The sequence below is a fragment of the Chryseobacterium sp. 14P4.3.2 genome, assembly GCF_057799275.1.
The window spans coordinates 634,383-691,826 of sequence record NZ_JBYOKO010000001.1 but is presented as its reverse complement, the minus strand read 5'-3'; the positions used below and the strand labels follow the sequence as shown (position 1 = coordinate 691,826).

General features: G+C 35.4%; 64 protein-coding genes (2 of these 64 running past the window's edge). 31 read left to right on the top strand and 33 right to left on the bottom strand.

Annotated features, from left to right (window positions below):
• The 14 genes from rplE to AC27VX_RS03135 all read right to left on the bottom strand — a co-directional run.
• On the bottom strand, positions 1-430 hold the 5' portion of the coding sequence (gene rplE, locus AC27VX_RS03200) for a 50S ribosomal protein L5 (protein ID WP_123945195.1). It extends 122 nt beyond the left edge of the window; only the first 430 of its 552 coding nucleotides appear in the window; its start codon is at positions 428-430; its stop codon lies off the left edge, out of view.
• A 13-nt stretch (positions 431-443) separates the two neighbouring features.
• Positions 444-770 (bottom strand): 50S ribosomal protein L24, encoded by a 327-nt coding sequence (gene rplX / locus AC27VX_RS03195; protein ID WP_236857136.1) that lies wholly within the window; start codon positions 768-770, stop codon positions 444-446.
• A 20-nt stretch (positions 771-790) separates the two neighbouring features.
• The gene (gene rplN / locus AC27VX_RS03190) at positions 791-1,159 is read right to left on the bottom strand and encodes a 50S ribosomal protein L14 (protein ID WP_002983226.1); all 369 of its coding nucleotides are present in this window, start codon (positions 1,157-1,159) and stop codon (positions 791-793) included.
• 2 nt (positions 1,160-1,161) lie between these two features.
• Positions 1,162-1,416 carry a 30S ribosomal protein S17 gene (gene rpsQ, locus AC27VX_RS03185; protein WP_027387210.1) on the bottom strand — a complete coding sequence of 85 codons (255 nt, stop codon included), beginning with the start codon at positions 1,414-1,416 and terminating at the stop codon, positions 1,162-1,164.
• Positions 1,417-1,428: 12 nt separating this feature from the next.
• Positions 1,429-1,614 carry a 50S ribosomal protein L29 gene (gene rpmC / locus AC27VX_RS03180; RefSeq protein WP_027371716.1) on the bottom strand — a complete coding sequence of 62 codons (186 nt, stop codon included), beginning with the start codon at positions 1,612-1,614 and terminating at the stop codon, positions 1,429-1,431.
• 12 nt (positions 1,615-1,626) lie between these two features.
• The gene (gene rplP / locus AC27VX_RS03175; RefSeq protein ID WP_172284535.1) at positions 1,627-2,052 is read right to left on the bottom strand and encodes a 50S ribosomal protein L16; all 426 of its coding nucleotides are present in this window, start codon (positions 2,050-2,052) and stop codon (positions 1,627-1,629) included.
• Positions 2,053-2,150: 98 nt separating this feature from the next.
• A complete protein-coding gene (gene rpsC, locus AC27VX_RS03170; protein ID WP_047491426.1) occupies positions 2,151-2,903 on the bottom strand; it encodes a 30S ribosomal protein S3 in 753 nt (250 codons plus the stop codon).
• Positions 2,904-2,910: 7 nt separating this feature from the next.
• Entirely contained in the window at positions 2,911-3,309 is a 399-nt protein-coding gene (gene rplV, locus AC27VX_RS03165) for a 50S ribosomal protein L22 (protein ID WP_034702853.1), read from the bottom strand.
• Between the two features lie 2 nt (positions 3,310-3,311).
• The gene (gene rpsS / locus AC27VX_RS03160; RefSeq protein WP_034702850.1) at positions 3,312-3,590 is read right to left on the bottom strand and encodes a 30S ribosomal protein S19; all 279 of its coding nucleotides are present in this window, start codon (positions 3,588-3,590) and stop codon (positions 3,312-3,314) included.
• A gap of 2 nt (positions 3,591-3,592) precedes the next feature.
• Entirely contained in the window at positions 3,593-4,414 is an 822-nt protein-coding gene (gene rplB, locus AC27VX_RS03155) for a 50S ribosomal protein L2 (RefSeq protein ID WP_236857135.1), read from the bottom strand.
• A 22-nt stretch (positions 4,415-4,436) separates the two neighbouring features.
• Positions 4,437-4,727, bottom strand: coding sequence for a 50S ribosomal protein L23 (gene rplW, locus AC27VX_RS03150; RefSeq protein WP_105702145.1), 291 nt, complete (start codon positions 4,725-4,727; stop codon positions 4,437-4,439).
• A 3-nt stretch (positions 4,728-4,730) separates the two neighbouring features.
• Positions 4,731-5,360 carry a 50S ribosomal protein L4 gene (gene rplD, locus AC27VX_RS03145; RefSeq protein WP_236857134.1) on the bottom strand — a complete coding sequence of 210 codons (630 nt, stop codon included), beginning with the start codon at positions 5,358-5,360 and terminating at the stop codon, positions 4,731-4,733.
• A complete protein-coding gene (rplC, locus tag AC27VX_RS03140) occupies positions 5,351-5,974 on the bottom strand; it encodes a 50S ribosomal protein L3 (RefSeq protein WP_236857133.1) in 624 nt (207 codons plus the stop codon). The genes rplD and rplC overlap by 10 nt, the downstream gene beginning before the upstream one ends.
• A 249-nt stretch (positions 5,975-6,223) precedes the next feature.
• Positions 6,224-6,988 carry a DeoR/GlpR family DNA-binding transcription regulator gene (locus tag AC27VX_RS03135; RefSeq protein WP_488693808.1) on the bottom strand — a complete coding sequence of 255 codons (765 nt, stop codon included), beginning with the start codon at positions 6,986-6,988 and terminating at the stop codon, positions 6,224-6,226.
• A gap of 116 nt (positions 6,989-7,104) precedes the next feature.
• Here AC27VX_RS03135 and AC27VX_RS03130 point away from each other — a divergent pair, with 116 nt between their 5' ends.
• The 18 genes from AC27VX_RS03130 (at position 7,105) to AC27VX_RS03045 (ending at position 23,954) form a co-directional block, all read left to right on the top strand.
• Positions 7,105-8,703, top strand: coding sequence for a glycerol-3-phosphate dehydrogenase/oxidase (locus AC27VX_RS03130; RefSeq protein ID WP_488693806.1), 1,599 nt, complete (start codon positions 7,105-7,107; stop codon positions 8,701-8,703).
• A 7-nt stretch (positions 8,704-8,710) separates the two neighbouring features.
• Positions 8,711-10,207, top strand: coding sequence for a glycerol kinase GlpK (gene glpK, locus AC27VX_RS03125; RefSeq protein WP_236857130.1), 1,497 nt, complete (start codon positions 8,711-8,713; stop codon positions 10,205-10,207).
• Positions 10,208-10,233: 26 nt separating this feature from the next.
• Complete coding sequence (locus tag AC27VX_RS03120; protein ID WP_236857129.1) at positions 10,234-10,965, top strand: MIP/aquaporin family protein; 732 nt, start codon at positions 10,234-10,236, stop codon at positions 10,963-10,965.
• A 5-nt stretch (positions 10,966-10,970) separates the two neighbouring features.
• The gene (locus AC27VX_RS03115; RefSeq protein ID WP_488693803.1) at positions 10,971-11,774 is read left to right on the top strand and encodes a hypothetical protein; all 804 of its coding nucleotides are present in this window, start codon (positions 10,971-10,973) and stop codon (positions 11,772-11,774) included.
• Between the two features lie 220 nt (positions 11,775-11,994).
• Positions 11,995-12,417, top strand: a complete 423-nt coding sequence (locus AC27VX_RS03110) for a hypothetical protein (protein ID WP_236857128.1) — start codon at positions 11,995-11,997, stop codon at positions 12,415-12,417.
• 280 nt (positions 12,418-12,697) lie between these two features.
• Positions 12,698-13,669: a hypothetical protein gene (locus AC27VX_RS03105; RefSeq protein WP_488693801.1), complete on the top strand. Its 972-nt coding sequence runs from the start codon at positions 12,698-12,700 to the stop codon at positions 13,667-13,669.
• 118 nt (positions 13,670-13,787) lie between these two features.
• A complete protein-coding gene (locus AC27VX_RS03100) occupies positions 13,788-16,508 on the top strand; it encodes a hypothetical protein (RefSeq protein ID WP_488693799.1) in 2,721 nt (906 codons plus the stop codon).
• Positions 16,509-16,618: 110 nt separating this feature from the next.
• A complete protein-coding gene (locus AC27VX_RS03095) occupies positions 16,619-17,566 on the top strand; it encodes a hypothetical protein (protein WP_488693797.1) in 948 nt (315 codons plus the stop codon).
• Positions 17,567-17,570: 4 nt separating this feature from the next.
• Positions 17,571-18,014: a hypothetical protein gene (locus AC27VX_RS03090; protein WP_488693795.1), complete on the top strand. Its 444-nt coding sequence runs from the start codon at positions 17,571-17,573 to the stop codon at positions 18,012-18,014.
• A 164-nt stretch (positions 18,015-18,178) separates the two neighbouring features.
• A complete protein-coding gene (locus AC27VX_RS03085; RefSeq protein WP_488693793.1) occupies positions 18,179-18,604 on the top strand; it encodes a hypothetical protein in 426 nt (141 codons plus the stop codon).
• 165 nt (positions 18,605-18,769) lie between these two features.
• Complete coding sequence (locus AC27VX_RS03080; protein ID WP_488693790.1) at positions 18,770-19,195, top strand: hypothetical protein; 426 nt, start codon at positions 18,770-18,772, stop codon at positions 19,193-19,195.
• A 164-nt stretch (positions 19,196-19,359) separates the two neighbouring features.
• Positions 19,360-19,782 (top strand): hypothetical protein, encoded by a 423-nt coding sequence (locus tag AC27VX_RS03075; protein WP_488693786.1) that lies wholly within the window; start codon positions 19,360-19,362, stop codon positions 19,780-19,782.
• 242 nt (positions 19,783-20,024) lie between these two features.
• Positions 20,025-20,981: a hypothetical protein gene (locus tag AC27VX_RS03070; protein ID WP_236857121.1), complete on the top strand. Its 957-nt coding sequence runs from the start codon at positions 20,025-20,027 to the stop codon at positions 20,979-20,981.
• A 2-nt stretch (positions 20,982-20,983) separates the two neighbouring features.
• Positions 20,984-21,193 (top strand): hypothetical protein, encoded by a 210-nt coding sequence (locus tag AC27VX_RS03065; protein WP_236857120.1) that lies wholly within the window; start codon positions 20,984-20,986, stop codon positions 21,191-21,193.
• Between the two features lie 64 nt (positions 21,194-21,257).
• A complete protein-coding gene (locus AC27VX_RS03060; protein WP_300686077.1) occupies positions 21,258-21,605 on the top strand; it encodes a hypothetical protein in 348 nt (115 codons plus the stop codon).
• Positions 21,606-21,793: 188 nt separating this feature from the next.
• Positions 21,794-22,783: a hypothetical protein gene (locus tag AC27VX_RS03055; RefSeq protein ID WP_236857118.1), complete on the top strand. Its 990-nt coding sequence runs from the start codon at positions 21,794-21,796 to the stop codon at positions 22,781-22,783.
• A gap of 18 nt (positions 22,784-22,801) precedes the next feature.
• A complete protein-coding gene (locus AC27VX_RS03050; protein ID WP_236857117.1) occupies positions 22,802-23,302 on the top strand; it encodes a DUF6843 domain-containing protein in 501 nt (166 codons plus the stop codon).
• 259 nt (positions 23,303-23,561) lie between these two features.
• Positions 23,562-23,954: a hypothetical protein gene (locus AC27VX_RS03045; RefSeq protein ID WP_236857116.1), complete on the top strand. Its 393-nt coding sequence runs from the start codon at positions 23,562-23,564 to the stop codon at positions 23,952-23,954.
• A gap of 15 nt (positions 23,955-23,969) precedes the next feature.
• Here AC27VX_RS03045 and AC27VX_RS03040 read toward each other — a convergent pair whose 3' ends face one another.
• The 10 genes from AC27VX_RS03040 to AC27VX_RS02995 form a co-directional block, all read right to left on the bottom strand.
• The gene (locus tag AC27VX_RS03040; protein WP_488693783.1) at positions 23,970-24,464 is read right to left on the bottom strand and encodes a low affinity iron permease family protein; all 495 of its coding nucleotides are present in this window, start codon (positions 24,462-24,464) and stop codon (positions 23,970-23,972) included.
• 100 nt (positions 24,465-24,564) lie between these two features.
• A complete protein-coding gene (locus tag AC27VX_RS03035) occupies positions 24,565-25,761 on the bottom strand; it encodes a PepSY-associated TM helix domain-containing protein (protein WP_488693781.1) in 1,197 nt (398 codons plus the stop codon).
• 80 nt (positions 25,762-25,841) lie between these two features.
• Positions 25,842-26,459, bottom strand: a complete 618-nt coding sequence (locus tag AC27VX_RS03030; RefSeq protein ID WP_236857113.1) for a hypothetical protein — start codon at positions 26,457-26,459, stop codon at positions 25,842-25,844.
• 19 nt (positions 26,460-26,478) lie between these two features.
• Positions 26,479-28,650, bottom strand: a complete 2,172-nt coding sequence (locus AC27VX_RS03025; RefSeq protein ID WP_488693779.1) for a TonB-dependent siderophore receptor — start codon at positions 28,648-28,650, stop codon at positions 26,479-26,481.
• A gap of 239 nt (positions 28,651-28,889) precedes the next feature.
• On the bottom strand, positions 28,890-29,717 hold the full coding sequence (locus tag AC27VX_RS03020) for a GLPGLI family protein (RefSeq protein ID WP_300686068.1): 828 nt from the start codon (positions 29,715-29,717) through the stop codon (positions 28,890-28,892).
• Between the two features lie 158 nt (positions 29,718-29,875).
• The gene (rpsJ, locus tag AC27VX_RS03015; RefSeq protein WP_002661363.1) at positions 29,876-30,181 is read right to left on the bottom strand and encodes a 30S ribosomal protein S10; all 306 of its coding nucleotides are present in this window, start codon (positions 30,179-30,181) and stop codon (positions 29,876-29,878) included.
• Between the two features lie 16 nt (positions 30,182-30,197).
• Positions 30,198-32,315, bottom strand: coding sequence for an elongation factor G (fusA, locus tag AC27VX_RS03010; protein WP_236857111.1), 2,118 nt, complete (start codon positions 32,313-32,315; stop codon positions 30,198-30,200).
• A 6-nt stretch (positions 32,316-32,321) separates the two neighbouring features.
• Positions 32,322-32,798 carry a 30S ribosomal protein S7 gene (gene rpsG, locus AC27VX_RS03005; protein ID WP_034684795.1) on the bottom strand — a complete coding sequence of 159 codons (477 nt, stop codon included), beginning with the start codon at positions 32,796-32,798 and terminating at the stop codon, positions 32,322-32,324.
• A gap of 23 nt (positions 32,799-32,821) precedes the next feature.
• Entirely contained in the window at positions 32,822-33,235 is a 414-nt protein-coding gene (gene rpsL, locus AC27VX_RS03000; RefSeq protein WP_002983146.1) for a 30S ribosomal protein S12, read from the bottom strand.
• Between the two features lie 393 nt (positions 33,236-33,628).
• Entirely contained in the window at positions 33,629-35,218 is a 1,590-nt protein-coding gene (locus AC27VX_RS02995) for a DUF8728 domain-containing protein (protein ID WP_488693771.1), read from the bottom strand.
• A gap of 199 nt (positions 35,219-35,417) precedes the next feature.
• Between AC27VX_RS02995 and AC27VX_RS02990 the strand changes: the two genes are divergently transcribed.
• The 8 genes from AC27VX_RS02990 (at position 35,418) to AC27VX_RS02955 (ending at position 42,135) form a co-directional block, all read left to right on the top strand.
• Positions 35,418-35,894: a Dps family protein gene (locus AC27VX_RS02990; RefSeq protein ID WP_236857109.1), complete on the top strand. Its 477-nt coding sequence runs from the start codon at positions 35,418-35,420 to the stop codon at positions 35,892-35,894.
• A gap of 95 nt (positions 35,895-35,989) precedes the next feature.
• Complete coding sequence (gene pncB, locus AC27VX_RS02985; RefSeq protein WP_236857108.1) at positions 35,990-37,168, top strand: nicotinate phosphoribosyltransferase; 1,179 nt, start codon at positions 35,990-35,992, stop codon at positions 37,166-37,168.
• 126 nt (positions 37,169-37,294) lie between these two features.
• Positions 37,295-37,765: a YciI family protein gene (locus AC27VX_RS02980; protein ID WP_488693768.1), complete on the top strand. Its 471-nt coding sequence runs from the start codon at positions 37,295-37,297 to the stop codon at positions 37,763-37,765.
• A 62-nt stretch (positions 37,766-37,827) separates the two neighbouring features.
• Positions 37,828-38,292 (top strand): hypothetical protein, encoded by a 465-nt coding sequence (locus AC27VX_RS02975; protein WP_488693766.1) that lies wholly within the window; start codon positions 37,828-37,830, stop codon positions 38,290-38,292.
• Positions 38,293-38,374: 82 nt separating this feature from the next.
• Positions 38,375-38,941 carry a cysteine hydrolase family protein gene (locus AC27VX_RS02970; protein ID WP_488693764.1) on the top strand — a complete coding sequence of 189 codons (567 nt, stop codon included), beginning with the start codon at positions 38,375-38,377 and terminating at the stop codon, positions 38,939-38,941.
• 203 nt (positions 38,942-39,144) lie between these two features.
• Positions 39,145-39,321 (top strand): hypothetical protein, encoded by a 177-nt coding sequence (locus AC27VX_RS02965; protein WP_488693762.1) that lies wholly within the window; start codon positions 39,145-39,147, stop codon positions 39,319-39,321.
• A 382-nt stretch (positions 39,322-39,703) separates the two neighbouring features.
• Entirely contained in the window at positions 39,704-41,305 is a 1,602-nt protein-coding gene (locus AC27VX_RS02960; protein WP_488693760.1) for a GEVED domain-containing protein, read from the top strand.
• Positions 41,306-41,400: 95 nt separating this feature from the next.
• Positions 41,401-42,135: a hypothetical protein gene (locus AC27VX_RS02955; protein ID WP_488693758.1), complete on the top strand. Its 735-nt coding sequence runs from the start codon at positions 41,401-41,403 to the stop codon at positions 42,133-42,135.
• A gap of 44 nt (positions 42,136-42,179) precedes the next feature.
• Here the strand turns inward: AC27VX_RS02955 and AC27VX_RS02950 are convergent, their stop codons facing one another.
• The gene (locus AC27VX_RS02950) at positions 42,180-42,347 is read right to left on the bottom strand and encodes a bacteriocin-like protein (RefSeq protein WP_236857105.1); all 168 of its coding nucleotides are present in this window, start codon (positions 42,345-42,347) and stop codon (positions 42,180-42,182) included.
• A gap of 248 nt (positions 42,348-42,595) precedes the next feature.
• Here AC27VX_RS02950 and AC27VX_RS02945 point away from each other — a divergent pair, with 248 nt between their 5' ends.
• Positions 42,596-42,832 carry a hypothetical protein gene (locus AC27VX_RS02945; protein WP_236857104.1) on the top strand — a complete coding sequence of 79 codons (237 nt, stop codon included), beginning with the start codon at positions 42,596-42,598 and terminating at the stop codon, positions 42,830-42,832.
• Positions 42,833-42,991: 159 nt separating this feature from the next.
• Here AC27VX_RS02945 and AC27VX_RS02940 read toward each other — a convergent pair whose 3' ends face one another.
• The 5 genes from AC27VX_RS02940 to AC27VX_RS02920 all read right to left on the bottom strand — a co-directional run bounded on the left by AC27VX_RS02940 (position 42,992) and on the right by AC27VX_RS02920 (position 50,681).
• Positions 42,992-46,090 (bottom strand): efflux RND transporter permease subunit, encoded by a 3,099-nt coding sequence (locus AC27VX_RS02940; protein ID WP_488693756.1) that lies wholly within the window; start codon positions 46,088-46,090, stop codon positions 42,992-42,994.
• On the bottom strand, positions 46,090-47,205 hold the full coding sequence (locus AC27VX_RS02935) for an efflux RND transporter periplasmic adaptor subunit (RefSeq protein ID WP_236857102.1): 1,116 nt from the start codon (positions 47,203-47,205) through the stop codon (positions 46,090-46,092). Before AC27VX_RS02935 ends, AC27VX_RS02940 begins: the two co-directional genes overlap by 1 nt.
• A 3-nt stretch (positions 47,206-47,208) precedes the next feature.
• Positions 47,209-48,483, bottom strand: a complete 1,275-nt coding sequence (locus tag AC27VX_RS02930; protein ID WP_236857101.1) for a TolC family protein — start codon at positions 48,481-48,483, stop codon at positions 47,209-47,211.
• 159 nt (positions 48,484-48,642) lie between these two features.
• Positions 48,643-50,004, bottom strand: a complete 1,362-nt coding sequence (locus AC27VX_RS02925) for a sensor histidine kinase (RefSeq protein WP_488693753.1) — start codon at positions 50,002-50,004, stop codon at positions 48,643-48,645.
• A gap of 2 nt (positions 50,005-50,006) precedes the next feature.
• Positions 50,007-50,681 (bottom strand): response regulator transcription factor, encoded by a 675-nt coding sequence (locus AC27VX_RS02920; RefSeq protein WP_236857099.1) that lies wholly within the window; start codon positions 50,679-50,681, stop codon positions 50,007-50,009.
• A gap of 149 nt (positions 50,682-50,830) precedes the next feature.
• On the opposite strand from AC27VX_RS02920, the gene AC27VX_RS02915 reads away from it, so the two are divergent.
• Positions 50,831-52,339 carry a DNA recombination protein RmuC gene (locus tag AC27VX_RS02915; RefSeq protein ID WP_236857098.1) on the top strand — a complete coding sequence of 503 codons (1,509 nt, stop codon included), beginning with the start codon at positions 50,831-50,833 and terminating at the stop codon, positions 52,337-52,339.
• Positions 52,340-52,533: 194 nt separating this feature from the next.
• The gene (locus AC27VX_RS02910) at positions 52,534-53,301 is read left to right on the top strand and encodes a TrmH family RNA methyltransferase (RefSeq protein ID WP_488693750.1); all 768 of its coding nucleotides are present in this window, start codon (positions 52,534-52,536) and stop codon (positions 53,299-53,301) included.
• 141 nt (positions 53,302-53,442) lie between these two features.
• Here the strand turns inward: AC27VX_RS02910 and AC27VX_RS02905 are convergent, their stop codons facing one another.
• Complete coding sequence (locus AC27VX_RS02905; RefSeq protein WP_236857096.1) at positions 53,443-53,772, bottom strand: hypothetical protein; 330 nt, start codon at positions 53,770-53,772, stop codon at positions 53,443-53,445.
• A 183-nt stretch (positions 53,773-53,955) separates the two neighbouring features.
• Between AC27VX_RS02905 and AC27VX_RS02900 the strand changes: the two genes are divergently transcribed.
• A complete protein-coding gene (locus AC27VX_RS02900) occupies positions 53,956-55,137 on the top strand; it encodes a hypothetical protein (RefSeq protein ID WP_300687121.1) in 1,182 nt (393 codons plus the stop codon).
• A complete protein-coding gene (locus tag AC27VX_RS02895) occupies positions 55,121-55,702 on the top strand; it encodes a hypothetical protein (RefSeq protein ID WP_236857095.1) in 582 nt (193 codons plus the stop codon). The genes AC27VX_RS02900 and AC27VX_RS02895 overlap by 17 nt, the downstream gene beginning before the upstream one ends.
• On the opposite strand, the gene AC27VX_RS02890 is transcribed toward AC27VX_RS02895, so the two are convergent.
• Together AC27VX_RS02890 and trhO are read right to left on the bottom strand one after the other, a co-directional pair.
• Positions 55,651-56,196, bottom strand: coding sequence for a 5-formyltetrahydrofolate cyclo-ligase (locus AC27VX_RS02890; RefSeq protein WP_317207783.1), 546 nt, complete (start codon positions 56,194-56,196; stop codon positions 55,651-55,653). The two genes, AC27VX_RS02895 and AC27VX_RS02890, sit on opposite strands and share 52 nt — an antisense overlap.
• A gap of 102 nt (positions 56,197-56,298) precedes the next feature.
• A protein-coding gene (gene trhO, locus AC27VX_RS02885) for an oxygen-dependent tRNA uridine(34) hydroxylase TrhO (RefSeq protein WP_488693747.1) crosses the window boundary here: on the bottom strand, positions 56,299-57,444 show its 3' portion. The gene runs 207 nt beyond the window's last position; 1,146 of the gene's 1,353 nt are visible here — the last part of the coding sequence; its start codon lies beyond the right edge, outside the window; it ends in the stop codon at positions 56,299-56,301.

Here is a 57,444-nt window from a genome sequence, read left to right as displayed (position 1 = left end):
TTTCAGGGAAGATAATTTGCTCAGTAATACCTAAGTTGTAGTTACCTCTACCATCGAAACCATCTGCTTTGATACCAGAGAAATCTCTGATACGTGGTAAAGCAGAAGAAGTAAGTCTGTCTAAGAACTCATACATTCTGTGAGCTCTCAAAGTTACTTTCGCACCTACAGGCATTCCTTTTCTAAGTTTGAATGCAGCCTCATCTTTCTTAGAGATTGTACCAACTGCTTTCTGACCTGTGATGTTTGTAAGTTCTTCTACAGCATAATCGATAATTTTCTTATCAGCAGTAGCGTCACCTAAACCTTGTGATACAACGATTTTTTCTAATCTAGGTACCTGCATAACTGACTTGTACCCAAATTCTTCCATCATTGCAGGAACAATTTGCTCTTTATATACTTTTTTGGGTCTTGCTATAAATTCCATGTGTTAATTCAAATTATAAAGTTTCACCCGTTTTTTTGTTGATTCTTACTTTCGTATCTCCTTCGATTTTGTAACCGATTTTGATAGCTTTTCCGTCTTTACCAACTAAAGCTACGTTTGAGATATGAATAGAAGCTTCCTTTTCTGTAATTCCTCCTTGAGGATTTGCAGCTGAAGGCTTAACGTGTTTTTTAACGATGTTAAGTCCTGCAACGATTACTCTAGGGTCTTTTCCTTCTTTCTTGATCACTTCAATAACTTCACCAGTTTTACCTTTGATATCTTTCTTACCAGTAGTAATGATTACGTTATCTCCTCTTTTTATTTTTAACTTTGACATTTCTTTAAAAATTTTAAAAATTAAAGTACTTCAGGAGCTAATGAAATGATTTTCATATATTCTTTGTCTCTCAACTCACGAGCAACCGGTCCGAAAACACGTGTTCCTCTCATTTCTCCTGCTGCATTTAGTAATACACAAGCATTATCGTCGAATTTGATGTATGAACCATCTTTTCTTCTTACTGCTTTTTTAGTTCTTACTACTACAGCTTTAGATACCTGACCTTTTTTTGCATTTCCTGATGGTGTAGAATCCTTGATAGTAACAACGATTTTATCACCAACTGAAGCATATCTTCTTCTGGTTCCTCCCAGAACTCTGATAACTAGTACTTCTTTAGCACCTGTGTTATCAGCAACTTTTAATCTTGATTCTGTTTGTAACATTATTACTTAGCTTTTTCAATGATTCTTACTAATCTCCATCTCTTGCTCTTGCTCATAGGTCTAGTTTCTTGGATAAGAACTGTATCACCTTCTGTGCATTCGTTGTTCTCGTCGTGTGCAGTATATTTCTTCGTCTTCAAAACGAATTTACCGTACATCGGGTGCTTTACTCTTGTAGTTTCACTAACAACAATAGTTTTTTCCATTTTATTGCTGGAAACCACTCCGATTCTTTCTTTTCTTAAATTTCTATCCATTGTAAAATGAAATTATTGTTTGTTAGTTAACTCAGTGTTTAGTCTTGCGATTGTTCTTCTCAAATCTTTGATTTGAATCGGGTTTTCAATTGGGCTGATTGCATGAGCTAATTTCAATTTAGAATATTGAGCTTTTGCTTCAGTTAATTGAGCTTGAATATCTCCCGCGCTTAAATTTTTAATATCAGCATTTTTCATTGTATTCAAAGATTATAGAGGTTTAACAAAATCGTTAGCAACGACGAATTTAGTAACTACTGGTAATTTTTGTGCTGCAAGTCTTAAAGCTTCCTTAGCGATTTCGTAAGGTACACCTCCAACTTCGAACATAATTTTACCTGGTTTTACTACAGCTACCCAATATTCAACAGCACCCTTACCTTTACCCATCCTTACTTCGGCTGGTTTCTTTGTAATTGGCTTATCTGGGAATATTTTGATCCATAGCTGACCTTCTCTCTTCATATATCTTGTTGCCGCGATACGAGCCGCTTCAATTTGTCTAGCTGTGATCCAAGCGCCTTCCGTCGCTTTAATCCCGAAAGTTCCGTAAGCAAGTTGATTACCTCTTTGAGCAATCCCCTTCATCTTCATCTTATGAACTCTACGGAATTTGGTTCTTTTTGGTTGTAACATAATTTCTAAATTTTAGATTTTAGATTTTAGATTTTAGATTTTTTTTATTTTAAAAAAGTAACGGTAATTTAAAATTCAAAATGTCTAATCTAAAATTTTTAATTATTATTGTTATTATTGTTATTATTTTTTCTAGGTCTTCTGTTGTCTCTGTCTCCTCCTCTGTTTCTATCTCCTGACTGACCTCCTTTTTTCTGTTGTCCTACTAGTGGGGAAAGTTCTCTTTTACCATAAACTTCACCTTTCATAATCCAAACTTTAACACCTAGTCTACCATAAGTAGTGTGAGCTTCAGCCCAGTGATAATCGATATCAGCTCTGAAAGTTGACAATGGAATTCTTCCGTCTTTGAAAGATTCGCTTCTTGCCATTTCAGCACCGTTCAATCTTCCTGAGATCTGAACTTTAATACCTTCAGCACCCATTCTCATAGTACTTGCCATTGCCATTTTAACAGCTCTTCTGTAAGAAATTCTGTTTTCAATTTGCTTAGAAATACTATCAGCAACTAGTACAGCGTCTAATTCAGGTCTTTTGATTTCAAAGATGTTGATTTGAATATCCTTACCAGTAAGTTTCTTCAATTCTTCTTTCAATTTATCAACTTCCTGACCTCCTTTACCGATGATAAGTCCCGGTCTAGCAGTAGTAATTGTAACTGTTACTAATTTTAGTGTTCTTTCAATATAAATTTTTGAAATACCACCTTTAGATAATCTAGCCTCAAGGTATCTTCTGATTTTGTAGTCTTCAGCGATTCTGTCTCCATAATCGTTTCCACCAAACCAGTTAGAATCCCATCCTCTGATGATACCTAATCTATTACCAATTGGATTTGTCTTCTGTCCCATACCTTGATTAATTTTCTTTATTACCTAAGATTAATGTAATGTGGTTTGATCTTTTTCTGATTCTATACCCTCTACCTTGTGGAGCTGGTCTTAGTCTCTTCAATTGTCTTGCACTATCTACAAAAATTTCTTTAACGATAAGATTAGCTTCTTCAATATCAGCGCCTTCGTTTTTAGCTTGCCAGTTGGCCATAGCTGAAAGTAGGACTTTCTCTAATTTGTTAGAAGCGTCTTTTTTAGAATATTTAAGGATGTATAAAGCTTTGTCTACTTCTACCCCTCTGATGATATCAGCTACTAATCTCATCTTTCTTGGAGAAGACGGGCAATCGTTATGTAATGCTTTTACTACATCTTGATTTGTTAATTTACGTGCTAATGCACTTTCTCTTTTTCTTGATCCCATGATTATCTACTTCCTTTGTTTTTATTACCACCATGACCTCTGAAAGATCTTGTTGGAGAAAATTCGCCTAACTTGTGACCAACCATGTTTTCTGTAACATATACAGGGATAAATGATTTCCCGTTGTGTACAGCAATAGTTTGTCCTACGAAGTCTGGAGAGATCATAGATGCTCTAGACCAAGTTTTAATAACTGTCTTCTTACCAGACTCTATGTTTGTCTGAACCTTCTTATCTAAAGTATGATGAATGAATGGTCCTTTTTTAAGTGATCTTGCCATAATTATTTACGTTTAGATATGATATGACGGTTAGACGCTTTATTTTTCTTTCTGGTTTTGTAACCTTTAGCAGGCATACCGTTTCTAGATCTTGGGTGACCTCCTGAAGAACGTCCTTCACCACCTCCCATTGGGTGATCTACTGGGTTCATTACAACCGCTCTAGTTCTTGGTCTTCTACCTAACCATCTGCTTCTACCAGCCTTACCTGATACAGTTAACTGATGATCTGAGTTGGAAACAGATCCAATCATTGCATAACATTCAGTAAGGATCATTCTGGATTCTCCTGAAGGCAATTTGATGATTGCATATTTACCATCTCTAGAAGTCAATTGAGCTGAAGAACCAGCACTTCTTGCTAAAATAGCACCTTGACCAGGCTTCATTTCAACACAAGAAATAACAGTACCTAATGGAATGTTTTTCAACTTCATTGCGTTCCCTACATTTGGTTCTACGCTTTCTCCAGAAATTACTTTCTGATCAACTTTGATACCGTTTGGAGCGATGATATATCTCTTCTCTCCGTCAGCATACTCTAATAAAGCGATAAATGCAGTTCTGTTTGGATCGTATTCTACAGATTTTACAGTGGCTTCAACGTTTTCTTTGTTTCTTTTGAAGTCAATAATTCTGTATTTCTTTTTGTGTCCACCTCCGGTGTAACGCATGGTCATTTTACCAGTTTGGTTACGTCCACCTGACTTACTAATACCAACTGTTAGAGATTTCTCTGGTTTGTTGGTAGTAATTTCTTCAAAATTGTTAACAATTCTGAATCTCTGTCCCGGGGTGATAGGTTTTAATTTTCTAACAGACATTACTATTATTTATAATTAATAATTAATTTACAGCAAAAATATCGATAACTTCACCTTCAACAAGCTTGATTACCGCCTTTTTCAATTTGTTTGTCTTTCCTACTTGAAGACCTTTTTTAGTGTACTTTGAAGAAACCTTCGGAGCATAAATCATTGTGTTAACGTCTGCTACTTTTACACCGTAAGCTGCTTCAACAGCTTTTTTAATCTGGATTTTATTCGCCTTAGGTTCAACTAAGAAAGAATAAGAACCTCTTAAATCTGTAAGGTAATTAGCCTTTTCTGAAATAACTGGTTTAATAATAATAGACATGACTTATTTCTTTAAATTTTCCTGGAATTTTTCAACTGCACCTTCGAAGAAAATAATTTCACCTGCATTTACTAAATCGTAAGAACTGATCTCGTTGAAGTTCATTACTTTAGTTTTAGGTAAGTTTCTTGAAGATAAATACACATTCTTGTTAGCTTCAGGAAGAACGAATAAAGATTTCTTACCGCTAAGTTCCAATGCGTTTAATACATTGATGAAATCTTTAGTCTTAGGAGCACCAAAGCTCAAATCTTCTAAAACTTTAATGCTGTTGTCTCTCATTTTCTGAGATAAAACAGATTTTTTAGCTAATCTCTTAAGAGCTTTGTTCAATTTGAATCTGTAGTCTCTTGGTTTTGGTCCGAATACTCTACCTCCACCTCTGAAAGTTGGAGATTTGATATCACCATATCTAGCAGATCCTGATCCTTTTTGCTTCTTAAGCTTTTTAGTAGAAGCAGTAATTTCGCTTCTTTCTTTTGCTTTATGAGTACCCTGTCTTTGTGCAGCAAGATACTGTTTAACTTCTAAGTAAACCGCGTGCTGATTTGGCTCAATTCCGAATACTGTTTCGTCTAGAGTTACTTTTCTTCCGGTCTCCTTTCCTGATGTATTTAATACTACTAGTTCCATTTTCTGATAATTACATAAGAATTTTTAGCTCCCGGAACAGCACCTTTTACTACTAAAAGATTTTGTTCTTGATCAACTTTTAACACTTGAAGGTTTTGAACAGTTACCTGCTCACCTCCCATTCTTCCAGCCATTCTCATCCCTTTGAATACTCTTGAAGGGTCTGAACCAGCACCGATAGAACCTGGAGCTCTAAGTCTGTTGTGCTGACCATGAGTTGCCTGCATTACACCTCCAAATCCGTGTCTTTTAACAACACCCTGGAAGCCTTTACCTTTTGAAGTTCCTGTTACGTCAACATATTCACCTTCGATGAATAGATCAACTTTTACTTCTTCTCCTACTTTAGCATCTGAGAATCCATCATGGAATTCTACTAATTTAGCTTTAGGAGCAGAACCAGCCTTTTTAAAATGGCCAGCTAACGCTTTACCAACGTTCTTCTCACTCTTGTCATCGAAACCTAATTGAACAGCTGTATAACCGTCTTTTTCTAAGGTTCTGACCTGTAAAATCGAGCATGGACCTGCTTGAATAACTGTACAAGGAATGTTTTTCCCTTCTTCGTTAAACAAAGATGTCATACCGATTTTTTTACCAATAATACCTGACATTGTTTATATTATAATAAAATTTATCCTCTATTTTTTCCCACTTTCCGGAAGTCTGAAGTAATTTCTACTTTTGATATAGGCATACTACGCTCCTAAAATGAGAGTGCAAATTTATGAATAATTTTATAACTGACAAATATTTTAAGTAAAATATTTTGATTTTTAATTGATTAGATAATTTTGAAAAAACCCAGAGCACATTTCTCCAGCATTTATTTTGTTTTTAAAAAAGAAATTAAGATGAGGGTATTATTTTGCAATTACATTAACTCCAATTTCTTCCAGCTTAGCCTGATCCTCAAAAGAAATACCATTATCTGTAATCAGGTAGTCTATCTGATCAAGACCTGCTATTTTACCAAATCCTTTTTTATTAAGCTTGGAAGAATCAGCAAGGATCACCGTCTGATCTGCACAATCAATCATCACCTGATTAAGATGTGCCTCTGCAGCGTTAGAAGTACTGATTCCAAATTCAAGATCAATACCATCTACTCCCAGAAAAAGTTTATTACATGAAAACTGCTTAATAATGCCTTCCGAAATGGACCCTACTATCGAAGTAGAGCTTTTTCTAACTTCTCCGCCTAACTGTATAATATTAATGTTAGGATTATTACAAAGTTCAATAGCAACCCTCAGAGAAGAGGTCAGTACGGTAAGCGGACCAAAATTCACCAGCATCCGTGCAAGATAATGCATTGTAGTACCGGACGCCAGTATAATACAGTCATTTTCCTGAATCAACGGAAGAGCAGCTTTTGCAATAGCCTGCTTAGCCTCTACATTTATATTTTCTTTCTCTCCCACATTTTTTTCATAAGCATAACGTACTTGCTTACTTGCTCCGCCATGATTTCTAAAAAGAAGCCCTAAGCTTTCAAGATAGTTCAAATCCTTTCGAATCGTAACTGAAGAAACATTGAGTTTTTCGCACAGATCCTGAACAAGCACATGCCCCTTCTCATCAAGCTCTTTCAATATTTCATCATGCCTTGGTATTAGCTTTTCCATTTTATTCGTTTCCTCAAAATTACCTCTTTTTTTTTAGATCTTAAAATTTCATTTATTTTCTTTTTGCTTTCATTTTTAATTTATATATTTGAAAACGAAACATAAACGAAACATTTATGAAACGAAACGAAGAACTCAGTAAATTAACCGATGTAAAGGAATGGGACTTTATTGTCATAGGAGGAGGAGCCAGTGGTTTAGGTTCGGCACTAGACGCAGTAAGCAGAGGATTCAAAACTTTGTTGCTTGAATCTCATGACTTTGCGAAAGCAACATCCAGCAGGAGTACCAAATTGGTACATGGTGGAGTAAGATATTTAGCACAGGGAGATGTAGGATTGGTAAAGGAAGCTCTTAAAGAAAGAGGACTGCTGGCGAAAAATGCAGCGCATATCGTAAAAAATCAATCTTTTATTATTCCTAATTATACCTGGTGGGGCGGGATCTATTATAAAATAGGATTGTCCGTTTATGATTTCCTTGCCGGAAAACTCAGTTTGGGCAAAACGAGATACATCAGCAAATCAAAAACCGTTGAAAAACTTCCTACTATTGAACAAAACCATTTAATGAGTGGTGTTGTTTATCAGGACGGACAGTTTGATGACGCCAGACTTGCGATCAATCTAACCCAGACGATCATTGAAAAAGGAGGAAGTGCAGTCAATTATGTAAAAGTGATCAACCTTTTAAAAGGTAGCTCCGACAAAGTGATTGGCGTTGTAGCAGAAGACCAGTTTTCGAAACAACAATATCAGATTCATGCTAAAGTGGTCATCAATGCAACAGGGGTATTTACCAATGATATTCTCAATATGAATAATCCCAAACATGGTAAATTAGTTGTTCCAAGTCAGGGAATCCATTTAGTACTGGATAAATCGTTCCTTAAAAGTGACGACGCCATTATGATTCCAAAAACGTCAGACGGAAGAGTTCTTTTTGTTGTTCCATGGCATGACAGAGCTTTAGTAGGAACTACGGATACCCTTTTAAAGGAAGAAAGTTTCGAACCGCGCGCTTTAGAAGAAGAGATCAATTTCGTTTTAAATACAGCAAGACAATATTTATCTAAAAAACCGACTCGTGAGGATGTAAAATCAGTTTTTGCAGGACTTCGCCCGCTTGCTGCTCCAAAAGACGGAAGTAAAAGTACGAAGGAAGTTTCCAGAAGCCACAAAGTCATTACTTCTGAAACAGGATTAGTTTCCATTATTGGCGGTAAATGGACGACTTACCGTAAAATGGCTGAAGACACAGTGGACGAAGCAATGAAAGTTCACAGACTTGGAAATACATCTTCCAAAACAGAACACCTTTCTATCCATGGAAATGTAAAGCCCGAACAAGTAGACAGATCCAATCATTTATATGTTTACGGGTCTGACATTCCTGAAATAAAAACTTTACAAAACAGCAATCCGCGATATGCTCAAAAAATTCACCCTGATCATGATTTCACAGTTGCAGAAGTGGTATGGGCTTTAAGAAGTGAGATGGCAGAAACCATTGAAGACATTCTGGCAAGAAGAGTACGTCTGTTGTTTTTAGATGCAAGAGCAGCTATTGACAGCGCTCACAATGTAGCAAGAATCATTGCTGAAGAAAAAGGATATTCTGAAGAATGGGCACAGCAGCAGGAAAATGAATTCATAGAATTGGCAAAAGGATATTTATTAACACCTTATTCACCTAAAGTAATCAACCTCAATTAATCGCTTTATGAATGAACAATTAATTCTCGCTTTAGACCAAGGAACGACTTCCTCACGAGCGATCTTATTCAACCACAGCGGAGAAATAAAATATGTATCTCAGAAAGATTTCAGACAAATATTCCCTACCCCGGGCTGGGTAGAACATGATCCGAATGAAATCTGGTCATCACAGATCTCCGTAGCGGCAGAAATTATAGCCAAAGCAGGCATCTCCGGACTGGAAGTTGCTGCAATCGGTATTACCAATCAACGGGAGACTACTGTTGTCTGGGACAAAGAAACAGGGGAACCTATTTATAATGCTATTGTATGGCAGGACCGCAGAACTTCAAAATACTGCGATGAACTAAAAGATCAGGGACACGCCGAGGTCATTCATCAAAAAACGGGGCTTGTACTGGATGCTTATTTTTCTGCAACCAAGCTGAAATGGATTCTTGACAATGTAGAGGGAGCCAGAGAGAAAGCAGAAGCAGGAAAACTATGCTTCGGCACTGTTGATACCTGGCTGGTCTGGAAACTGACCCGTGGGAAAATGTTTATCACGGATGTATCCAATGCGAGCAGAACTATGCTTCTCAACATTCACACCCTGGAATGGGACAATGACTTACTAGAGTTATTTAATATCCCAAGGTCTATCCTTCCTGCCGTAAAACAGAGCAGCGAAATATATGGAGAAACTGCCACTACTCTATTTTCCACAAAAATTCCGATTGCAGGAATTGCAGGAGATCAGCAGGCAGCCTTATTCGGGCAGATGTGTACAACTCCCGGAATGGTAAAAAATACATATGGAACAGGATGTTTCTTATTAATGAATACAGGAACAGAAGCTGTTTCCTCAAAAAACAATCTTCTTACAACCGTTGCCTGGAAAATAAATGGAGAGGTCAACTATGCGCTGGAAGGCAGCGTTTTTGTAGGCGGAGCAGCCATTCAGTGGTTGCGGGACGGGCTTAAACTTATTCATTCTTCTGAAGAGGTAAATAAACTGGCTTCTACGGTAAAAGATAATGGTGGGGTTTATTTTGTACCTGCTCTTACAGGGCTTGGTGCCCCTTATTGGGACCAGTATGCCCGTGGAACAATCGTAGGAATTACCCGTGGTACAACAGATGGCCATATCGCAAGAGCAACATTAGAAGGAATCGCATTCCAGGTCTATGAAATTGTAAAAGCAATGGAGGCAGATTCAGGAAGAGAAAGCTTTGAACTGAGAGTAGATGGAGGTGCTTCGGCAAGTGATCTGCTGATGCAGATACAGTCTGACTTATTTGGTTTTAAAATAACGAGACCAAAAACCCTGGAAACCACAGCACTTGGAGCAGCTTACCTGGCAGGCCTTGCAGTAGGATACTGGAAAAGCATAGATGAAATACAGGCTCAATGGATTGTAGACAAAGACTTTCATCCTCAATTGGAAAGAGAGCAAGTGGATAAAATGACCCACTTCTGGAAGAAAGCTGTAAAAAGCGCTCAAAGCTGGATAGAAGATTAATCGCCCTCACCTTAAAAAATACATATATGACTCCATTTATCGCAGAAGTAATCGGAACGATGCTTCTTATATTATTGGGCAACGGCGTTGTAGCTAATGTTGTCTTAAAAGATACTAAAGGAAATAATTCCGGATGGATTGTTATTACTACAGCCTGGGCACTGGCAGTATTTGTAGGGGTCACCGTGGCAGGACCAATAAGTGGAGCACATCTGAACCCTGCTGTGACAATAGGCCTCGCTGTAGCAGGAAAGTTCTCATGGGATCTGGTTCCTACTTATATTGCCGCACAAATGATTGGAGGAATGCTGGGAGCTTTTCTGGTCTGGCTGTTTCATAAAGACCATTTCGCCATCACGGAAGATGAAGGCGCAAAACTGGCCTGTTTCAGCACAACTCCAGCTATCAGGAGAACATCATCTAATCTTATAAGTGAGATCATAGGAACGTTTGTACTTGTATTCAGTATATTTTATTTTGCCAATCCAAGTATTTCTTTAGAGGCAGATCCTACAGCTAAAGTAGGACTTGGCTCTATAGGAGCCATACCTGTAACGTTTGTGGTATGGGCAATAGGATTATCTCTAGGGGGAACTACAGGATACGCTATCAACCCTGCCAGAGATTTAGCCCCAAGAATTATGCATGCTATTCTTCCTGTAAAAGGCAGCAGCGATTGGGGATACGCATGGATTCCCGTAGTAGGCCCTGTTACGGGAGCTATTATTGCCGCTGTTTTATATGGATTTTTAAAGTAAAAGCCATGATGAAAAAAATCTTACACGGAATCTTCCTTCTCACTCTGGGTACAGGAAGATTGTTTTCACAGGAAAACACTGATGCCAAAGAGGGAAGGCTGGACTTTACCGCCAACATTCAGAACAACCATATATGGAGAGGACTTATCATTACGGATAAGCCTGTTGTGATGGGAAACTTGTCCTATGCTTTAGATGCGGAAAAGAAATGGAAGGTTGGTATCTGGGGCGCTTCTGCCTTAGCAGATGATAAAGACAACACCCATTATAAGGAGATCAATTATTATGTTCAGTATTCTGACGGACGCCTTTATATAGGATTATGGGATCTTTATAATTCAAGGAACATCAATACCGCAATAGCGGCAGATGACATCTTCAGCTATTCCCAAAGAAGAACTGCTCATATTATCGATCTAAGAACTAATTATACGTTTGGTCCTTCGTTCCCCATCAATATTGAAGCTGATATTATGCTTTACGGAGGAGCTAATGCCGGAGAAGTGGTTCTGGAACCAGATGGAAGCTATAAAAAGAACAAATATTCTACTTACATACAGGCCAGCTACCCTGTCATCAAGGGCCAGAAAGTGAACCTGGATGCTTTTGTAGGAGCAGGATTTGCACTTAATGACAGTACGTTTCTGTATGGAAATGGTAAAAATAGCTTTGACATAGTGAATGTTGGAGTAAAAGCAGGAAAAGTGGTTAAAATCACCGAGCATTATAGTCTTCCCGTTTCCATGATGGCGATGTGGAATCCTTCTAACAAGTACGCAAGAATTCAATTAGCAGCTACCGTTTTTTAATATGACTTTAACTAAATTATACTAAGCCACTTCTTTGGGGAGTGGCTTTCTTTATTCTACCGGTAGCCCGTAACAATTCTACCGACCTATGACCAATTATATTAATTCTAAACTTAGAAATCTTTAACATTTTCTAAAAGAATAGCCTCCGGCACAAAATAACCGGGTTTTTACGGTTTACAGGTTTCGCAGATATATTTAATTTTGAAGAAAAAGGATTATGAAAAAAATTTTCGCTTTAATGATCTTCTGTTTCAGTATTTTTACTTTAGCACAACAGGTAAAAGTTCCATTTGTAGGACATCGGAGTTTTGATATTCTGGAGGGATATAGTGGTACCGGAACTCCTCATTATTATCTGGATGTAAAAAAGAGCGGTGATGTCCACTTCGGATATGTGCAGGTAAATCAGGCTAACGGAAAGGAAACCACAGAAGAAATAAATGCCGGTAAATATTCTCCTGACAAAGTAATGAAAGTACATTTTAAAAAATTTAATGAAACTCTACTAGTCAAGTTTGATAAGAATAAAATTTATCTTACTGATGAAAAAGGAAATATTAAAAGTCTTGAAGGCTGCTGTTCTTCAAGTGAAAGCATTGATAAAGAAACCTGTACTTGTGAAAGCGGATTATATGAATAATTAAATACCGCAAGCCCCAGCTTCATCCTTCATTACGACCGAAAGCCAATCACCTGGGTTTTACGGTTTAAAATTTGTGTAGATATTTTTAACTTTGAAAGAAAATAATAAAAAAGGATTCAGAAAAAAATGGAGAAATTTCATTTTTAAAAATACAAGGAAACCTTTTATATGAAATTCAATCAAAAAAATCTACCCTTTCAGATCCGCTTGGAAAAATCAAAAAGTCCCAAATCTAAGATGGCTGAAATAAGTATGGTTGTAAAACTATCTCATATCAATGAAAATAATAAAATTCTTATTCCTGCTCTTCTTTATTACTTCATGCAGCAAGAAGGAAAACCATAATTATACATTCTATTACTGGAAAACCAATTTGAAATTGGACAAGGAAGAGACAAAAGTATTGGAGCAAGCTTCTACCCCATATTTATACACAAGATTCTTTGATGTTGATAAAGTAGGAGGAAAATTTCAGCCGGTTGCCGTCATCACAAAAGATAAAAGCTTCCAAACAGATAAAGAGATTGTCCCTACCGTCTTCATCACCAATCCAGCGATGCTAAATATTTCTGCTGAGGAAATTCAATTTCTGGCGAAAAGCATTGATCATTTAATTCAAAAGAAAGCTGAGGAATATCATCTAAAAACCGGTAATGAGATTCAGATTGACTGTGACTGGACATCTGGAACTAGGGATGATTATTTTAAATTTTTAAAAGAATTAAAAAAAGTTTCCGGAAAGGAAATCACCTGTACATTGCGTCTCCATCAGGTCAAGAATAAAAAACAAACAGGCATTCCTCCGGTAGAAAAAGTATATCTGATGTGCTACTCCACTTCTTCACCTTTGGAAAAATCTGATAAAAACTCTATCCTTGATGTCAATATTCTGAAAAGCTATCTTTCAAAACTGGAGGACTACCCGATCCGGAACATCGAAGTTGCACTGCCAATTTATTCCTGGGGGATCATTACCAACCATTTGGAAAAACACAAACTCATTAATGCATTATCTAAAAAGGATCTTGAAAACCCGAATTTTAAAAAAATATCAGAATATGAAGCTGAAATTCAGAAAGACGGATTCTACTTCGGAAGTTATCTGAATAAAGGGTTCCGAATAAAGGTTGAGGAAATATCCCAGAACCAACTGGAGGATGTTATTCATTTCCTTGAGAAAAAAATACCGAACTTTACTATTATTTATTATCAATTAGATAGTAAATTTGTGTTAAATCGAAAATTTTAAATCTCGTGAAGATTGTGCGGAGTTTTCAGATTTTATCATAGTTTCTTCTTCTGACAAAAGCCGCCTGATATTTTAATAGTATAACGATTATATAAAAAACTAAAAAACACCACACCCTATGAAAAAGTATATTCTTTCGCTTGCGGTAGTATCACTTTTCTATACACAATCTGACGCCTGTGCGTGGTCAGATCCGGATTATGAATACTTTAATTTATTTACACAAAGCATCATAAAAGATAAGTCTTACCTTCCTTTTCTACATAACTACTCATCGAGATTTTACACGGATTACAATGCATCCCTGATCCCTGATGATAATATTGAAACGTGGAAAAAATTCTTCAACAATCAGCTCACTTATGCAGATACTCAGAATCTGGTTTATAAAATGAGCATGAATGATCTGAATGCACTAAAAGCCGGCAAACCTGCCAATCCGATTTTACAGAAACTGGGAACCGGTTTTTATCAGAAATATCATGAAGCTATTGATTACCTGATTGAGGCCAAATATCTGGAGCCTTATATGAGTATCAATTATGTAGAAAGTGAAAATTCATTTTATTATGACAGAGATGCCAATAGGAAGAATGCCACGGCTCTTGATTACAATAAAACAATTGCAGCTTTAGCATCTTTGTATAATGCGGCAAGAAATCCTGAAATTAAGCAGCGTTACGGATATCAGCTGGTTCGTCTGAATCATTATACAAGAAATTATGACGCTGCATTACAGGCATTCAAAACTTATATAGAGCCTGTCAAATTAAAAGGTACTGTTTACTTTATGGCACTGGATCAGCTTGCAGGCGCACAAAGAGGTTTAGAGATGAACAGTGATGCCAACTGGAACTTCTTTCAGGTATTTATGAACAGTAAAGACCGTAAGGAGTCTGCTTTTGTTTCTATGAAACTTTCCGATACGGCTTCTTTCAGTAATATTATGAAAAGAGCGGGAACAAATGAAGAAAAAAACATGGCTTATTTCCTTTTGGGCTATGAGGATTACAACAATCCTATTCCTATTATGGAAAAGATGTACGACATCAATCCTGATTCTGAGATCCTGAAAGTAATGGCAGTAAGAAGTATCAATGAGCTTGAAAGAAACTACCTGCCTACTTATTATTATACCGAAGACGCTGCTCAGAAAACAGCCGCAAAAAAAGATAATACGGAAAATAGTTCTTCGAAAAATACTTCCGCAGACAAACCTACATCGGAAGTAAAAGAAGAAAAGCTTTCTTTCTGGCAGAAAATTGTAAGGTTCTTTAAAAATCTTTTCGGAGGCTCCAAGTCCGATAAAACCGATAATGAAGGCAAAGCTGACCTAAGTGATGATGAGCTTTTCAGCAACCCGGACCGAATTCCTTTTTATTCCAGAACAAACTATTGGTATGATGAGAAGACTCAGGATTATCTCGAGGATCTTGAGAAATTCACAGAGAAAACAAAAGAAAAATCCAAAGACGAATACTGGCAGATTGCTGATGCTTATCTTAAGTTTTTAAAGAAAGACTATAAAGGAAGTTCTGAAATCCTGAACGACATTAAAACCACCAATCCCGAATATCTGGAGGAAATCAAAAGAATGAAAGTTCTTAACGATATTGTTTCCCAGCCCAAAATTGATGCTTCCTATGAGGATCATTTAATGAAAGATTATGCGGAATATTTTGTAGAGAAAGAAGTAAAGAAGGATACTGTAAGTACAGATGATTATTACGGGGACACTCATTCAACCGCCGATTTCCTTAAAGATGTTATTGCCAACCGCTACTTCCTTCAGGGAGAAGACGGAAAGTCATTTTTAATGAATAATAAGCTTTCTGACTTACAATACAACCCGAACTCCAACCTGGTAAAGAGCGTTGAAGAGTTCTATAGAAAACCTAACAAAACCAAGTTTGAGCAGCAGATCATTGCTAAAAACATGGACAGCGTAGGAAATATAGATGCTTTTTTCAGTACGATCTATGGAGACCGGGCAATGAGACTTGCTGACTTTGAAAAGGCAAAATCATACTACGAAAAGGCCCAGAACTTCAAGGGAATTCCGAGGGTAAACTATGACTGGACAGAGACGGAAGGTCGAAAAACCACAGAAAAACAATATGAATCTGCTGAATACAATGGTTTTAAAAACATCCCTAATCTTGTTTTCGGCCATAATGTTTGGGAAAGCTTTGGGAGCCCTGAAAATGAAAGTATGAAGGCCGAAAACTACTCCGACTTTCCTTTTATTAAAAACAGCATGGACAAACTTGAACTGGCGAATGTACTTATCCAGCTTAAGAAAATCGGAACCGGAAATGATGAAAAGGCTGCAAAGGCCAACCAGCTCATTGGGAATCTGCTATATAATACATCTATTTTAGGATATTACCGACAGCTTTTCGTAATGGATATAGACAACAGCAACGGAGGAAAATATAACTTCTCGAATACAGACAGGGCTAACCCTTACAAGTATTATTATAAAAACTTCCTTGACAAGACTTATATTGAGCCGGATAATTTTGATTTAGCCATTGGCTATTATCAGAAAGCCCTTAAGCTGTTAAACAATAAGGAAGAAAAAGCAAGAGTACTGTTCCAGATGGCAAGTGCTGAACAGGGTAAATATTACCAGTATGAAGCAAAAGCTCCTAAAGATTTTGACTATTCTGATCCAAAATGGTCTGAAAAAGAAGATGCCCGCCAGAAAGAGATGGATAATCTGAAGAACCAAAAATACAGAACCTACTTTACACAGCTGAAAGCACAATATTCAGATACGGAAACTACAAAGGATCTGATGGGAAGCTGTTCATATTTTAGTTATTTTATGAAATAAAATTCACTAACAGGCCTTTTACCGCAACTACGGAAAACTCTTCTCAAAAAGGAAGAGTTTTTTGCAAAAAAGGTTGAATTTTGAACCTTAAAATTTAAAATACTAAATCCATGAAATCAACAAGTGCTGTAGAAAAGGGCAACAAGCCCCACCAGCAAGCGCAAAAGCAGACTGCTCATTCTTCGAATCTCAGTGCAGAAGCCCTGTATAAAAAACTCAAAGAAAGCTTAGACAGAACCGGCAATATCAATCATCCTGAGACTAAAAAGATTGAAAAAAGCTATATGATGACTTTAAGTATTGATCAGTTGTATCTTTACAATGACATGAAATTGAAAGCACTTCTTCCAGACGGATCACCTAAAAAAAGAACATGTGGTACCTGTGGTAGAAAAGAATCTAGTGATCAGAAGGCTTATAGGTTAAAATATCAGGAGATTGCTGAAACAGTTAATGCAGCTTCCGGAGGAGGACTTTCCCGTGAAAAGTCAGATAAGGAGGTTGATCCCTATTCGTTGTTTTATCAATGGGTATTTGGAACAGGAAAAGCCGTGAGAAATTTTGATGAAAATTCTAAAATGGGAAAACAATTCTTGCAAATTGATGAAATATATAATGGGATGGAAAAACTTGTGAACCTTTATTTAGAAAATGGTACTAAATCCAAGGATGTCAACCGAAATAATCCTAAGAAATTTAATACAGGGAGTCAATGGCTAGATGATGCAACATATATGGCGGATGCTTTAAGCACCATTGTTACTAATCCAACAAGTACATTTCATGGAAGTTTTGTTGCAACGGCAAGCATTATAAAAGTGGATCATGGGAATCTTGTAGATACTTATACTGTGAAAGTAACATGTACAGATTATATGGGGGCAACATCTGGCACCAGAAATCCTCCGGTTAAAGGTAAATATTCCGGTAAATCTACTATTCCTAACAACTATTACGGTCCCAATGGATATATGAGAACGATACAGGTCAATTATAATCTGACAACCAAAATACATAAGGCTGCTATCTCAAGACAAGTGTCTAATTTATTCAACTAAAAACATGATTAATTTAATAAATAATATGAAAAATAATACGTTTGTAAAGTTTGTATTAATACTGCTTTTTTCTCTCTGCTTATTCAGCTGTAACTATTATAGTGAAAAAGATGCAAAAAAATACTTACCCGGTAAATACTTATATACATTTCCATCAGGAGAGGCTTCGATACTTATAGTTAATTCAGACTTTACATTTAGCAATAAAATTTATTCTAAAGATAAAAAACAGGTGTTATATGAGACAAATGGAACCATTGAAGTAGACGGCAAAACCATTACATGTAATAATTTTTTGTTGTTTAGTGATCACAATGAATCCGAGATGACATTCTCAAAACCTGTTGTGGGTGTTTCTACTGGTTATTGGGAAAAACCCAAAGACAATGAAGATGCTATTACAATTGAATATAATGTATATAATTATATATTTGAAAAAATAAAATAATGATCTTCATATAAAGTTTGCGAAGCCTTTTTGCTGTTAAAAGTCTCTACCATTGAACAGATAAAGAACAATACAAGTCCTTTATAATCTGACGACCAGGATACATAACGCTACGATTTCAAGACAAGTGTCTAATTTATTCAACTAATAACTTAATAAATAATATGAAAAATAATACGTTTGTAAAGTTTGTATTAATAATACTATTTTCTCTGTGTTTATTCAGCTGTAACTTTTATAGTGAAAAAGATGCAAAAAAATACTTACCCGGTACCTATTTATATCAATTTCCATCAGGAGAAACATCGATACTCGTAGTTAATCAAGACTTTACATTTAACAATAAAGTTTATTCTAAAGATAAAAAATATCTACTATACAAAACGAATGGTACAATGGAGGTAGAGGGCAGACACATTACATTTTATTATTTCTTGTTGTTTTTTGATCACAATGAATCAGAAATGGTATTCTCAAAACCTGATGTTGGTCTTTTAACGAATAGTTATTGGGAAAAACCCAAAGATGATAAAGATGTTTCAACAATTGAAATTAACTCATACAATTACATATTCAAAAAAATAGAATAATGATCTTAATATAAAGTTTACGACGTCTTTTTGCTGTTCAAAGTCTCTACCATTGAACATATAAAGAACAATACAAGTCCTTTATCATCTGACGACCAGGATACATAAGGCTGCTATCTCAAGACAAGTGTCTAATTTATTCAATTAAAAGCATAATAATTTAAGATGATAAATAATAAACTTGTAAAGTTTGTATTAATAATACTCTTTTCTATCGGTTTATTCAGCTGTAACTATTACAGTGAAAAAGACGCAAAAAAATACTTACCCGGTAAATACTTATATACATTTCCATCAGGAGAGGCTTCAATACTAAAAGTTAATTCAGACTTTACATTTAACAATAGAGTTTATTCTAAAGATAAAAAACAGGTGTTATATGAAACGAATGGAACCATTGAAGTAGATGGGAGACACATTACATTTAATAATTTTTTGTTGTTTACTGATCACAATGAATCGGAGATGATATTTTCAAAACCTCTTGTGGGTGATTCACCAAACGGGTATTGGGAAAAACCAAAAAATGATAAAGATGTTTTAGAAATTGTATATAACGCATATAATTTCATATTCAAAAAAATAGAATAATGGTCTTAATATAAAATTTGCGACGCCTTTTTGCTGTTCAAAGTCTCTACGACTGAACAGATAAAGAACAATACAAGTCATTATAATCTGACAACTAAGATACATAAGGCTGCTATCTCAAGACAAGTGTCTAATTTATTCAATTAAAAACATAATAATTTAATATGATAAAGAATAAGCTTGTAAAGTTTGTATTAATAATAATTTTTTCAATCAGTTTATTCAGCTGTGACTATTATAGTAAAAAAGATGCAAAAAAATACTTGCCCGGTACATATTTATATACATTTCCTTCAGGAGAGGCTTCGTTACTAAAAGTTAATTCAGACTTTACATTTAACAATAAAGTTTATTCTAAAGATAAAAAACAGGTATTATATGAATCGAACGGAACCATTGAAGCAGACGAGAAAACCATTACATGTTATAATTTTTTATTGTTTAGTGATCACAATGAGTCGGATATGGTATTCTCAAAACCTGACATTGGTGCTTCGACTGCTTATTGGGAAAAACCTGAAGATAGTAAAGATGTTTTAGAAATTGAATTTAACGTATATAATTACATATTCAAAAAAATAGAATAATGATCTTCATCTAAAGTTTGCGACGCCTTTTTGCTGTTCAAGGTCTCTACCATTGAACAGATAAAATAATTACTCAATTCGGAAGTTTCTGATATTTCAAAAATATCAATACATTTACAAATACAGTAAAAGACTGTCCTAAACTTTGGAAAAAACTTCTTATTGCAATTACAGGAAACACCCCTTCAAAAACAAGGAATTCACCAAAAAAAAGGCGAATTTTGAATCTTAAAACTATTAACATGAAATCACTAAACCCTGTAGAAAAAAGCAATAAGCCTCACCTGCAAGTGCAACGACCAACGACTCATCATTCGAACTTAGGTTCAGAATTACTATATAAAAAACTTCAAGAAAGCCTGTCAAGAACCGGCAATATTAATCATCCTGAGACAATAGAGATTGAAAAAGACTATATAAGAACATTAAGTATTGATCAGATGCGCCATTATAACGATATGCAACCTGGCACTAGTGTTTCAGAAGGTCTTAATAATTCCAAAAATAAGGAAAATGTTTACCCAAATGCTGCATCAGGATGGTTTTTGAATCTTTTAACTGGTGAAGTTGGATGGTTTGCAAGTTCCCGTGATGCATTTATATTTTGGAATATCCCAATGTTGACCAGAGAAGAAGCAGTAATAAGGAATTTGGGACGCAATATAATGATTACTCCACCTAATTTGACTACTTCTCAAAAAATTGCCGTTGAATCTGACAGAAACTATTTTTTAAAAGGCCATGCAACTGATTTTGTTTATAGCCAATTTACTCAAGAAGAATTAATTATTAACCTAAAAGGAGTTGAATATAATGTAAACATAGATTTGGCACCCTATTTCATTGAGTTGACAAAGCAAAATTTAATAAATAAATATTATTCATATAAATTTATTAAGGCAGGAGAAATGGAACTTGATCAAAAAGCGGCTAAATTAATAAAGAAAAATGGTTATCTTATTTCTAGTTTTTTAGCAAAACAAGTTTTAAATAAAGTCGTTAATTTTGGAAGATTTGGAGGATTAGGCGGCCTGCTAAGCCCAATATTAGTTAATGATAAAAATAAAACATTACAAGGGCAAATTGATAGAAGAACAGAAGAATTATTTGAACAATATAATAAAAAGATGTTACCTTTATTGAAAAGTAAAGAAATATTTACTAGGGACAAAGATTATACAATTAGTGAAAAAAAATAAAAATGGAATTTTTTGATGTATTTGCCGGATATACTGTTGATATTCTATCAGCTATTATCCTTTACGCTTTTTTCAATGATAAGAAATTATCATTTAAGGATTTTTGTAGAGAGAAAAAAAAAGAAATAAGGAACCTTTCATGGGGTATTATAATTATTTCTGTCATTCTCCTAATTTGGGCCTTCAGCTATAATGATAGAACCTCTTTTTAGGAAAATCAAACATAATACTTCTTTGATTTTAGTTTTACTATTACTTTTATTTTCTTGCCAAAATATGAGTAGTGAAGATATATATGGAAAATATTCGCCTATATCGTACAGAAATTCATTTGATACCCTGACAATTAATAAAGACGGTACTTATAATAGAAGGATTTATGATAAAAACAAGAAGAGATTATTGAATTACAATTCTAAATACAAATTAGAAGGTAACACAATAGAATTTGATGATTTTTATTTAAATTTAGACAAAGACTTAGTTACTTTTCCAGAAGACATTAATGATGTCGATATGACTTATACTACTTTTTTTGAGAAAAAAGATAAAAATATTACCCTTTGCTTTGGTTATCATTCTGGAGAGAATTGTTATAAAAAGGTTTCAACTAAGAAAGACTGATCTAAAAAGTTCGAAAGCTCTTAGTTCATTTGAGCGTATTTTTTATTGCAGAAACAAAATAAAAAGCTGTCCTAAAGCGTGGGTAGCTTTTTGAAAAACTCTTTGCTGCATCTACAGGAATCATCCCTTCAAAAACAAGGAATTCTCACGAAAAAAGGCGAATTTTGAACCTGAAAAACTAATAAAACATGAAATCAATAAGCCCTGTGGAAAAAAGCAATACCCCCCACAAGCAAATGCAACGGCCAACAGCCCCTCATTCCAACGTAGGTACAGAACTTTTGTATAAAAAACTTCAGGAAAGCCTGGCAAGAACCGGCAATATCAATCATCCTGAGACCAGAGAGATTGAAAAAAGTTTTATGATGACTTTGAACATTGATCAGACGCGTACTTATCTCGATCAGAAATCAGGAAGGTATACCTCACAGGCTATTACAGATGATAGCTGGCCATATCCTATTTACATAAGAGCATTTGCTCCATTTAAAACTTTTGGAATGGGCTTTGACGGAGATGGAGAAAACAGAGGATATACGACTTCATTAAGCGCTACTTCTAGATTAAGTCAAAGTTATATTATGGATCCATCCACTCATAAATATACAAATCTAGTGACAAAATCAGATCCATCACATCATCCTATATTTGGAACAAAAACAGCTTCAGACGATAAAGGAAGCGTTTCTGATTTTATCTATAAGGTTAATAAAGATGGTAGTAACACAATATCATGGACTTCAACAATGGCAGGACATAATCCACTGATACCGCTCTCCCCCAATATAAATGTTAAAACTAAATTTTCATTAACGGAGAATACTAAAACTGGGACTTTGGATATTATGGCACAACAATTCGGAGATCGATTTCCAGCGGCTGAAACATTTATCCAAGACACTAAAGGAAATGCCTTGTTTATTGGCGTAAGTCCATATGATGGTAACCCTTATACAAGTTTACCCGGAGAAGATAATGACAGATCTATGATGACTGCTAATTTTAGTGTCAATATTGATAAAAATGGAGTATTCACTGGTATAAAAATGGGTAAAACTATATTTAGTATACAAGAATGGAATACAATGATGCAAAGCACTCCACTAGATGCTGATGATAAGGATAAATCAGAAAAAGGAGGGTCATTTGGCGGAAGAGGAGCAGGTAGACGTTGGTAATAACAATTTAATTTTTTTATGAAAAATATAAAATCCCTATTATTATTAATTGTATGTATGTTAATAATAAATTCATGTACAGAGCAAAAACCTGAACCTGAAATATACTTAATACCTCATGCCTATAGAGGAAAAGTTAATATAATTTTTAATCAATTAAAAGGACAGGAAATTATTTATGAAGGCAATAAAAAAGTATATAAAGTCCCTGAAAACGGGATACTTTTAGTAAAAGCTAAACCTAAATATGGCTTTATAAAACATGAATATTATTTTGTTGATTCTTTAGGTAAGAGAACCCCTATTAATATACTTTTTGACAATCATAAAAACATAAAAGAAATAGGGATATACAGAGATGGTACTGTTGGAACATATGGGAATAGTAATAATCACCAAAACTTAGAATTTCAGGAATTCTATGTAACTGATAAAAAGTCTTTAGATAAATATTTCTCCATTCAATATAATAATGATTTTTTAAAAGCCATTAAACAACTCACAGGAACTGAGTTTTAAATTTTTTACACTTATCCGAACTTATCACTTATGCTTACAGATAGAGAAAACTACCTTGTAAAATTACAAGAAGACTTTTTCCTTTGTCAAGCAATATTTTCTATGGAGAATATCTTGAAATCCTTTTTTTCGACGAGAAAGTCGCAATATATTTTAGAAAGGTAATTTTACAGGAGTTAGAGAATGAAAAGACAACTTATGGTATAGAAGATTGGAATAAACGATTCATCTCTCAACCAACTCAAAAACAAAAATAATTATGAAAAAAGTATTAAAAGTTGTATTCACAAACTGGGTCAATATCTTAACTGTGTATATCTTTATGTTTGGATGGCTATTTATTTCTGAGCTAGTTCCGGGTAATGCAACTTTAAAGGATGCGCTCTATAATACTTTTGGAAGTTTAATTGTTTACTACCTTTCCTTTTGGTTAGGGTTTTCGATGCTAATTGCTTTATTAGATGTTCTATTCTTTAGTTTTGACAAAAAGTCACAATACACAAATTATAAATTAATTTTTGAGTGGTTGCTTATTAGTTTGCCATTTGTTTATTGGCTGATAAATTATAATCAATGGATATTTTTGGTTGCAATATTTGCTTTTTCAATAGGTCAGTATTTAAGACGATCTTATATAGTTAAAATATTGTAGTAGCACACCCCCCCGCTATTGCGAGGGGTTATTATTTTTATGAAGCCACTCCTCATGTTTCTTTTTAAAAAACTCGTGCTTATAATCCTGATTTCGTTTTGCTGCATCAATTGAGTGGGATGTATGAATGTCTCCATCCTCTTCTGCAAAATCCGAAAGCTTCTCATAATAACAATGAAGTTGATCGAGTTCTTTTTCCGTCAAATCTTCAATATCTACAATTCGGTTACTGGCTTTTTCGTTGGCTGCAATCAATTCATTCAATTTTATTTGAATCGCTTTTGAATCTTTATTCTGAGCTTTTTGAATAAGGAATACCATCAAAAAGGTAATGATTGTCGTTCCGGTATTGATAACTAATTGCCAGGTTTCAGAATAGTCAAAAAAAGGACCTGAAACGGCCCATACCACAACGATAAGAAAAGCTCCTACAAAAGCATATGCACTCCCGGTAAATTTCACTGCCCAGTTTGAAAATTTTTCAAAAAAAGTATTACCCTTATGATCCATAGATTTTATTTTTAAATAAATGTATAAAAATAAATCATAAATCGGGAACAGAATATGAATATGAGCGATCTAAATACTTTAGAGCAGGGTCTCTTTCGTCTTACTTTATTTTTCTGAACCGGTGCCACCAGATCAAAAAACCGGTAACCGGTAAAGAACAACCGATAAGAGATACAAAAAAGTAGAGAATAATACTTGGAAGCCCCATAATTTCTCCGGTGTGCAACGGTTTGGCCAAAGCAGAAAACTGTTTATTGAGCGCTTTATCAGTAAATAATTCTTTGGTTTTAAAAACTCCGGTTTTATCAAAAGTAACTTCATCCGGAATCATCATTCCCAAAAGATTCTGGGTGTTAGTTTTAATAACAACGTATCTTGGATTGTCTTTATTAGGCAATTGAATACTGGTAACTGCAGAATACGGTAAATGATAATCTGCAAGTTGCAAAATCTCATCAATGGAGGCTGAGGCTGAGTTCTTAAGATTTTTCTTTTCGTCCTGCTTCTGAAGCATATCTTCCATCAACCCTCCGAAAGCATCATCGCCAATTTCATTTTCTTTTGAAATATGATCTATTGAAGATCCCCCCAAGCTGACAATAAGAATGTTCTTTACCCACGGATAGGTCACATACAAACCGGTAACAGCAATAAAGAAGAGTATCAGAAAGGTATAAAAACCAAGGGTATTATGAAGATCATGATTTATCCGTTGAAATTTTGCCTTCCACATTACGGTTAATCCCTGTTTCAAAAACTTCAGTTTTTTAGGAAGCCAGAGAATAAAACCTGAAACCATCAGCATACAGAACATCAGTACGGATGCTCCTACAACCTGGCGACCTGCATTTCCCATCATAAGATTTCTGTGAAGATCAAGTACCACTTCAAAAAACCTGCCTGATCCAACCTCAGGCTGTCCGAGAATTTCTCCCGTGTATTGGTTATAATAAGTACTTTTATCCAACTGATTTTCCCGGTAGCCCAATACATAGCTTCTTGCTTTATCTACAGGGATGAGTAAAGAAGTAAGCTCTCTGTTCTGCTTTAATAATTCAGCCTGAATCAGATCAGGGCTTTTTACTTTAGCTGATGATGAAGCAATGTACGCCTTGTCTCTGTTGGTAAAATCGGTAATTTGATTTTTAAACGCATAAAGACATCCGGTAAGGCACATTACAAACACGACGATACTTGATAAAAGTCCCAGCCAAAGATGAATGATCCACATCATATATTTCAGGATGGTTTCATTTTTTCTTCTTTTTCTGTAAAGGCTTTTAAACAATTTTTTCATGTGGGGTATATAGCAAAAACATTAAGACCTTTTTACGATCTTAATGTTCTTTAAATTAAAATTAATATGAATGTTTAAAGTTATTTTCGCCCTTTGAACTGAACATTTTTCACGATTTCTTCGAACTTTTTATAATGCTCTGGAGTCAATGCTTTTTGGATAGCTGCTTTTCTCTGGGCATCAAATTTCTCCCAGTATTCTTTAGCTAAATCATTATTTCCGTGGTATACATCGTGAGCATCATTAAATGCTTTTTCAAAAGCGTCATTGGCAGCGTTTACTACTTTGAATTCATCTTCTGAAAGCTGAGCTTCTGCTTTTATTCTCTCCAGTAATGCATTGTCATATCTCGGTCTTTTTCTGGAATTTTCATCAACAAATTTGTTGAACTGTTCCATTTGTGGTGCATCAAGTACTTTCGCCATTTCGATAGACTGCTGTGCTCTCAGTTCTTCATTTTTGATCCCCAGTGCCACACGGTCCATATTACCACCCTGCGCTTTTGCTGCCTGGAAGTTCTGGTCCTGAAGATCCTGGTATTTTTTGGTAATCTCATCAAAGCTTTTTGTCTGATCAGGAGTAAGCTGTACCTCTGTTTTGAACTGGCTGTAATCTACTCCTTTCTTTTTGTCTCCGGAACATGAAGCAAAAATGGCTCCTATCGCAAATACTAAGAATAATCCTTTTATACTTTTCATAATGAATGAATTTTGTTGGTTAGAATTTATAATTCACCTGAACGGCAAAGTTTCTTGGCTGGATCTGATCGATATAACCTCCTCTGAAGTAAGAATTATACCCAACAGCATTGAAGATGTTATTGAAGAATCCTCTTAATCCCACTCCATTTTTGAATGTATATCCTACCTGAGCGTCCACAGTAGTGTAATCCGGCATATTGAAAGGTTTCTCACCAGGCTGCGTACCGTTTACGTGCCCATTATCAATTATAACATCAAGCTTGTAATCATCAACTGGTCTGTTTCCTACATAATAAATACCTGCTCCGATATCAAACCCTGTTAAAGCTCCTGTATTAAATTTATAATTCAACCATGCATTTGCAGAATGTTTTGGAGTATTGATGGGTGCTGATCCACTTACAAATGAAGGACTGTCTTTATACTGTGCATCTACATAAGCCCATCCGGTCATTACCTGAAGGTTTGGAAGGATTTTACCAATTAACTCGACTTCCATTCCTTTTCTTTTAAGCTCACCTGCCAAAGCATATACTCCCAATCCCTGACCATTATTTCCTATAACCTCATAGGACAGATTATCGGTATTAATATTAAAGAAAGTAACATTAAATCTCAATCTCTCATTAAGCCAGTCAGATTTGATCCCTGCCTCCCATTGTTTAGTGGTAGATGCACCTACTGTTCCGCCTCCTGACAACGGATTATTAGAACTTCTTAAAGCAGTAGTACTGGTATAAGAACCAAAGATATTCATGTTTTCGATAGGAGAAATCATAATTCCTAATGAAGGATTCCATGCAAAATCTTTTTCTTTATCTGACCCAATCAGTCTACTGTAACGTAATCCTAAATGTGCTTTTATATATTTGTTAAACGTGATGACATCCTGCGCCATTAATCCCATAGTAGGGGCAACGGTATTGACAGATTTGGCTGTTGATAAGTCAATATTCATTCCTTCAGGAAGAGCATTACTAACTTCATTCAGAACATTGATCACATCACTTCCTTTACTTGCAGCATATGAAGTAGTGGTAACATCAGATTCCTTCCAGTCAAATCCTACCTGGAATGTATGCTTCATAAAACCGGTTTTCACATCGGCCCCCATTAAGTCAAACTGAAATACTTTATTTAAATCTTCTCTATCAGATCTGGTTAAGGTTCTTTTACGAAATTCATTTGGGTTATTTTTATCCAGAGGGGCCAAAGCTGCCCCAACAATTTCTGATTGGTAAGACGAACTCATAAAGGCCGTTCTTAACTTTAATTTTTCGGTAAGTTTTCTTGTAACTGTTGTTGAGAAGTTGAATGTTTCAATTTTCGCATTGTCTGTTGAAAAACCAAGAAATTTTCTTCCTGGCATTTTATAAATAGCTTCAGTATCTCCTTTTGCAAGGTTTACAGTTCCTCTATCCGGAGTGGTATTGTTATGCATATAATCCATCTCCACAACAATTTCAGTTTTATCATCCGGACGAATTGCGATGGATGGATTTACATAAATACGGTCTGTATTGACAAATCTTCTGAAACTATTATTATTTTGATAAGCCGCATTTAATCTAACAGCAATTTTACCCTGTGTATCAAGCACTCTTTGGAAATCAACCGTTGGTCTGTAAAAATCCCAACTCCCATATCTGAAGCCTACATTCGTCTGGTCAATAAATTTAGGAACCTTAGTGACCACATTAATAACTCCCCCAGCGGAACCTAGTCCATCTCCAATTCCCTGAGTGACCGCAGCGGAACCTTTAATTACCTGAATGCTTTCTACTCCCTGCATATCAGTAAGCATGGCTCCTGTACGGAAATCCGAGTCCATCTGTACTCCATTCTTCAAAACAGGAACTCCTCTGTATCCTCTGATAGACATACTTTCTCTGATCCCTCCATAACTTCCAAACTGAGTAACTCCGGGAACATTTTTAGCAACATCAGTGATCGTTAATCCACCCAAATCCTCGATTACTTTGTAAGAAATTACTGAAATACTCTGGATCTGATCTCTGGGTTTCAAAGGTAGTCTTGTAATTGCTTCAAGGCCTTCCGGTTGTTTCTTTCTTTCACCGAATAATTCTACTTCTTCAATTTTTTTATGCTTAATTGAATCGTTTGTTTTCTGTGCGTTTGCAAGAACCCCACCTAATAACAGCAGAGAAAAGGATACTACTTTGTTCATCTGATAATTTTTTGCAAAATTATTGTTTTTATTCATTCTAAATAAACGAAATAAGGTGACATATGTCACCCAAGATAGAACTATCAATATCAGATTATAAACACATCCGGCAGTATGTTGGCAATATCTATAGATTATAACTTTATCATTATGATTAACTTACCATATATAAATTATGGATTAAAGACCATAAATTAAGAAGAGCAGCCTAAATTTAGCTGCTCTCTTAAGATAAGTTTTTAGTATCTGACCGCTTTGTCAAGATCTATCGGATTGTTATTCTTTTTAAAATACTCCTGAATTCTTTGAGTAAGGTCTTTAAACTGTTCGATATTTGTTATTTTTGTTCCCATGACAATCATCTGTCCTCCTGAGTTTTCTTTAAAACTTTTTCTCATTTCTATCAATGGATCATTATACATTTCCAATCTTTTCTTCGTTCTTACTTTTTCAGAAATTTCTAAAGGTTTTCTTCCAAAAAAGGTCTCAATAAATCCTACGGTGTCATAGGTCTCCTTAAGATTCTTACTTTTAATCAAAGTAAAGATAAAGTTTGATTTAGAGTCTTCCAGCTGGAATATCATTCCGGGCAAACCGCAGAATTTATAGGGTCCTTCAGAAATGTTGATATCTTTGGTAAACCAGGCCGTCCAGTCTCTGCCGCCAAAATGAGTAGTTGCCTTTTGCAGAGAATATCCTCCAAAGTTTTTCGTTTCGTTACTAAGTTTCCAGATCATTTTATCTTCTGCAGGATAGCTGTACATATCTTCCCCTATCAATTCATAAATCTGGTTTTTGAATGAATTTCTTGCTCGTTTTACTGACTCAAATCTACCACCATACACATATTCATAGTTTCCATTGACACGGTTGATAGAGTCTGCTTTAAGGTAGTCATACTCATAGAATTTTACCTCTTTAGGATTCACATCCAAAACAAGGTTTATTTTATCCATGTGATCATTGGTAGAGTCACTTTTATATTGCAGTTCATAGATAAACCGATAGGTCTGCCCCTGAATACCCAATCCAAATACAGTTAATAATAAAAAGATGAATTTTTTCATAGTAATTTTTCAACAAATATACATAAATAATAGAACCTTGCAATACACAATAGTGTTATTTTGGCATTAATATGTATAATACACATCATGAAGCTATATAAAAAAATCCGTCCCTTGGAAGGGACGGATTCTATAATCATTGCAAAGTATGCAAGTTATCACACTTTAATTTCAACGTCAACACCGCTTGGTAACTCTAACTTCATTAGAGCATCAACAGTTTTAGAAGAAGAAGAGTAGATATCCATTAGTCTCTTGTGAGCTGAAAGTTGGAACTGCTCTCTTGCTTTTTTGTTAACGTGAGGAGATCTCAACACAGTGAAGATTCTCTTATTCGTTGGCAATGGAATTGGACCGTTTACAACAGCACCAGTAGCCTTTACCGTTTTTACGATTTTCTCAGCAGACTTGTCTACCAAGTTATAATCGTAAGATTTTAGTTTTATTCTGATTCTTTGTGACATTTTTCTAATTTAAAAATTAACCTTTTGCTTTAGCTATGATTTCTTCAGCAACGTTTTGTGGAGTAGCTTGGTACTTCTCTAATTCCATAGAAGAAGTAGCTCTTCCTGATGAAAGTGTTCTTAGAGTTGTTACATATCCAAACATTTCAGAAAGTGGAACAGAACCTTTGATTACAACAGCACCGTTTTTCTCTTCCTGACCACTGATCGTACCTCTTCTCTTGTTAAGGTCACCAATGATGTTACCCATATATTCTTCCGGAGTTACAACTTCCAGTTTCATAATAGGCTCCATAATTACTGGCTTAGCAGCACGTCCCGCTTCTTTAAATCCTAATTTAGCAGCCATTTCAAAAGAAAGAGCATCAGAATCCACTGCGTGGAAAGATCCGTCTTTAAGAACAACTTTAATACCTTCAACTTCGAAACCAGCCAAAGGACCGTTCTTCATTGCAGCTTTAAAGCCTTTTTCAATTGCAGGAACAAATTCTCTAGGAACGTTACCACCTTTGATCTCATTGATGAATTCTAAACCAATTTTACCTTCGTCAGCAGGTCCTAGTTCAAATACAATGTCAGCAAATTTACCCTTACCACCAGATTGTTTTTTGTAAACTTCTCTGTGCTGAGCAACTTTTGTAAGATTTTCTTTGTATTCTACCTGAGGTTGTCCTTGGTTTACTTCAACTTTGAACTCTCTTCTCATACGGTCAACAATGATATCTAAGTGAAGCTCACCCATACCAGAGATAATCGTTTGTCCAGAAGCTTCATCAGTTCTAACTGTAAACGTAGGATCTTCTTCAGCCAATTTAGCTAAAGCGTTACCCATTTTATCCTGGTCAGCTTTAGTTTTAGGCTCAACAGCGATACCAATTACCGGATCAGGGAAAACCATCGATTCAAGAACGATTGGGTTTTTCTCGTCACACATAGTATCACCAGTTTTGATAGATTTGAAACCTACCGCTGCACCAATATCTCCTGCTTCAATATATTCTACAGGGTTTTGCTTGTTAGCGTGCATTTGGTAAATTCTTGAGATTCTTTCTTTATCACCTGAACGAGTGTTCAAGATATAAGAACCTGCATCTAATCTTCCAGAGTATGCTCTGAAGAATGCTAATCTTCCCACGAATGGGTCAGTAGCAATCTTAAATGCTAAAGCCGAGAATGGCTCGTTTACGTCTGGTTTTCTTGTAATTTCAGCGTCTGTTCTTGGATCAGTACCTTTGATATCATCTTTATCCAATGGAGAAGGCAAGTATTTACATACTGCATCCAACATAAACTGTACTCCTTTATTTTTGAATGAAGAACCACAAGTCATTGGGATAATAGATAAATCAATAGTAGCTTTTCTAAGAGCTTCGTTGATTTCTTCTTCAGAGATAGAATCTGGATCTTCGAAGAATTTCTCCATCAAAGTATCATCGTAGTCAGCAACAGCTTCTACTAGTTTCTCTCTATATTCAAGAACTTCATCTTTCATATCTTCAGGAATTGGCACTACTTCGAAAGTAGCTCCTTGTCCTGCTTCATCCCAGATGATAGCTCTGTTTTTAATTAAGTCAACTACACCTTTGAAATCTTCTTCAGCACCGATTGGTAAAACGATTGGAACTGCATTAGATCCTAACATTTCTTTAACTTGTTTTACAACGTTAAGGAAGTCAGCACCTTGTCTGTCCATTTTGTTTACGAATCCCATTCTTGCAACTTTGTAGTTGTCAGCAAGTCTCCAGTTTGTTTCAGACTGAGGCTCTACTCCATCTACTGCAGAGAATAAGAATACCAATCCATCCAATACTCTTAAAGATCTGTTTACTTCTACAGTGAAGTCAACGTGTCCCGGTGTATCAATGATGTTGAAGTGGTAAGGCTTAGTATCAGCAAGAGGTTTTCCTTGATCAGTTGGGAAATTCCAAGAACAAGTAGTGGCTGCAGAAGTAATGGTAATACCTCTTTCTGCTTCCTGCTCCATCCAGTCCATTGTAGAAGCACCATCGTGAACTTCACCAATTTTGTGGTTAACACCTGTATAGAATAAAATCCTTTCTGTAGTAGTAGTCTTACCAGCATCAATGTGAGCGGCAATACCAATATTTCTTGTAAATTTAAGATCTCTTCCCATTTCAGATTAGAATTTAAAGTGTGAAAACGCTTTGTTAGCTTCCGCCATTTTGTGAGTATCACTCTTTTTCTTGTAAGCAGCACCTTCTTCTCTTGAAGCAGCTACAACTTCATTAGCTAATTTCAAAGCCATAGACTTATCATTTCTAGCTTTAGAATATTTGATTAACCATTTCATTGCCATAGAAATTTTTCTATCCGCTCTGATTGGCATAGGAATCTGGAAGTTAGCTCCACCTACTCTTCTAGAACGTACTTCTACGTGAGGCATTACGTTAGTAAGTGCATCTTTCCAGATTTCAAGGGCTGTTTTCTCAGTTTCTCCTTTTTTGTTTTCTACGATCTCTAATGCATCATAGAAAATTTTGAATGCGATAGACTTTTTACCGTCTAGCATTAAGTTGTTTACGAATCTAGTTACCAATTGATCATTAAACTTCGGATCTGGTAACAACGGTCTTTTTTTCGCTTTTGTCTTTCTCATTGCTTCTGTACCTTATTTAATGATTATTTTTTCTTTCCTTTTGCTGGTGCTGCAGCTGCCTGACCTGGCTTAGGTCTCTTAGCTCCATACTTAGATCTTCTCTGTGTTCTTCCGTTTACACCTGCAGTGTCTAAAGCACCTCTTACGATGTGGTAACGTACTCCCGGTAGGTCTTTCACCCTTCCGCCTCTTACCAATACTATCGAGTGCTCTTGAAGATTATGTCCTTCGCCCGGGATGTAGGCGTTAACTTCTTTACCGTTAGAAAGTCTTACCCTTGCAACTTTTCTAAGTGCAGAGTTAGGTTTCTTCGGTGTAGTAGTATATACTCTCGTACATACACCACGTCTTTGTGGACAAGAATCAAGGGCAGCCGATTTGCTCTTCTTGGCAAGCGTGGCTCTTCCTTTTCTTACTAATTGTTGAATAGTAGGCATTTAATTGCTTTTTATTTTAGGGTGCAAAAATAATAATATTTTTTTAATTGACAAGCAGTTATGAGATTTTATTTCTTTTGAAAACATTTTCATTTGTTTTCATTACCATTAAAAAAAGGTTGTGATTTTGGATTATTTCCACTATAGAGGCCTGTTTTAAAAAAATTATTTAAAGGCATTCTTATCATAATCATTATCAGCTAATGAAAAAACCAGCATTGATAAAACGACATGCAAAAAGTTTTTTCATAGTCCAATAATTTCTGATTCCGAATTCAAAACTATAAAAACAGGGAATCAACTTCTATTAACAAATCATTATGTATTTTTTAATAATTATCCAACAAAAAATAATATGCATTTCAAGATGGAAGAAAAGCACATTAGCAGTGTCTATCTAATGATGGTCACTTTTACCTTTTTATTCCAATCAAATTTTTTGACATTATCAATCAATACATCCCGGGTTTCCGGGTTTATAGAATAAATAACTACGCGCTTAAATCCCAGCACGCCATTATCTCCGCTTATCTCTAAAGCCGCAATTTTTTTCCAGCTTTTTGGAGCATGCCCCTCCAGCCATTCTTCGTATGCGACTGCAAGTTCATATTTATTATCGCGGGTATACTCAGAAAGAAATTTTTCAACCTCATCATCGAAAACTTTTTTCCTGATTTTAAAGTCTACCATTTCCATAGATCCCAACCCTACAATATCCAACAAATGAATATCGGAAAAGTAAGTAATTGCTCCAATATCATTAGCAACAACCTTGGATGTATTATAGTATTTATGTAAAAACCTCGCTGACTGGATTTGCTGTTCATAGATATTAGCACTTCCATTAGTAATAAGATTATGAGCATATCCAAACTTATAAACCAATATTATAGTATTAGCCATAATAAAAACTCCTATTCCCGCTTCTGCTTTAAAAGCTGACCAAGGTTTTTCTAAGAAAACCAACAACTTAGGAATGAGAGTCATGCAAAAAGCGACCAGTAGATAAGCTTCATACCTAAAAATACTTTTCATTTCACCGAACAGACAGTGCATGATCAATGTAAAACTAAAAGCAATGAAAAGAAAATTAGCAGATACTATGGATCTAAAATCTATTTTACTTTTATAATCCCTATAAATCAATATCATTCCTATCAGTAATGGAAAAAATCCAATCTTGTAGAAGGTTATATTAAGGATCAGTTTTTTTAAAACGATATCAGCAATCTGCGCTAAAACATTTCCTGAGAAATCGATCAAAGTTCCTTTTACAACTACTGAATTAGGAAAAAAATAACCGCTGCTATGAACATTAAAGTATCCAAAAACAAGAATCGGAGCAAAACCGATAACAAGTACCAGCATAGCATTTTTAAAGTTTCTGATCAGAAAAAAAACAAAGGCAAGTGATACGAAATAGAACATACTTTCAAATCTCACTAACCCCAGCAGCAGAATAGTACAATAAAAAATATAGGTGTAGAGACTCGTTTTAAAACCATTTCCAATCCATTTTTGAAAACAATAAATATTAACAGCAATCACAAATACCTGTAAGACATGTTCCATTCCTGATACAATCTGCACATGCAACACCGATAGAAAAAGAGTAAAGAGACATGCCACAATAACCTGTTTACTATGTAGTAAAAAAAAAGAAAAATATTTAACGAGAACAGCAATAAGCAAGCAGGAAACTACAATATTGAAAATTAACGGTATTAAAGTATGGTTTCCAAAAACAAAAAATAAAAGGCTTATAATACAGGTAAAAACCGGAGATGATGAAGACGATGAAAAAATATACTTTGTAACTCCCCATACTCCATGAAATGCAAAGTTCCTGGCAATAGCCATATGGATGTATGCATCATCTAATATATAGGTAAAATAATTACCGGTACTGGACAGCATAAACAGAATATATAGAAAACATATCCCGAAAAATACAGCAGCTGTAATCAAAAAACTTTTCATCATTTTGCAATATTAAGACTTCCAAACTATTTTAAAAAATTTTTCCATAGTTATCATCTATCAACATTGAAAGCAGTTCGGCACAATATTTCGTAACTTTCGGATATACAAATACGGTTTATGAAGTGGACGTTTTAAATTTCAGCAGACAATCCTGCAAAACGGTACGTATTAATGACCCTAAAAAAATAAATATATACATATGAAAAACGCTAGCATTATCGGTTTAAAAGAGGCCGACTGTAAAAAGATTTCAGACAAATTAAATGTACTTTTAGCCAATTATTCTGTGTTTTATCAGAATACCAGAGGTTCCCACTGGAACATTAAAGGTGATCAGTTTTTCACGCTTCATCCGAAGTTTGAAGAATTATACAACAGCCTGGTTCTAAAGATTGATGAAATTGCAGAAAGAATCCTTACTCTGGGAGCTACTCCTGCCCATAACTACTCTGATTATTTGAAAGTAGCAACCATTAAGGAAAGTAAAGAAGTTACTGACGGCACTAAAAGTGTTGAACAGATCCTGAATTCATTCAAAGTGGTTCTTGATCTTCAAAGAGAACTTTTAGATATTACAGATGAAGCAGGAGATGAGGGTACCAACTCACAAATGAGCGACTATATTACCGAGCAAGAGAAGGAAGTTTGGATGTACAATTCCTATCTGGGAAAATAACTCCACAAGAGCATTGAAATATTTCAAAAAAATCGTCTTACATTTAGACGATTTTTATTTTTTATTTTTATATTTGCGTTAAAATTACACATATTATGAACGATGTAAGACTGAACTCCATTCTGGATAATGATTTCTATAAAATAACCATGCAAAATGCGGTGGTAAAACTATTCCCCAGTTCAATTGTAAAATATGAATTTATCAATAGAGGGAAACACCAGTTTCCTGATGGTTTTGATAATGCTCTAAGGGAAGCTGTAAATAAAATGGCTGAACTTAAACTTACCAAAGATGAGAAAAAGTTTATGGCAAGAACCTGTCCTTATATTGACCTTCCTTATCTTGATTTTCTTGAAGGATATCACTATGATCCGTCAGAAGTAAAGATTCATCAGGAAGGAGGTGACCTTTCTGTAAGCGTGGAAGGACTTTGGTATAGAACTATTCTTTGGGAAGTTCCCTTATTGGCACTTATCAGTGAACTGCACTACGAAATGAATCATATGGAAAGAGATTCTAATGAAGTGGTAATGAGCAAGACAATTGAAAAAGCTGATGCATTAGGCAGACTTGGAGTGACCTTTGCAGAATTTGGAACCAGAAGAAGACATTCTTATAAGGTACAAAATCTGGTAATGGAAGCTTTAAATCAGAAAAAAGAATCTACATTTATCGGAAGCTCAAATGTTCATTTTGCTATGAAATATGGTGTAAAACCTATCGGAACACATGCCCACGAATGGTTTATGTTCCATGCCGCAGAATATGGATTCAAAATGGCCAATGAACTGGCTCTGGAACATTGGGTGGATGTATACAGAGGAGACTTGGGAGTTGCGCTTTCCGATACCTATACTACAGATGTCTTCTTTCAGCAATTTGACAAAAAATTTGCTAAACTTTTTGATGGCGTACGTCATGACAGTGGTGACCCACTGGAATTTGCCGATAAAACTATCGCACATTATCAAAAGAACGGCATTAATCCTATGTTTAAATATATTATTTTCTCAGATGCACTTAATCTTGAAAAGGTAGAAGAAATTACAAACTACTGCCGTGGAAAAATAGGGATCTCTTTTGGAATAGGAACCAACCTTACCAACGATGTAGGCTTAAAGCCAATGAACATTGTCATGAAACTGATTGGGGTACAGGCTCCCAATAAGGAATGGATTCCTACCGTAAAACTTTCTGATGAGCATGGTAAATATACCGGTGATCCTAAAATGATTGAACTGGCTAAAGAATTTTTAAGAATAAAAGATTAATATAACCTCATTAAGAACATTAGATATAACCTCGTAACCATCGAGGTTTTTTTTATCCTATCATCATTTGAAATTCAGGTCTCAGAAATTTATTGGGTTTTATTATATTTATCAAAACAAAACAATGTGATATCGAGAACATTATTTATCACATCCCTCCTCATCTCAACAGTCTCCTTGGCACAGGAGAAAAAGACCGATAAGCCCAAATTCAACCAAGAGCTAGCCACTTCTCTTGGTGCAGACCAATATGGCATGAAAGCTTACACCATTGTAATGCTTACGACCGGTTCTGCAAAAATTGAAGACAAAGCTCAAATGAGTACTTTAATGAAAGGGCACATGGAAAACATTGGTAAATTGGCCAATGATGGAAAAATAGTAGTGGCAGGTCCTTTTCTGGGAAAAAATAAGGAAAACTATCGGGGAATGTTTATTTTCAATACAAAATCTAAAGAGGAAGCTGAGCAATGGGTAAAAACAGATCCCGCAGTTCAGGCCGGAGTTTTCAGCTATGAGATCTTCCCTTGGTATGGATCGGCTGCATTGCCTTTATACCTAAAACATCATGAGGAAATATCAAAAGAAAATCCATAAAGATCTATAGTAAAAAATGTTCTGCAAATTTTGAAGAATTGAATCCAACTTAAAAAAAATAAATGAGTCTACTATCAAACGTAATTTGGGCTTTTCAGCGTAAAAACTACCAAAACATTGAAGATTTCAATCAGGAAATTACAGATTACCAAAGCTGTATTTTAAATGAAAAAGCAAACTGGGAACCTTATGAAGTTGTTATTAGCTTCCCTGAAATAGACATTTGCTATGAAGCATGGATAAAAGGAAAAGAAGAGATTGAGGGCAACGAAACACTAATTGGAAATGAGGATGAAGTTTTTCACAAAGACAATAGCGATCACGGCTTTTTTGAGGTGAAACTTCGTGCGAAGCTGAAAGCCGCTAATGGCAAAAACTTCATCGCTTTGGATCTGCTGTACCAGTTAGAAAATCAGGTCAATAACAAAGATCTTGGTGATCACATTTTTTTTGAAGGTCTCATTCCACAAGATCCCTCAGAACAAAAAAAAGACGGTATGGTATACTACATGTATCTGGGAAGCTAAATAAAAACAAAACGGATATATAAAAATAATTACATTTATACTTTAATACTGATATAGTATTCTAACCGATAAAAACACAAATATGAGAATAAAAGACAAAAACCCCGCCTTACTGCTAATAGATATTCAAAAAGGATTTCTTGATGAAGACTATTGGGGAGGAAACAGGAATAACAAAACCGCAGAACAAATCAGTGGAAAATTATTAGAAAAATGGAGAGAATTAAATTTACCCATATTCCACATCCGACACCGCTCATTAAATCCTAACTCGAAACTACATGAAACCAATACCGGCTTTGAATTCAATGATTATGTAATACCCAAAAACAATGAGCCTGTCATTACAAAAAATGTAAATAGTGCTTTTATAGGAACGAATTTAAAGGAACAACTTGACCATCAAAATATAACTACATTGGTTATCATTGGAATCACTACGAATCACTGCGTTTCAACTACAACAAGAATGGCAGGAAATTATGGTTATGAAACCTACTTAATTTCAGATGCAACTGCAACATTCGACAGAATTGGAATACATGGAGAAAAGTATGATTCAGAATTAATACACCTGACCACTCTTGCTAATTTAAATGATGAATTTGCTATTGTATGGAATGCCGAAAAATTATTAAATGAATTATAACAAATTAAATAGTACAGGGAAAAGGAGATGTTATAACACTGTTTTAAACATTATAGTAAGGGCACCATGGAATATTCATTCTCATCACTAAAAAAACAAATCACTATACAACACTATTGTGATTTATTTTTAACTATATTAGTATCTCATTTTCAGATTTATACAAATTAAAACTATCAAAAAAATTAATTCCATGAAAAAAAATGCACGTATCAAAACCTTCGAGAACTGAACTGAAAGATGTATTCGGCGGGTATTTATATCCAGCAGGATACCATGGTGAAGGCATGATCAGATGTCCTGACGGCTCAACCACGATGACTTTATATGTATGGGGGAAGATGCCAACCGGCAGCCATTTGCAAACCAGTGGTTCTTGAACCATTCCATGACATCAAACATCCTTTCTTCTTCATAAAACTTGGTCGCTGCCTGTACGCCAATAGCCATTTCAATAACTGCCTGTGTGGCACACACAAAAGGAGACAATGGCAAACCCGGAACTTCATCAAAAGATACAGCATTGAAACTAACAAAATAAAAAATGATCATCCATAGATTTCATAGGAAGTCTTCCATTCATACAATACCCTACTTGTTCAAGTAATAAAAAAGAATATTTAATAAAAAGAATAAAAACAATTAAAATTACCTAAAACAAAGACACAATAGATAAATAATTGATTATCAAATGTAAATTTCACTATTAATTTGGTTAATATGGAGAATATTATTATATTCGGTAAAATAAAACTTTACCCTATGAAGAAAATACTATTCTTGAGTTCAATGGCACTCGCCACTATGAGCAGTGCCCAGATTTTAGTGACTGAAAGCTTTGAAAACGCAACCAGCCCTGGCTTTGTAATAAGCGGTGGTTATACCGGTACTGCCGCAACCTATATTGGAAGTACCTGTGATGGAAATACATTCATCGGTGCTGAAGTATATGGTTTAAGTACAGCAACCAGGACAGTCAATTTAATCTATACAAAGCCGGCGAGCATAACTGCTAACGGTAAAAAAATTGATATTTCTTTTGCGTACACAACACAGCCATATGATGCAAGCAGTTCTATTGGAGGTACTATTACTGTAGCTTATTCAACCGATGGAGGAGTCAACTATACCACAGTAGGCTCTCCTATCACGTTAACGAGTGCGGCACAAACATGTGCTCCGTTTACAGGTACAATCCCTGAAAGCGCCAATGTCAACGGAAACTTTATGCTGAGAATTCAAACATTGGGTACAACAGGTGGTACATATGATTTTTTTAGCTTTATAGACAATGTTAAAATCAAACAGGAAGTTACTGCAACGCCTGCCTGTACTACAATAAGCAGCCCTGTAAGCGGAGCAACCGGAGTTTCCGTACGCCAGCAGATTACCTGGGCACCTACAGCCGGAGCTGAAGCTTATAAAGTAAAAATTGGGACTACTTCAGGAGGTTCAAATATCTTCTCAGGAAGTACCTATGATACTTCCTACACCCCTACAGCCTCTGCCCCACTACCTCCAAATACAACTCTTTATGTAACGGCCACGCCTACCAACGCTTTGGGAGATGCTACAGGATGTCAGGAAATATCATTCACTACAGGAGCTAATCCAATTACACCTTATTGTGGACCACTTCTTGCCAGGTTGGGTACTTATCCTATTTCCAATGTTGTTTTCAGTGATATGACCAACGCATCGAGTGCCACTGTAACAACAAACCCTATGGATGGCCAGGAAAATTACACCAACAAAATAGCGAATGTTACCAGAGGGACTTCTTATCCTATTGCGTTAACAGCAACTTCAGTGGGAACTACAAACAGATTTGGGTTTACAGTATTTATAGACTGGAATCAAAACGGAAGTTTTGCCGATCCGGGAGAGTCTTATTTTGTAACTTCTGATTTTGCAGGAGGAACAGGTACTCCTTTAACTGTTAATAAAAATATTACAGTACCGGCTACGGCTGCTTTAGGGAATACAAGAATGAGAATTAAGTATAATTTTAACAGTTCTACAACTTCTGTAAGAACAGAATTATCAGATCCATGCAGTGATATCAGCCAGGGACAGGCAGAAGACTACACGATTAATGTAGGAACTGTATTAGGAACTTCTGATGTAAACATGAATAAAAAAGCAGATATCTCTGTTTATCCTAATCCGTTTAAAGACATTCTGAAAATTTCTGATACTAAAGGAGTAAAATCAATTGTTATCAGTGATGTTTCCGGAAGACAGCTGAAAACTCTTAAAGCCAGCAATGAGCTAAATCTTTCTGACCTGAATTCTGGTCTTTATCTGATCAGCCTTCAAATGGAAGATGGAACAGTAAAAACTTTAAAAGCAGTTAAAAAATAATCAATAAAATTTTTTAATAATAGTTATTAAGCGGTAGTTTTTACTACCGCTTTTTCTATATGAGTATCTAAGTTTAAAATAGATTAAGTCATTTCATGAAAACAATTCAGCTATTTTTTATTTTACTGCTAGCTGTAAGCTGTCATAATCAAAATATATTTGAGATTGAAACGATAGAAACAGATAAGAACATTATTGATGAATTAAGTAGTTTAAAAGATATTCATCACACGGCTCTGCTCTATAAAGATAAAATTTATGATGTGTGGTACAGCTGTTCCGGAGAATGGGGCGGTACTGTTTATTTTAAAAATAAAAAATCAGGAAAGATTCACTATACCACAGCTACATGTCCTGTTTCTGTAAATAAAATTGACGGCACTTATTATGTTTCCGCGTCAATGTCACATGGTTTTGGAAATTCCTATGTTTTAGAGATTAAAAATCCTGAGATAATGGAAGAAACTACTAAAATCCATCCTTATAATCCTGGCATCATCACACGAGAGTATGAAGCTCACACCTCAAAAGGGGTCAGAAAATTAGCAGATTCCAGTGGAGTCTTAATAATGTCAAGTTTTGTGTATAATAAAAAGTTGTATTCAATTCTGGCCAACAATGGAAAAACAAAAACGACCATTTCAGAATTGAACAAAAATAAGTTTCATACCGTTCAGAAAATTGATCCGGACCTGTTTTCTTATGATCCAATCATTAATAAGGAATCAGAAACCCATCAAAGAATTTATATTCAGCATCCAAAACCGGCTATGCTTGATATAAGAAACAACAAAATTAAAGTCGTTTTATTTAAAAAGAGTAATAAATAAAAACAAACAGGCTGCTTTAAAAACAGCCTGTTATTTATTTCTGATTAATCTAAACAGATAAATGGTCTATTTGGCGGATAACAGCAATAAGGATTGCTGCAGAATATATAATTTGCCTTACAACCTCCGTCTATTGGAGCTTCACAAGCCGCCGCAGCTCCTCCTAAAACGCTTTTCAACTCTTTTCTGTTCAAATTTTTTAAATTTTTCATAGTTATTTTGTTTAGTATTAATTTCCTACTCTTTTAGATTTTCGGATTCCTCTTTATTTATTTCTCTTTACATGGAATTAAATATACAACTTATTCTCACAAAATTCTACATTTCAAATATTTACAAGTAAAATTTTAACATCATTTCTTTAATTAAAGAAATATTTTTAACTATCTTAGTACAATGAAACAAAACTTACATAATTCATTATAAGTAAGTTACCGCACTATCAATTAAAATTAATACTATGAAAAAAAACAACAATGAAAAACTTTCAAGAGCTGAATTGAAAAATGTATTCGGAGGAACATTGTATCCGGCACAATGCCCTGGCGGATGTCATGGTGAAGCCATGATCAGATGTCCTGACGGCACAACCACGATGACTAATTTTATATGCATGGGGGGAAGCTGCCAACCGGCAGCCATGTGCAAACCACTGGTTCTCGAACCTTTTCCTGATCCGATTATAATCACCCCATAATCTGAATAAACAATAAATAAAGTGAGCTTCTCTGCTCACTTTTTTATTATCTGTAAATGAAACAAATCTACCCAGAGTCAACAAAATCGGTTTATCTGCAATAAAAAGGCCGGGATCTTCCTCACGGATCCCGGCCAAATAATGAACAAATAAAAGAAACTATATGGTTTCCTTATGCTTTTTATGATAAGCATAATGGAAGATAATAGGCAATACTGTAAAAGACAGCAGCATACAGATGATCAGCCCGCCAACAATCATAATGGCTAAAGGTTTCTGAATTTCGGACCCCATTCCGTTGGACATTGCCGCGGGAAGAAGCCCCATAGACCCCATTAGAGCAATCATAACTACGGGACGAATTCTGCTTTTAACTCCCAGAGAAATAGATTCTTTAAGAGACATTCTGTTTTGCAGATTCTCCTTCATTACTCCTATCAGAACGATACCATCAATGGTGGCCACTCCAAAAAGGATAATAAATCCAATCCCTGCTGAAATTCCAAAAATGGTTCCTGTAAACCACAGAGATAAAAACCCTCCAATAAACGCAAATGCCAGAGTAACGGAAGAAATCAGCGTATCTTTTACATTTCCGAAGTTGAAATACAAGAGCATCAGGATAAGAACTAAAGAGATCGGCACTACCATAGCGAGCTGTTTTGCAGCTCTTTCTTTGCTTTCAAACTCTCCTGCCCATGTCATTTTATGGCTTTTCGGAAGTTTCACTTCTTTATCTACTTTTGCTTTTGCTTCTTTGATCGTACTTCCAAGATCACGACCTTCAATATTAAATCCAACTCCAATATATCTGCTGTTTCCTTCACGGTAAATAAATGATGGACCGGTATGGTAATCAATGGTTGCAATTTCTTTCAGCGGCACTTTTTTATTATCCTGAGTCGGGATCAAAATATTTCCCATTTTTTCCGGAGTGTCACGATATTGTTTTTCAAATCTCAGCATAACATCAAACATCCTTTCTTCTTCATAAAACTTGGTCGCTGCCTGTCCGCCAATAGTCATTTCAATAACTGCCTGTGCATCTGCTGTGGAAATTCCATATTTTGCCATTTTGGAATCATGCAGCTGTATTCTCAATTCCGGAAGCCCTATATTTTTAAAAACATTGACATCTGAAATACCCGGAACTGTTTTTATAGATTGGGCAACCTGATTAGCATAGTTTTCCAATTCAAACAAGTTATTCCCAAAGATTTTGATCACTAACGGAGCCTTTACCCCTGCTACATATTCTTCTACATTATCTTGTATCGGCTGGCTGAACCCGAAATTAATACCCGGATACTTTTCAAGAGAAACCCTCATTTCTTCAAGAAGTTCATCCTTGGATATTTTTTTCTTCCACTCATTTTCCGGTTTCAGCTGGATGTTAAATTCAATATTAAAGAAACCGGTGGGGTCTGTTCCATCGTTGGGACGGCCTGTCTGGGTCATGACAAATTTCACTTCATCATATTTCATTAAAATCTCCTTCATTTCTTTTGTAAGACGTACAGATTCATCCAGATTTACACTATTTGGAAGGGTTGCCCTTACATAGATAGCCCCTTCATTCAGCTTTGGCAGGAACTCTGATCCATAATTGGAAAATCTCCATCCGCAAATAGCCAATAAGGTAATGAAACCAATGATAAATCCTTTTTTGTAACGGTTACTGAATTCGTAAATCCTGTAAATATTTACTCTGAAGAATCTTGATATAAAGTTTTCTTTTTCTTCAATATTCTTTGTCAGTAAAAGCTTACACATTGCCGGAACATAGGTCAAACTTAATATCAATGATCCCAATAATGCATATCCCAATGTAAATGCTAAAGGAGAGAACATTTTTCCTTCCACTTTCTGGAAAGAGAAGATCGGCATCAAAGCAACAATCAGAATCAATAATGCAAAGAAGATGTAACTCGCCACACTTCCAGCACTCTTTTTAATGATCCCCAATTTTGACATTTTATTGAACCGTTCAAGTCCTATTTTCTTCGCCTTGAGTTCGAGGGCTACAAATACATGTTCAACGATGACTAATGTCCCTTCGAGCAGTAAGCCAAAATCCAAAGCTCCCATAGAGATCAAATTTGCCGGCAGTCCCTGAATTTTCAACATAATAATAGCAAATAGGAATGCCAGAGGAATCACGGATGCTACAATAAATGTCGTTCTCCAATTGTAAAGGAATATAAATACAATGATGGAAACCAGAATAACTCCTTCGATCAGATTTTTGGAAACGGTATGAACCGTTGTATTGACCAATTCTGTACGGTCAATAATCGGAACGATCTGAACATCGCCGGGAAGTTCCCCTCCGTTCAGTTCTTCAATTCTGTCTTTAAGCCTTGCAATAACTTCACTTGGATTTTCACCACGGAGCATAATGACAATTCCCTCTACAACATCATTTTCTTTATTATATCCTACCTGCCCTAACCTCGGTTTCGCAGAAATTTTAACCTCGGCAACGTGTTTCACCAGGATAGGAGTAGATCCTTTTACCTCGATCTTTATATTCTCAATATCTTCTTTTTTCTCTAAAAGACCAATCCCCCTCACGACATAAGCCTGATCACCTTTTGCTACTACATCTCCTCCTACATTGATATTACTCTTCGAAACCGCTTCATACACATCCAGGGGGGAAAGGTCGTAATTGTGTAATTCCGTAGGATTAATTTTTATTTCATATGTTTTTTCTTCACCTCCAAAACTTACCACATCTGCTACTCCAGGAACAGCCAGCAATTCTCTTTCAATCACCCAGTCCTGAATAGAAGTAACTTCTTTGATTGGAAGCTTACTTTTGATAATATACCGGTAGATTTCTCCGGTTGCTCCTGAAGGAGGCTCTATACTGTACTCGGCTCCACCGGGGAGATTAACATTCCCTAATTTATTGGAAGCATATTGCTGGGCATAAAAATCATTGACGTGATCATCAAAAATCACGGTAACTACTGACAACCCGAATAAAGAAATGGATCTTACCGATGTTTTATTCGGGATGGCATTCATTTCTTTGGCAATCGGCAATGTGACAAATTTTTCTATTTCTTCAGCACTTCTCCCCGGCCATTGGGTGATAACCCTTACTCTGGTGTTGGTAACATCCGGAAAAGCCTCAATAGGAGTATGTATATAGGAATAGATTCCTCCAGCCAACAAAAGAAATGTCCCCAAAAGAACAATCAATGAGTTTTTTAAAGAGAAGGAAACTATATTCTGTACAAATTTTCGCATTACTTCGTAGAATTATTTAATTGGTTTTTCAGGTTTTCATAGATCAGTAATCCATTGGAAGCAATGACATTTTCACCTTCTTTTAAATTTCCTTCTACATAAATATACTGGCTGTTGGAAGCAACCTCCGTCACAGGTCTGATTTCTAATTCGCAGTCTTTTTTATACACCACTACATAACTTTGATTGTTATCGAAAATCAGAGCTTTAGCAGGAATAGCCAGAGCTTTTTTGTTTTGTGAATTAACTGGTAAAACAACATCCGCAGACATTCCGGGTCTTAATTTCATTCCATTATTATCCATGATAATCTTGGCTTTAAGTACTCTTTCATTCTCATTAAAAACCTGTGAGATATTGTTTATTTTTCCTGAAAAACTGTCATCGGGATAAGCAAGTGTTTTCACTACGACAGGCTGATCCACATAAACATTTCTCATATTCGTAGCATACACATTGGCCATTACCCATACCTTATCCAGATTAGAAATGGTAAAGAGCTGGTCTCCTCCTGCTGTTACAGGCATCCCTTTTGAAATATTTTTTGAGATAACATATCCGTCTGCAGGCGCTTTTATCTGAATCGTACTCCCTCCGGCAGAATATAACTGCATATTTTTATGAGTTTTGGAAATATTAGACTGAAGAATTGTCACCTCTGAACGTGCTTCCTGAAGATCTTTTTGAGAAGCTATATCGTCTTTGTACATTGCTTCTACAGAAGACAGTTTCCTTTTTGCTACAGCCAGCTGAGCCTGTAAAGTCTGGGTATCATCCTGCATCTCGTTGACCGCTGTACTCTTTACAATGGCCAGCACCTGCCCTTTCTTTACATAATCCCCCAAAGAGAAATAGGTATCCGTCACCACTCCATCTACAAGACTTACAAAAGGAACTGTTTTATCCGAATTGCTCTCTACTTCTCCGGTAAGGGTGATACTCTCTTCTATCGGAATCATTTCCACTTTTACAAGTTTAATATCTTTCTTAAGCTCTTTGCTGATACAGTAGCCTTTTTCAGCTTCCTTATTCTGTTCTTTATCTTTACAGCCTGTAAGTGCAACTAAGGCAGATAAATAAATTGCTGCAATATATCTGGTCGTATTCTTGTTCATATCTTATAAATCTTGTCCCACAACATACTGCAGGTTTTCGTAGTATTGGTTAAGTTCTTTTTTGGTATCGAGTATGATCATTTTATTACCGATGTAGGCATCAAGAAAATCCATATATTCCAGCATACTTATGTTCCTCAGCCTGAAGTTTTTCTCGTGGCTTACCAGCAGCCCATCCAGTGTAGACTCATAGCTTTCATCTATTTCTGCAGAAACTTCCTGTGTCCGGATGTAGTTTCTAAAAACAGAGACAATTTCATTTTCAGATCTCAGCATATTTTTACGGGTTTCGTTTTTGCTTTTCTCAATTTCAAGTTTTGCTTCCTGAATATTTCCTTTATTGCGGTCGAAGATTGGAAGATCCAGTGACAATCCAAGCCCAACGAAATCTTTCATAATATTCCCGCCGCGGTCATATCCTATAGAAAGAGCAACGTCTGGAGTCTTCATGGCATTCTGAATTTCAAGATTTTTAGAAGCGTGTTTCTCTTTATTTTTTGAAATAAGAATATCCGGACGATTTTCCTTGGCCTTTTCCAGCCACTGAGTGAGCTCTACTTCAGAAAGCTGCTTTTCCGGCATGACAAATGAGTCTGAAATGATCAGATAAGAGCTCGGGGGGAGCATCAGTAAGGCTTTCAGCTCTACCTGCTGATCCTCAATTTCCTGTTTCAGCGAAACCAGTTTTTTCTTGAATTCAATCTCCTGTGCTTTTAGCCGGACATACTCAGATTTACTGATATTCCCAAGGTTTAATTGGTTCTGATAAGATTTTGTTAATTTCTCAATAGATGCAATCTGGCCCTGATAGATCTTTTGCTGCTCCTGATTGTACAGAATTTCTGTGATCGTATTTCTTAAAGACTTTTTAAGCTCACGCAGCACTTCCTGCAACTCATACTTTTCTCCTTCTACTTCTATCTTCTGCAGTTCAATATTTTTCCTTCTCTTTCCTGCAGTTTGGATCACCTGCTCTATTTCAGCTGAAATCTGGGTGTTTTTTCCCCAATTTCCGATGAGTGCAGGCTGTTCTTCAATATCATAAGTCCTCCATAGATTGACTTCACTGATACTTAATTTAGGATTAGGCCAGAATTTTGCCTGAACAGCCCGGGCTTCCGCCTGAGAAATTTCCAGCTTCTGAGCAATAATATCCAGGTTTTTAGCAAGAAAAACTGCTTCAGCCTCATGTCTGCTGATTTTCAGTGTATCGGAAATCTGTGCAGAAAAGAGGCTAAAGCAATGAATATAAAAAAGGGTAAAAAAAATCTTCTTCAAGGTCTACTATTTTAAGACCACAAAGCTATTTTTCTAATATTAGAGCCAATTTCGAATGAAATTAAAATTCGATTAGTCCAACATTAGAGTTTGATTAGAATGACAGATATTATTTTTATTTCAAGAGTAAATTGAATTCAGAAATATTTGTAGAAAAAATCAAGAATGGGGTGGAAACTCAAGAAGGACGCGCGTTCCGACATTAACTGAGGAATCAATTTTCATCACAACATGATGATGATCAAAAATACTTTTAGACAAAGAAAGGCCTATCCCGCTTCCTCTGATAGCATCCACATTCTTCCCTCTGTAAAATGTTTCATAAATCTTTGCAAGATCATCCGAAGGAATACCTCGTCCTTCGTCTTTTACTTCAATATACAGTTGGTTATTATTTTCTGATAGCGTAATAACTACAGGTTTATTGTAAGAATATTTAACTGCATTTTCTACGATATTATATAACGCCAGATATAACAGGGTCTCATTTCCTGGAAATTCCAGCAGCGAAGGCTGGGTAACCTGTAAATGTATGATCAGGGTTGAATTCTTTTCCTTTGCTGTAGCTTCCAGTTTTTCAAAAATTTTCCACATCAGTTCATCTACCCTCATTGGTTTATGAGAAGATTCAAGTTTAGTCATTCCTGACATTAAAAGAAGATTATTGAGAATCTTTTCAATCTCGTAGACATTCTCCAGGGATTCTTTTGCAACTTCCCTGTACTCTTCAGGAGTTCTGTCTTTCTGGGCAAATACCTCGAGATTTCCGGAGATTGCAGCAAGAGGAGTTTTAAATTCATGCGAAACATAATTGATAAAATTCTGCTGTAACAAAACATTTTCAGAAATTCTACTCAACAGTTTATTGTAGGATCTTATCAGGTCTTCAATTTCGTCATTCGTATTGGTAGAAGTAATCGCAGTAGAAATGTTATTATAATCCACTTTATTGATCCGTTCTACAACATTGGAAATAGGTTTATAGACTACTTTTGAAAGATATCTGCTCAGAAAATAAATCGCCAGCAAACCAATGATCAAAACAGAAAGCATAATAATTGAAAGCCTTAAAATCTGCGACTGAAAAGAATCATTAGGGGACTTTACAAAAACAACAAAATCTCCCTGGTTATCCGGATAAAAAATACCGTAATAGAATTGATTATCCGACATAAACTCCACTCCTTTATTGGTTCTGACCGTTTGTAAATGAAAAGGTTTTATATTTTTATCATGAAGATTCTGTCCGAATGTAACCTCGTTATTCTGATTATAAACCGCTACCCTGTTATTCTGTATAAGATGGTTATACTCTTTTTTAATCTGAGCATGTCTGTCTTTTGGAAGTTCATCTTTCTCAAGGTAATAAATAGCAGAAATAAGAGCCGTATTTCTAAGCTTTTCAAAGTAAAAAATTTTCGTACTGTCATAATAGGCAAAGAATATCACCGCAGATGTGATGATAGAAACAATACCAAATGAAAGGCTTGAGATAAGGGTAAACCTGTTTCTGAGCGTCATTATCAGTCTTTAATTAAATACCCGGTTCCTTTTACCGTATGGATAAACTTATGTTCGGTTTCATCAATCTTATTTCGAACATAGGAAATGTACACATCCACCACATTCGTGGAATTATCGAAGTCAATTCCCCAAACTTTATGTAAAATATGGGTCCTGCTCAGCACTTTATTTTTATTCTCCATCAGGAAAGTAAAAAGCTTATATTCTGTAGGAGAAAATTCAATCTCCTTACCGTTTTGTGTTACTTTATGAAGATCTGTATCGATTGTAATATCAGCACAGGATAAATATTGATCTTCTTTTTGATAGCTTAGTTTATTACGCCTTGTTAACGCTTTAATCCTTGAGATCAGTTCTTCAAAATGAAAAGGCTTTGATAAATAATCATCTGCTCCCAGATCCAGCATTTTGATTTTATCATCAGGACTGTTCAGTGCACTCAAAACTAAAATCGGGGTATAATTCCCTTTGAATCTTATAATCTGAGTAAGCTGCATCCCATCCAATCCGGGAAGCATAATATCCATCAAAATAATATCAAAATCATAAGTATGAAGAAGTTCACGTGCCTTTTCACCCGAATCGGCAAGGGTCATATCATAACCGGCCTCGGAAAGCCCTTTTATCAGGAAATTACTGATTCTTTGATCATCCTCTACCAGTAAAACATTCATATTCTTCTGAAATTTCGCATAAATATAGGTAATCTTTAGTAAAGGAAACCAGATGCAGATGGCTCAATATTCCGGAAGGTTTCGAAAACAAATCTTCCAAATATATTCTCGCAGGCTTAACTTCCCTGCTTTTTTCATAATTTTGGAAGATGGAGATGATATATTTATTAATTGGTTTTATTGCCGGTGGAATACTGGGAGCAGTCATTTTATATTTTGCACTGAAGTCAACAATGGTTTCAAGAAATTCTTATGATGAACTGAATTCTTTATTTATCAAAAATAAATCTGACCAGGAAAATTCAAATTTAAAAATACTGGAGCTAACTCAAAATATCAGCAAAGAGAAAGAATCAAATATTCAGCAGCAGGATCTGCTGGATGATCTGAAGAATGAATTTTCGAGAATATCTGCTGAACATTCTTCCCTGACTGTTCAATTTCAGGAATTAAAGCAGATCAATCTAAAACTGACCTCTCAAATAGACACTCACATCATTGAGAAACAGCTTCTTTTCGCTAAAAACTCTGAATTTTCCGCCAGGAATGAAGGTCTTCAGAAATCTTTAGATACCCAAAAAGAGGAAATTATAAAGATCCAGGAGGAATCAAAACTTCAGTTTGAAAATCTGGCAAATAAAATCCTTGAGGAGAAAACAGAAAAGTTCACTACCTTAAATCAGAATAACTTAAAAAACATTCTGGATCCTTTTCAGGAGAAAATTGCCGACCTGAAAAATAAGGTCAACGAGGCCTATGAAAAAGAAAATAAAGAACGTTTTTCCCTTGCCGAAAAGGTAAAAGAGCTCGCAGAACTGAACCAGCAGATTTCCGATGATGCTAAAAAACTTACACGGGCATTAAAAGGAGAAAGCAAAACACAAGGAAACTGGGGCGAAATGATCCTTGAAAGTATCCTTGAAAAATCCGGTCTGGTAAAAGGAAGGGAATATTTCCTGGAGCACGAATTGCGTGATGAAGACAATAACGCTCTATTTTCAGAATTTTCCGGTAAAAAAATGCGACCTGATGCTGTTATAAAATACCCGGATGAAAGAAATGTCATCATAGATTCCAAGGTATCTTTGACTGCTTTCACTGATCTGGTAGATGAAACTGATCCTGATGTATATGCCCTAAAACTAAGCCAGCATCTCGGATCTATTAAAAATCACATTACACAGCTGAGTCAAAAAGCCTATGATGACTATGGAAAGTCATTGGATTTCGTAATGATGTTTATCCCTAGTGAACCCGCTTATATTGCGGCTATGCAGGCCGACCAGAATTTGTGGAACTACGCCTATGAAAGAAGAATTTTATTATTGAATCCTAGCAATCTTATCACTTCTCTGAAACTGATTGCCGACTTGTGGAAAAGAGAGTATCAGAACAGAAACTCCATGGAAATTGCTGAACGTGGTGCCAAATTGTATGATAAATTTGTAGGTTTTGTAGAAAATCTGGAAAAAGTAGGGCGAAATCTGGATCAGGCTAAAAATGTTTATAATGATGCTTACAAACAGCTCTACACAGGAAATGACAATCTTGTGATTCAGACACAGAAACTGAAATCACTAGGCATTAAAAACAAAAAAGATCTTCCACAAAGCCTGGTTGATAATTCACAGAATACGCTGGACTTTTTCAACGAGTAAGATCGGAAAACATAATAACAAGGCTGTCTCAATATGAAACAGCCTTATTCAATTCCATCAACAAGTAATTTCCATTACTACAAAGTTTTCTTTTTCCTTACTAATGTGAGTTGATTTCGCATTTTAACTTTGTCAGAAAATCTTTTTATAAAGTACAGAGAAGTCTAATGATAAATTTTGCATAATTTTGCAGAATGTTGATAGAAAGTTTTCAAAACGATAAGATAAAAAAGGTCACTAAGCTTCTTACTGACAACAGATTCCGTAAAAAATCAAAAGTTTTCGTAGTAGAAGGGCAACAGGAAAATGAAAGAGCAATACAATATAATTTTGCGCCGGTTGAGTTCTTTATCTGCGAGAATATATTCAAAGGGGCTCTTCCTGATGGGAAAATCCACCAAGTAAGTGAAAAAGTATATGAGAAAATATCTTACAGAGGAAGTTCAGAAGGTATTATTGGGATATACGAAGCTAAAGAAAATAGTCTTTCATCATATACTCCTAAAGAGAACGCTACCGTAATTATTGTTGAAGGAGTTGAAAAACCTGGAAATCTTGGGGCTATTTTAAGAAGCTGCGAAGCATTCGGAATAGATGCCCTTATTGTAGCAGATGGAAAAGCGGATTTTTATAATCCAAATGTAATCAGATCAAGTGTAGGCTGTCTTTTTGGAATGGAAGTCTATCAGGCAGAAAATGAGGAGGCCCTGGACTTCCTTCAGAAAAATAAATTCAATATTTACACCACTCTGATGGACGACAGTGCTGAAGATATCTATAAAAAAGATTTCACACAGCGTTCTGCTGTATTATTCGGTACCGAACATTCCGGGTTAAGTAATTTCTGGATTGGGAAAGGAAAAAATACGCTGATTCCAATGGCCGGAAGTATAGATTCTCTTAATCTGAGTAATGCAGTAGCGATTACCTGCTATGAATCTTTGAAGCAGAAAAAAGGATAACCGGAAATAAAATGAAGATTGGAGAAATCTTTTTCCAGTCATTCATTTTGTTTGTAGACAATAGAAAGGTTTAATTATAAAGCATAAAAAAACCGTTTCACTGGGTGAAACGGTTCTTTTATTTTTAAGCGTAAGCTAAAATTATTTCTTAGCAGCATCTTTAGCAGCATCAGCAGCTCCTTTAGCAGCATCAGCAGCTCCTTTAGCAGCGTCAGCAGCACCTTTAGCAGCATCTTTAGCAACTTCAGCACCAGCAGCAGTTGTAGCAGCAGCAGCATCTTTAGTAGCACCTACAGCAGCAGTTGCAGCAGAGTCAACAACTTTAGCAGCAGAATCAGTAACTACAGCAGCAGAATCAGCAACGTTAGCAGCAGCAGAATCAGTTGTTCCTTCAGTAGAAGTAGCTTCAGTTTTTTTACAAGCAACTAAAGAGATTGCAGCGATAGCAGCTACGAATAATGACTTTTTCATAATAAATTAAATTTAATTTTGTTAATATTGTTTTATAAAATTTTCTTCTGTTCTGTTATTTGAACAAGACAAAGGTAGAGCAGTTAGAAAATTTGTCTATGAAAAATAATTGTAATACATTTGTAAAATAGTTTTACAAAAAAACATAGCTGATAATCAACAATTTAATTATTTTTTAAAAAATTGACAGATTTAGATCTATTACACTTTGAGCAACTAAAAAAGGAAGTTCAGGGTCAATACTTAAAAGAATATACCCCTTCGCATGATGATATCTCAAAGTGGAAGGGTATAGACATCATATATTTCCAGGAAGACCTCCGCAAAAAAGCGAAAGGCAACATCAGTGAAAAGTCATTTTATACCTATTTCAAAAATTCGCCGGTCACCAAACTGCCCAGAATAGATATGCTTAATTTATTGAGTATTTATGCGGGATACGACTCATGGTACGAGTTCAAGAAACAACACCTTTTCGCTGGAGAATTGCTGTATGAAAATGAAAATCTGGATGAAGAAACAATCAACGAATTGGAAAAAACTGTTTCTTCAGCTCCTGAACTTCCAAAAACTGACATTCAGCCTCAAAAAGTTGAAAATAAGCCCTCCGAAAATACTGATTTACAAAAAACAAATACTGAAAATCAAGAAGTTAAAGTAAATAAAAATTCTATCACCGAGGTTGAAATTTCAGCAGCTCCGCCTAAGAAAAATTTCTTCAAAAAGAATGCATGGGCGTTTATTACCTCTGTTTTAATCACCATAACCGGTTTATTAGGATTCAAGGATGTTCTTTTTTCCAAAACTTATAAATATTGTTTTATAGATAAGGACAGAGGAGTTTCTGTAATCAATACCTTAGAAATAATGGTGGTGAAGGAAAATGAATCGCCATTGATGTACAAAATAAAACCCGGAGAGTGCTTTTATTATTCTACAAAGGATAAAAATCTGAAAATGCGAATTAGTGCCCCTTTCTATGAACCACTGGAAGTGAACAGAAACCTTGAAAATGCTCCTGAAGAAGAAAAAATAGAACTGAAACCGGATGATTATAAGATGGCAGCCTACTATTTCTCTATTAAAGATATTAAAGGCGGAAATAATGAAGAACAGGTGGCTCTCATCAAACAGAAGAGGAATCAGCTGGAAAATCTGATCAGTAACAATGCCATCATATATCAGGTCTATGACAACAATACCTATGGTATAGAAAGGCTTGATAAGCAAAAGTATATCACCCTTGTAACAACTCCTACTACGTCATTAAAGAATCTGAACGTAATAGAAATGAAAAAAGATACCAAAGGTAAAATCATCTCCATCAAATTTAAAATTGCCACTACAGATGAAAAGAATCAATAATTTTTTAATCTTCACGGCTCTTCTGGCTTTATTTTTTGCCTGTAGTAAAAAAAGTACAGAAGTAAGCGATCTCGATAAACTGCGAAACAGTAACAATACCAAAAGTTATCCTGCTGTACAAATGGACAGTATGCAGGCCATTAATTCAATCACCAAGCAAAAGGTTCAGGAACTTCTTGATCTGTCTACTCTATATTTATCAGGAAAGAGAAACACGGAGATAGACACGGTGATCTACTCACAAATGGAAAGCTACTTTCACAAACCCGATTCATTAACCTTTAAAAGGCTAATGAAAGAACTGGACAGCATGAAAGTAAAGACTGTAAAAGTAAATAACCTGAATGTCTATAAAGAATTTTATAAAAAAGACACCTTAGATTATGCAAAATTCAATGTAGAATATTTTGACGATAAAAACAGGTCTTTAGGAAGCTTTGAAAAAAATGCACAGTACATTTTATTGTCAACATCAAAACTTAAGAAGGAGTTTAAGTTCTATTTTCTGGATTTTTATACCAAACCACTTAAAAAAGACAGCACTTCTGTAGGCGTTACCAAATAGTCCAGAGGAATATCATTTTCCCAGACATCATCGATATATTCTTCGGGGTCAAAATAATTGACTCCGATTTTTTTTGTTTCTAATGATACATTTTGGAAAAGTCTGTCATAAAAACCTTTTCCATATCCTACCCTGTTTCCTTTTGCATCACAATACACCAAAGGGGTAATTACATAATGGAAATTATTTTCTCCGGAATCCTGGCTTGAAACAGGTTCTGAAATCCCCCAGTTATTTGTTTCAAACACAGTATTTTCAAAAATTTCAATACTGACAAGCTGATCATCGGCAATTTTAGGCACATAAACGCGTAGATTATGTGCTAGAAAATAATTGATGAAGATTTGGGTGTCAATTTCCCTAAACTTCTCAATAGGTACAAAAAGATGGACTTTCTGGCCTTCTTCAGGTTTAAAATAAGCAAGAAACTGATTCAATATTCTTTTTGATAACAAGAAAGCCTCATCAGTAGACAAGGCTTTTCTTTTTTGCATATATTTTTTTCTAAGCTCAGCTTTTAGCATAATTATTAAGTTTTCTTCACTGAAATAATTTTAACCGGATAAGCTTTCACTGCTTTATTTTTGCTTTTAGGCTTACACAATTTTATACAATTTGTCAGACAAACGAACTCTGAACGGAAGTTCAAAAGTAATTTGATCTCCTTCTTTAGCCGTTTCACAAGGTCCTCCATTTGCATAAATCTGAGTAATTGTAACTTCCTGTTCTCCGGTTGTAGGCCCTGAAATTAATACTTTATCACCTATTGAAAGTTCATTATTTTCAATTAAAAACTGTGCAATTTTTGATTTTGAATAATAATGTTCAGCCTTTCCAAGTATTATTTTTTTGACTGCAATTTTCTGGCGGATATTTTTTGTTTCAGCTTTTGCTAAAGGCCTGGTTGGCAAATCACCTGAATTTTTAAATTTCAAAGCATCGGATTTTCCTTTTCTGAAAACCTTATTTCCTACCTGTAATCCTTTTCTCAGTTTCAGCTGCTCCTCTAAAGGTAAATGGATTGTTTCCAGACATTCTGTAGAACAGCAGTTTTCCATAGCGGCTTTACAATCGTCACATTGAATAAACAATAAATGACAGGCATCATTAGCACAGTTGGTATGGTTATCACAAGGCTTACCACATTGGTGGCACTGCGAAATAATATCGTCTGTGATCCTCTCTCCCAATCGGTGGTCAAATACAAAATTCTTCCCTATAAACTTACTTTCTATTCCTTCTTCTTTTATTTGACGGGTATATTCAATAATTCCACCTTCTAATTGAAAAACGTTTTTAAAACCCTGGTGTTTGAAGTAAGCACTCGCTTTTTCACAACGGATTCCTCCTGTACAGTACATTAATAGATTTTTATCTTCTTTAAAATCCTGTAACTGTTCGTTGATAATCGGCAAACTTTCTCTGAAGTTTTCTACATCAGGAGTAATTGCTCCTTCAAAATGACCAACTTCACTTTCGTAATGATTCCTGAAATCTACGACAATGGTATTGGGATCTTCAAGTAAGTTATTAAATTCCTGTGCTTTTAAGTGAATTCCTTTATTGGTAACATCAAAAGTATGATCATTCAATCCATCAGCTACTATTTTATTTCTGACCTTTATTGTCAGTTTTAAAAAAGAGTGATTATCCTGGTCAACGGCTACATTTAAACGAATTCCTTTCATAAAGTCATAAACTTCCAGCGTATCACGAAATGCTTCAAATTGATCTGCAGGAAC

What these genes read in the sequence shown, in the direction of transcription:
- AC27VX_RS03100 (WP_488693799.1), top strand. Translation starts at nt 13,788, where the DNA reads ATGAAAAAGTATATTCTTTCGCTTGCGGTAGTATCACTTTTCTATACA.
- rpsG (WP_034684795.1), bottom strand. Translation starts at nt 32,798, where the DNA reads ATGAGAAAGACAAAAGCGAAAAAAAGACCGTTGTTACCAGATCCGAAG.
- AC27VX_RS02990 (WP_236857109.1), top strand. Translation starts at nt 35,418, where the DNA reads ATGAAAAACGCTAGCATTATCGGTTTAAAAGAGGCCGACTGTAAAAAG.
- AC27VX_RS03105 (WP_488693801.1), top strand. Translation starts at nt 12,698, where the DNA reads ATGAAAATAATAAAATTCTTATTCCTGCTCTTCTTTATTACTTCATGC.
- AC27VX_RS03135 (WP_488693808.1), bottom strand. Translation starts at nt 6,988, where the DNA reads ATGGAAAAGCTAATACCAAGGCATGATGAAATATTGAAAGAGCTTGAT.
- pncB (WP_236857108.1), top strand. Translation starts at nt 35,990, where the DNA reads ATGAACGATGTAAGACTGAACTCCATTCTGGATAATGATTTCTATAAA.
- AC27VX_RS02955 (WP_488693758.1), top strand. Translation starts at nt 41,401, where the DNA reads ATGAAAACAATTCAGCTATTTTTTATTTTACTGCTAGCTGTAAGCTGT.
- rplC (WP_236857133.1), bottom strand. Translation starts at nt 5,974, where the DNA reads ATGTCAGGTATTATTGGTAAAAAAATCGGTATGACATCTTTGTTTAAC.
- rplB (WP_236857135.1), bottom strand. Translation starts at nt 4,414, where the DNA reads ATGTCTGTTAGAAAATTAAAACCTATCACCCCGGGACAGAGATTCAGA.
- rplP (WP_172284535.1), bottom strand. Translation starts at nt 2,052, where the DNA reads ATGTTACAACCAAAAAGAACCAAATTCCGTAGAGTTCATAAGATGAAG.
- AC27VX_RS03120 (WP_236857129.1), top strand. Translation starts at nt 10,234, where the DNA reads ATGACTCCATTTATCGCAGAAGTAATCGGAACGATGCTTCTTATATTA.
- AC27VX_RS02950 (WP_236857105.1), bottom strand. Translation starts at nt 42,347, where the DNA reads ATGAAAAATTTAAAAAATTTGAACAGAAAAGAGTTGAAAAGCGTTTTA.
- AC27VX_RS02895 (WP_236857095.1), top strand. Translation starts at nt 55,121, where the DNA reads ATGAAAAGAATCAATAATTTTTTAATCTTCACGGCTCTTCTGGCTTTA.
- AC27VX_RS02905 (WP_236857096.1), bottom strand. Translation starts at nt 53,772, where the DNA reads ATGAAAAAGTCATTATTCGTAGCTGCTATCGCTGCAATCTCTTTAGTT.
- AC27VX_RS02890 (WP_317207783.1), bottom strand. Translation starts at nt 56,196, where the DNA reads ATGCAAAAAAGAAAAGCCTTGTCTACTGATGAGGCTTTCTTGTTATCA.
- AC27VX_RS03030 (WP_236857113.1), bottom strand. Translation starts at nt 26,459, where the DNA reads ATGAAAAGTATAAAAGGATTATTCTTAGTATTTGCGATAGGAGCCATT.
- rplV (WP_034702853.1), bottom strand. Translation starts at nt 3,309, where the DNA reads ATGGGATCAAGAAAAAGAGAAAGTGCATTAGCACGTAAATTAACAAAT.
- AC27VX_RS02925 (WP_488693753.1), bottom strand. Translation starts at nt 50,004, where the DNA reads ATGACGCTCAGAAACAGGTTTACCCTTATCTCAAGCCTTTCATTTGGT.
- AC27VX_RS03095 (WP_488693797.1), top strand. Translation starts at nt 16,619, where the DNA reads ATGAAATCAACAAGTGCTGTAGAAAAGGGCAACAAGCCCCACCAGCAA.
- AC27VX_RS03060 (WP_300686077.1), top strand. Translation starts at nt 21,258, where the DNA reads ATGAGTAGTGAAGATATATATGGAAAATATTCGCCTATATCGTACAGA.
- AC27VX_RS03050 (WP_236857117.1), top strand. Translation starts at nt 22,802, where the DNA reads ATGAAAAATATAAAATCCCTATTATTATTAATTGTATGTATGTTAATA.
- AC27VX_RS03035 (WP_488693781.1), bottom strand. Translation starts at nt 25,761, where the DNA reads ATGAAAAAATTGTTTAAAAGCCTTTACAGAAAAAGAAGAAAAAATGAA.
- AC27VX_RS03025 (WP_488693779.1), bottom strand. Translation starts at nt 28,650, where the DNA reads ATGAACAAAGTAGTATCCTTTTCTCTGCTGTTATTAGGTGGGGTTCTT.
- AC27VX_RS02970 (WP_488693764.1), top strand. Translation starts at nt 38,375, where the DNA reads ATGAGAATAAAAGACAAAAACCCCGCCTTACTGCTAATAGATATTCAA.
- AC27VX_RS02910 (WP_488693750.1), top strand. Translation starts at nt 52,534, where the DNA reads ATGTTGATAGAAAGTTTTCAAAACGATAAGATAAAAAAGGTCACTAAG.
- AC27VX_RS02920 (WP_236857099.1), bottom strand. Translation starts at nt 50,681, where the DNA reads ATGAATGTTTTACTGGTAGAGGATGATCAAAGAATCAGTAATTTCCTG.
- rpsJ (WP_002661363.1), bottom strand. Translation starts at nt 30,181, where the DNA reads ATGTCACAAAGAATCAGAATAAAACTAAAATCTTACGATTATAACTTG.
- rpmC (WP_027371716.1), bottom strand. Translation starts at nt 1,614, where the DNA reads ATGAAAAATGCTGATATTAAAAATTTAAGCGCGGGAGATATTCAAGCT.
- AC27VX_RS03055 (WP_236857118.1), top strand. Translation starts at nt 21,794, where the DNA reads ATGAAATCAATAAGCCCTGTGGAAAAAAGCAATACCCCCCACAAGCAA.
- rplN (WP_002983226.1), bottom strand. Translation starts at nt 1,159, where the DNA reads ATGTTACAAACAGAATCAAGATTAAAAGTTGCTGATAACACAGGTGCT.
- AC27VX_RS02945 (WP_236857104.1), top strand. Translation starts at nt 42,596, where the DNA reads ATGAAAAAAAACAACAATGAAAAACTTTCAAGAGCTGAATTGAAAAAT.
- AC27VX_RS02915 (WP_236857098.1), top strand. Translation starts at nt 50,831, where the DNA reads ATGGAGATGATATATTTATTAATTGGTTTTATTGCCGGTGGAATACTG.
- AC27VX_RS03115 (WP_488693803.1), top strand. Translation starts at nt 10,971, where the DNA reads ATGATGAAAAAAATCTTACACGGAATCTTCCTTCTCACTCTGGGTACA.
- rplD (WP_236857134.1), bottom strand. Translation starts at nt 5,360, where the DNA reads ATGGAACTAGTAGTATTAAATACATCAGGAAAGGAGACCGGAAGAAAA.
- AC27VX_RS03045 (WP_236857116.1), top strand. Translation starts at nt 23,562, where the DNA reads ATGAAAAAAGTATTAAAAGTTGTATTCACAAACTGGGTCAATATCTTA.
- AC27VX_RS02940 (WP_488693756.1), bottom strand. Translation starts at nt 46,090, where the DNA reads ATGCGAAAATTTGTACAGAATATAGTTTCCTTCTCTTTAAAAAACTCA.
- AC27VX_RS03080 (WP_488693790.1), top strand. Translation starts at nt 18,770, where the DNA reads ATGATAAATAATAAACTTGTAAAGTTTGTATTAATAATACTCTTTTCT.
- AC27VX_RS03075 (WP_488693786.1), top strand. Translation starts at nt 19,360, where the DNA reads ATGATAAAGAATAAGCTTGTAAAGTTTGTATTAATAATAATTTTTTCA.
- AC27VX_RS03110 (WP_236857128.1), top strand. Translation starts at nt 11,995, where the DNA reads ATGAAAAAAATTTTCGCTTTAATGATCTTCTGTTTCAGTATTTTTACT.
- rpsQ (WP_027387210.1), bottom strand. Translation starts at nt 1,416, where the DNA reads ATGGATAGAAATTTAAGAAAAGAAAGAATCGGAGTGGTTTCCAGCAAT.
- AC27VX_RS02965 (WP_488693762.1), top strand. Translation starts at nt 39,145, where the DNA reads ATGCACGTATCAAAACCTTCGAGAACTGAACTGAAAGATGTATTCGGC.
- rpsL (WP_002983146.1), bottom strand. Translation starts at nt 33,235, where the DNA reads ATGCCTACTATTCAACAATTAGTAAGAAAAGGAAGAGCCACGCTTGCC.
- AC27VX_RS03090 (WP_488693795.1), top strand. Translation starts at nt 17,571, where the DNA reads ATGATTAATTTAATAAATAATATGAAAAATAATACGTTTGTAAAGTTT.
- rplX (WP_236857136.1), bottom strand. Translation starts at nt 770, where the DNA reads ATGTCAAAGTTAAAAATAAAAAGAGGAGATAACGTAATCATTACTACT.
- AC27VX_RS03085 (WP_488693793.1), top strand. Translation starts at nt 18,179, where the DNA reads ATGAAAAATAATACGTTTGTAAAGTTTGTATTAATAATACTATTTTCT.
- AC27VX_RS03070 (WP_236857121.1), top strand. Translation starts at nt 20,025, where the DNA reads ATGAAATCACTAAACCCTGTAGAAAAAAGCAATAAGCCTCACCTGCAA.
- AC27VX_RS02935 (WP_236857102.1), bottom strand. Translation starts at nt 47,205, where the DNA reads ATGAACAAGAATACGACCAGATATATTGCAGCAATTTATTTATCTGCC.
- rplW (WP_105702145.1), bottom strand. Translation starts at nt 4,727, where the DNA reads ATGTCTATTATTATTAAACCAGTTATTTCAGAAAAGGCTAATTACCTT.
- AC27VX_RS03065 (WP_236857120.1), top strand. Translation starts at nt 20,984, where the DNA reads ATGGAATTTTTTGATGTATTTGCCGGATATACTGTTGATATTCTATCA.
- AC27VX_RS02960 (WP_488693760.1), top strand. Translation starts at nt 39,704, where the DNA reads ATGAAGAAAATACTATTCTTGAGTTCAATGGCACTCGCCACTATGAGC.
- AC27VX_RS03040 (WP_488693783.1), bottom strand. Translation starts at nt 24,464, where the DNA reads ATGGATCATAAGGGTAATACTTTTTTTGAAAAATTTTCAAACTGGGCA.
- rpsC (WP_047491426.1), bottom strand. Translation starts at nt 2,903, where the DNA reads ATGGGACAGAAGACAAATCCAATTGGTAATAGATTAGGTATCATCAGA.
- AC27VX_RS02975 (WP_488693766.1), top strand. Translation starts at nt 37,828, where the DNA reads ATGAGTCTACTATCAAACGTAATTTGGGCTTTTCAGCGTAAAAACTAC.
- fusA (WP_236857111.1), bottom strand. Translation starts at nt 32,315, where the DNA reads ATGGGAAGAGATCTTAAATTTACAAGAAATATTGGTATTGCCGCTCAC.
- rpsS (WP_034702850.1), bottom strand. Translation starts at nt 3,590, where the DNA reads ATGGCAAGATCACTTAAAAAAGGACCATTCATTCATCATACTTTAGAT.
- glpK (WP_236857130.1), top strand. Translation starts at nt 8,711, where the DNA reads ATGAATGAACAATTAATTCTCGCTTTAGACCAAGGAACGACTTCCTCA.
- AC27VX_RS03130 (WP_488693806.1), top strand. Translation starts at nt 7,105, where the DNA reads ATGAAACGAAACGAAGAACTCAGTAAATTAACCGATGTAAAGGAATGG.
- AC27VX_RS02995 (WP_488693771.1), bottom strand. Translation starts at nt 35,218, where the DNA reads ATGATGAAAAGTTTTTTGATTACAGCTGCTGTATTTTTCGGGATATGT.
- AC27VX_RS03020 (WP_300686068.1), bottom strand. Translation starts at nt 29,717, where the DNA reads ATGAAAAAATTCATCTTTTTATTATTAACTGTATTTGGATTGGGTATT.